The organism is Nocardiopsis sp. LDBS0036 (assembly GCF_041228755.1).
Classification (GTDB): Bacteria; Actinomycetota; Actinomycetes; order Streptosporangiales; family Streptosporangiaceae; genus Nocardiopsis; species Nocardiopsis dassonvillei.
On sequence record NZ_CP141103.1, the window covers coordinates 6084084 to 6141262 of the forward strand.

The window sequence follows — 57179 nt, forward strand, 5'->3', positions numbered from 1 at the left end:
AGGCCCGCCGCGGGGTGTCGGTGGCCTACTGCGAGCCCCCCGGCCCCCTCGACCCGCGGTCCGGGGAGCAGCCGACCCTGGTAGCGGTGGCCCCGCCGCCGGAGGACTGGCCCGCCGAGCGCAGGGAGTCCTTCTTCCGCGAGTACAACGCGGTCATGCTGCGCGACCTCATGGCCCACGAGGCCGTTCCCGGGCACGCTCTCCAGCTCGCCCACGCCGCCCGGCACGAGGGCGGCACCCGGGTGGGCCGGGCCCTGTGGAGCGGCACCTTCGTGGAGGGCTGGGCGGTCTACGCCGAGGAGGTGCTGGCCCGCCACGGCTGGTCCGGCGACCGGCGCGAGGACCTGGCGCTGCGCCTGGTGCAGCTCAAGATGCGCCTGCGGATGATCATCAACGCGATCCTGGACGTGCGCCTGCACACCGGCGACCTCACCGAGGCCGAGGCGATCTCCCTGATGACCCGGCGCGGACACCAGGAGGAGGGCGAGGCCGTCGGCAAGTGGCACCGCGCCCAGCTCACCAGCGCCCAGCTGTCCACCTACTACGTGGGCTACGCGGAGGTCTCCGACATCGCCAGCGACCTGGCCCTGGCCCGGCCCGCGCTCACCGAGCGCGAGCGCCACGACGCGATGCTCGCCCACGGCAGCCCGCCCCCGCGCCACCTGCGCACCCTGCTGGGGCTGTAGGGACGCGGCCACCCGGCCTGACGGGCACTCCGGCCGCCCTCCACGCGTTGGTACACCGGCGGCTGCGGCGGGCACGACCGGTCCCCGCGGGTTCCCGAGGATGCCCACGGAGTTGTCCACAGGCCGGGCCGGGTTCGGCCCGCGGTCGCCACCGCGCTTCTATGCTGGAGGCGCGAGAGAGTACGGACAGGCGACGGAAACGGACGAGCCATGCGCGGTGCCGACGACGAGCACGAGGACGTTCCCGGCGACCCTCCCGCCGTGGGGACGGGAAGCCCCGACGGCTGGGAACGGCTGTGGACGCCGCACCGCATGGCCTACATCAAGGGCGAGGGCAAGCCCAGCGGCTCGCGCCCCGAGGACGGGTGTCCCTTCTGCCGAGCCCCCGGACTGTCCGACCCCGAGGGCCTCGTGGTCGCCCGGGGCAAGTCGGCCTACGCGGTCCTCAACCTCTACCCCTACAACAGCGGCCACATCCTGATCTGCCCCTACCGCCACGTGTCCGACTACACCGCCCTGGACGAGGAGGAGACCGCCGAGGTGGCCGCCCTCACCCAGGCGGGCATCCTCGCGCTGGGCGCGGCCTACGGGCCGCAGGGCTTCAACGTCGGCATGAACCTCGGCGGCGCGGCCGGTGCCGGGATCGCGGCCCACCTGCACCAGCACATCGTTCCCCGCTGGGGAGGCGACGCCAACTTCATGCCCGTGATCGGCCGGACCAAGGTGCTGCCCGAGATGCTGGAGCAGACCCGGTCCAAGCTCGCCGCGCACTGGCCCAGAGAGTAGGGCGCGCCCCGCGGGAGCACGCGACACGCCCCCTGGAGGCCGCCCCGACCCCCACGGGCCCACCCACCCGGCCCCGCCCGGTCCGACCCGCACACCCAGTCCGTCCAGTCCATCCGAGCCCACACGGCCCGACCCCCGAGCCGTTCCACCCGTGGGGTCCCCACTCCCGCGGCCGGGCTCCCACCTTCTCGGTGGGGTCCCCACTCCCGCCGGTGCGGTTCCCACCTCCATGACCGTTCCCGCCCTACGATTCCAAGAAGACATGCTGAGAATCCTTCGCCCCATGGTCTCCCGGGTCACCACTCCGCTCGGCCGGAGTCTGGCCCGCCTCGGCCTCACACCGAACATCGTCACCATCGTCGGCGCCCTCGGCGTCGTCGTCAGCGCCCTGTTCTTCTATCCGCAGGGACAGCTGTACGCCGGGTCGGTCGTCGTCACGGTCTTCGTGCTCTTCGACATGCTCGACGGGGCCGTGGCCAGGGCCCGCGACAGCGCCAGCGCGTTCGGCGCCTTCCTCGACTCCAGCCTCGACCGGGTGGCCGACGCCGCCATCCTCTCCGGGCTCCTGTGGTGGTTCATCGGCGAGGGAGACGACCCCCTGCTCGCCGGACTCACCCTCTTCTGCCTGGTCAGCGGTTTCATGGTGTCCTACATCAAGGCGCGCGCCGAGGGGCTGGGCGTCAACTGCGACGTCGGCGTCGCCGAGCGCACCGAACGCCTGGTGGTCATCCTCGTCGCCGTGGGCCTCGGCGGCCTGGACGTGCCCTACGCGCTCGCGGGCGGTCTGTGGCTGCTGGCCGCGATGAGCCTGCTCACCGTCCTCCAGCGCCTGGTGGAGACCCGCGCCCGCCTCAACGACCCCGACTACGTCGAGGGCGCCGCGGGGACCGGCGAAGCCAACGGCGGAGCCTGAGCGCACGAGGGGACGGCGCAAAGGGCAGAACGGGAAACGGGGACACGACGTGGACGAACGCACGGCCGACCTGGCCTACACGGCGGGGTGGGCGATGATCCGCCGCACGCCCGAGAGCGCGGGGCGGGCGCTGTTCCGACGCCTGGCCGACCGCTCCTGGCGCGCCCACGACGAGAGCACGCGCGGCCTGGAGCGCAACCTGAGGCGCCTGGTCGGCCCCGGGGCCACGGACGCCCAGCTGCGCGCGCTCTCCCGCGCGGGAATGCGCTCCTACATGCGCTACTACTACGAGATGTTCCGCCTCCCGGCGATGGGTGAGGAGTACGTCCTGGGCCGGACCCGCGCCACCGGGATCGAGGTCCTGGAGGAGCACGTCCGGTCGGGCCGCGGTGTGGTCGCCGCCCTGCCCCACATGGGCAACTGGGACCACGCCGGGGCCTGGATCGCCCTGAGGGGCACCCCCCTGACCACCGTCGCGCAGCGGCTGCGCCCCGAGAGCCTGTTCCAGCGCTTCACCGCCTACCGGGAGTCCCTGGGCATGGAGGTGCTGCCGCTGACCGGAGGCTCGAACACCGTGGGCACCCTGGCCCGGCGGCTGCGCGGGGGCGGACTGGTGTGCCTGCTCGCCGACCGCGACATCAGCGGCACCGGCCTGGAGGTGGACTTCTTCGGGGAGCGTGCGCGCGTGCCCGCCGGACCCGCCGCGCTGGCCCTCAACACCGGCGCGGCCCTGATGCCGGTCTCGCTGTGGTACGACGGCCCGTACTGGAACATCCGGGTCCACGACGAGATCCCCGTCTCCGGGGGAGCCACCCGCGCCGAGCGGGTCCAGGCCACGACCCAGGAGCTGGTCCGCGTCTTCGAGGGGGCGATCGCCGAGCACCCCGAGGACTGGCACATGCTCCAGCCGGTGTTCAGCGCCGACCACGCGCGTGTCTCGCGCGGCCGCGGAGCCGACGGCGGCGTTCCGGCCCCGGTCGCCGCCGACCGCGCGCGCGTCCCGCGAGGGGCGACCGCGGAGACCGCTGTGCCCGCGGTGACGGACGAGAGCACCGCGTCGGGAGGGGCGGGCGACGGCACCGCGCCGGGTGGCGCTGTCCGGGAGGACCCGGTCGGCGGCACGGTACCGGACGAGGGTGCGCCGGGAGGGGCGGGCGACGCAACCGCACCGGGCACTCGGGGCGGGTTCACCGCGGCGAACGGGGTAGGGGCCCCTCAAGGCAGTGGGGCGAGGCCCCCCGGACGAGACGAACGGAACGGGTGACCGTGGGCATGCGGGTCGGCCTGGTCTGCCCCTACGCCTGGGACGTCCCGGGCGGGGTGCAGCAGCACGTCGGCGACCTCGCCGAGGCGCTCACCGGCATGGGGCACGAGGTGTCGGTACTGGCGCCGGTGGGCGACGCGGACACCGGCGCCCTGCCGGACTACCTCGTTCCCGCCGGAAGACCGGTCCCGGTGCCCTACAACGGATCGGTGGCCCGGCTCACCTTCGGCCCCAGGGCCGCCTCGCGGGTGCGCCGGTGGATCGCCGAGGGCGGGTTCGACGTCCTGCACATCCACGAGCCGTCCGCGCCGAGCGTCTCGCTGCTGGCGTGCTGGGCGGCCGACGGCCCCGTGGTGGCCACCTTCCACACCGCCAACCCCCGGTCGCGGGCGATGGCGGTGAGCTCCCCGGCGCTGCGTTCGGCCATGGAGAAGATCAACGGCCGCATCGCCGTGTCCGAGGCCGCCAGGCGCACCCTGGTCGAACACCTGGGCGGCGACGCCGTGCTCATCCCCAACGGGGTCGCGGTGCGCAGGTTCGCGCACGCAGACCCCCTGCCCGGCTGGCCGGGGGAGGGCGGCTCGATCGGCTTCCTGGGACGCCTGGACGAGCCCCGCAAGGGGCTGGGCGTCCTTCTGGAGGCCTTCGTGCTCATGGCCCCCGAACGCCCCGGCCTGCGCCTGATGGTGGCCGGGCCCGGCGACGCCTCGGCGGCGATGGAGGCCGTCCCCGGGCACCTGCGCGAACGCGTCGTGCTGCTCGGACGCCTGGACGACGCCGACAAGGCCCGCGCCTACCACTCCGCCGACGTGTTCTGCGCGCCCAACCTGGGCGGTGAGAGCTTCGGCATCGTGCTGACCGAGGCTATGGCCTCCGGCGCGGCCATCGTGGCCAGCGACATCCCCGCCTTCGCCGCGGTCCTGGACGGCGGGGCCGCCGGGGAGCTGTTCGCCGCGGGTGACCCCGCCCACCTGGCCGAACGTGCCGGTGCGCTGTTGGAGGCACCCGCGAGGCGTGCCGAGCTCTCTCGCGCCGCCCGCCGCGCGGTGCGCGCCTACGACTGGGACACCGTGGCCGCCGACGTCGCCCACGTCTACCGGACCGTCCTGCTGTGGGACGGGAACGGGGACGGGGGCGGCCACTCCGGCGGGGTGGGTCTGGACGGCGGGCCCCGGGCCACCGCCCTGCTGCGCCGGGGGACGACGTGACCGCGGAACGGGGTGAGCGGCCCTGACCGAGGACGTCCTCTTCGCCGCCACCGTCGTCGGCATCCTCCTGGCCCTGGTGCTGTTCGGCTTCTACCTCTCCTGGCGGGCCACGCGCCTGCACCGCCTGCACCACCGGGTCGACACCGCCCGCGCGGCCCTGGAGGCCGCGCTGGAGCGGCGCCTGGCCGCCGCGTCGGCGCTGGCCGCCGCCGACGGCACCGACGCCACGCGCGCCCTGCCCGGGGCCGCCGAGGCCGCCCGCGGGGCGCGCGACCGGCAACGCGAGCTGGCCGAGAGCGCGCTCTCGCGCACGCTGCGCGCGGCACTGGAATCTCCGGGTCCCGCTGAGCGTTCCAACATGCTGCGGCCCCACCTGATCGAGGTGGAGGCCGCCGCCAAGGGCGTCCACATGGCCCGCACGTTCTACAACGGCGCGGTCTCCGACACCCGCCGCGCCCGCCGTTCCCGGCTCGTCCGGACGTTCCGCCTGGCGGGCACGGCGCCCCTGCCGGACTTCTTCGAGATCGACGACCAGCCGCCGCGGATCCCGCTTCTCCCCGTCGGCCCCGACACCCCGTAGATACGGGACCCGGGAAAACACCGATCTGGCCAAAACCCTCGAAAGGGGGTGGAAGTAGGATGGGGGGCTGGTCGACCAGGGTGCGCGGCGCCGACGGTGTCCGCGTACCGCCGCGTGGGGCCGCCGACTCCGCTGCCCGAGAGCAGCCCTCAGCAGAACCGAGACAACGGGAGTCCACCACCGTGGCCAACAACGCACCGAACACCTCCGACAACGCCGTCGGCACCGAGCGTGTCAAGCGCGGCATGGCCGAGCAGCTCAAGAACGGCGTCATCATGGACGTCGTCACGCCCGAGCAGGCCAAGATCGCCGAGGACGCCGGAGCCGTCGCGGTCATGGCCCTGGAGCGCGTCCCCGCCGACATCCGCAGGGACGGCGGTGTCGCCCGCATGTCCGACCCCGACATGATCGACGGCATCGTCGAGGCCGTCTCCATCCCGGTCATGGCCAAGGTCCGCATCGGCCACTTCGTCGAGGCCCAGGTCCTGGAGTCGCTCGGCGTCGACTTCATCGACGAGTCCGAGGTCCTCACCCCGGCCGACGAGGCCTACCACATCGACAAGTGGGCCTTCACCGTCCCCTTCGTGTGCGGGGCGACCAACCTGGGCGAGGCGCTGCGCCGCATCGGCGAGGGCGCGGCCATGATCCGTTCCAAGGGTGAGGCCGGAACCGGCAACGTCGTCGAGGCCACCCGCCACATGCGTTCCATCCGCGGCGAGATCCGGCGCCTGGGCACCCTGGACGAGGCCGAGCTGTTCGGCGCGGCCAAGGAGCTGCGCGCCCCCTACGAGGTCGTGAAGGAGGTGGCGGCGCTGGGCAGGCTCCCCGTCCCGCTGTTCTCCGCCGGAGGCGTGGCCACCCCGGCCGACGCCGCGCTCATGCGTCAGCTCGGCGCCGAGAGCGTGTTCGTGGGCTCGGGCATCTTCAAGTCCGGCGACCCGGCCAAGCGCGCCGACGCCATCGTGCAGGCCACCCTGCACTACGAGGACCCCGCGGTCATCGCGCGCGTGTCCCGCGGTCTGGGCGAGGCCATGGTCGGCATCAACCTGGACGAGCTGTCCGACTCCCAGCGCTACGCCGGCCGCGGCTGGTAGCCGCCGCCCGGCGGACGCCTCCCGCGCCCGTCGTGCGGGCGGCGGGGCCGGGCGCGGCCCCGCCGCCCGCACACGGCAGAACACGAGCCTACGTCCACGAGTGAGGCCGTACTTGACCGCCACACCCACCATCGGCGTCCTCGCCCTCCAGGGCGACGTCGCCGAACACCTGCGCGCGCTCCAGGCACTGGACGCGCACACCGTCAAGGTGCTCTCCCCCGACCAGCTCGACGCCCTGGACGGGCTGGTCATCCCCGGCGGGGAGTCCACCACCATGTCCAAGCTGGCCGTCCGCTACGGCCTGATGGAACCGTTGCGCAAGCGGATCGCCGCGGGGATGCCCGCCTACGGCACGTGCGCCGGGATGATCATGCTCGCCGACCGCATCCTGGGCGGGACCGCCGACCAGCAGACCGTCGGCGGGATCGACATGACGGTGCGCCGCAACGCGTTCGGACGCCAGACCGAGTCCTTCGAGGCCGCCGTGGACATCGACGGCCTGGAGGGCGACCCCTTCGACGCGGTGTTCATCCGCGCGCCCTGGGTGGAGTCGGTCGGGCCCGGGGTCGAGGTGCTCGGCGCAGTGCCCGGCCCCGACGAGGCCGGTAGGATCGTCGCCGTACGGCAGGGCGGCCTGATGGCCACGTCCTTCCATCCCGAACTGACCGGCGACACGCGCATCCACCGCCTCTTCGTCGACATCGTGAAAGGACATTCATGAGCGGCCACTCCAAGTGGGCCACCACCAAGCACAAGAAAGCCGTCATCGATGCCAAGCGCGGCAAGCTCTTCGCCAAGCTGATCAAGAACATCGAGGTGGCCGCGCGTACCGGCGGTGGAGACCCCGACGGGAACCCCACGCTCTACGACGCCATCCAGAAGGCGCGCAAGAACTCCGTGCCGCTCGACAACATCGAGCGCGCCCGCAAGCGCGGCTCCGGCGAGGAGGCGGGCGGCGCCGAGTGGCAGACCATCATGTACGAGGGCTACGCCGCCGGTGGCGTCGCCCTGCTGGTGGAGTGCCTGACCGACAACCGCAACCGCGCCGCCTCCGAGGTGCGCGTGGCCGTGTCCCGCAACGGCGGCAACATGGCCGACGCCGGTTCGGTCTCCTACCTCTTCAACCGCAAGGGCGTCGTCATCGTGCCCAAGGAGGGCACCACCGAGGACGACGTGACCCTGGCGGTGCTGGAGGCCGGCGCCGAGGAGGTCGAGGACCTGGGCGAGTCCTTCGAGATCGTCTGCGAGGCCACCGACCTGGTCGCCGTGCGCACCGCGCTCCAGGAGGCGGGCATCGAGTACGACTCCGCCGAGTCCAGCTTCCTGCCGACCATGGAGGTCCCGGTCGACGCCGAGACCGCCAAGAAGGTCATGCGGGTGGTGGACGCGTTGGAGGACTCCGACGACGTGCAGAACGTCTTCACCAACGCCGACATCCCCGACGAGGTCATGGCCGAGATCAGCTGACCCTCCGGTCAGGCGACCTCCCGCAGCAGGTCGCGCACGCGCGCGGGCGCCTCGTGGAGTGCGAGGTGGCCCGCGCTCGCGATCGTGCGCACGTCGGTGCCCAGCAGTCTGCGCACCGCGCCGCGCAGCAGCGAGGGTGTGAAGACGCGGTCGTGGGCTCCGGTGGCCACCGTGACGGGGGTGCCCGACCAGTCCCGGAAGTCCTCGCCCCGCAGTATGCCCGGGACCGGGCTGGGGCGGCAGTGCCGCCCGACCAGGGTCGCCCACTCCGTGAGCGGGTGGGTCGCGCCGCCCGCGGCGACGGGCCCGCTGAGCAGGCCCAGGAGCCGCGAACTGGTCCGCTCACCCGGTGAGAGCCGCCAGGAGAACGTGGCGCGCAGCCTCTCGCCGTCCATGACGGGGGCGGCCAGGCCCGCCGGACCGACCAGCACGAGCCCCGCCACCAGCGGTGAGGGCATCGCCGCCAGGGCGGCCGCGGCGCCCGTCGAGTGCCCGAGCAGGATCACCGGTTCGGTGGTGACCTGGGGTAACAGCGCGTCCAGCCAGGCGCCGTAGGCGTCCGCCCGGCCGAGCAGGGGGCGCCGGGAGTCGCTCGTGCCCGGGTGTCCGGGCAGGTCGGCCAGGAGCACGGTCCGGTCGGCGCGCAGCACCCGCGCGGTCGCGACCAGGTTCGCCGACCCCAGGAGGGCCCCGGACAGCAGCAGGACGGGGGTCCCCGGCCCGCCCGGGAGGACGTGCACCCGCGTGGCGCGTCCGGCGGCGGTCACCGCCCCCGGCGAGCGCAGGTCGCGGGCGCCGCCCAGTGCGCGCTCGCACCAGGAGCGCACCGCGATCTCACCGGCGTCGGACCGGTAGATCCGGGTGAGGGACAGCGTGGACATCGTTCACCTTCTCGGGACAGGGGCGTCCCCGCCGGAGAGCCGGGACGCGGGGATGGGCGCGCGGGAACCCCGTGCGCGAGGGTCTGGCGGCACCGTTGACACCCCTGGACGGAGGCGCCTGGGCAGGCACCCCGTGCCCGGGGCCGGGCGCCCGTACGGCACAACCGCCTCCGCGTGACGTCGGACTCCCGCGAGCTGAGGCCGGTGGGCGGGTGGGCCCGTCCACCGGCTCCGCGTTCGGTGCCCGCGCACGGAAGGGCCGGTGCCCCTCGGGGGCACCGGCGCCGACAGCGGGGGTTTCAGCGCAGCGGGTCGAGCGCCTCCAGCGCGCCCGGGCGGACGCCGGTCGCGATCTGCTCGGCCAGGAGGCCGCCGGTGACCGGGCCGTGCGTGAGCCCCCACATGCCGTGGCCGCCCGCGACGAAGACGCCGGGGGTGCGGGTGGCCCCCACCAGGGGCACACCGTCGGAGGTGACCGGCCTGGGCCCCACCCAGGCGTCGGTGCGCTCCTGCCAGCGCACCCCCCTGAGGTAGGGGGTGGCCGAGCGCTCGATGGCCTCGACCCGGCGCGGGTCGAGCGCGTCGTCGGGACCCCGGAACTCCATCGTTCCGGCGACCCGCAACGCCCCCTGGTAGGGGGTGCACGCCACGCGGGCCTCCGGCAGGTAGACGGGGCCGGGCACCGGCTCGTCGGTGGGGACGGTGAAGGAGTAGCCCCTCCCGGCGCGGACCCGGGCGCGCACGCCGTGCTCGGCGGCCAGCCGGTCGAACCAGGCGCCCGTGCACACCGCGACCGCGTCGGAGCGCAGCCGCTCGCCGTCGCCGGAGACGGTGACGACCGCGCCGCCCTCCCGGTGGACGCCGACCGCCTCGAACCCGGTGCGCACCCGACCGCCGCGCTCGCGCACCGAGGCCGCCAGGTTGCGGACGAGGGCGCCGGGGTCCACGTGGCGCTGCCCGTCCAGGCGCACCGCCGCCCCCACGGCCCCCGAGGCGTGGGGGAGGACCTCGCGGACCGCCGCCCCGGTGAGGGCGGTGTGGCCGACGTCCAGCCCCGAGGCCGTGATCCGGTCCAGCTCGCGCAGGAGCGCGACGGCCGAACGCGGGGACCGGAACAGCGCGGTGACGGGCGCGGAGACCTCGGTGGTCTCCACACCGCCCTTGGCCAGGGCGTCGAAGGCGTCCAGGGCCCCGGTGTTGAGGGACAGGTTGGCGCGTACGGCCCTCTCCCAGGCGTCCCAGCGGCAGTGCGCGGCGAAGCGGGCCAGGAACAGCCACAGGTCCGGCGAGGGGGACAGCGGAACCGACAGGGGCGCGTCGCGGTCGAGCAGGGAGCGCAGGCCGTAGCGCAGCACGCCCGGCTCGTTCAGGGGGATGGCCAGGCCCGGAGAGAGCCATCCGGCGTTGCCCCAGGAGGCTCCGGAGCAGACCCCGTCCCGGTCCACGACGGTGACGCGGACGCCGCGTTCCTGGAGGAACCAGGCCGTCGACAGGCCGACCACCCCCGCGCCCACGACCAGCACGTGCTGGACCCCGCCGACACGCCCCACGTCCGCCATCGCGCCTGTTCCCCCTGTTCACCGTGTCCGTCGGTCCCCACCATGCTCGCTTTCCACCGCGGGGGCCTTGTCGGGAAGCGACAATCAGGTGTGGGGTTCCTGTGCCGACCGGACAAAGGAGGCGGCGGGATCCGCGCCCGGATCAGGGCAGGCGGGAGAGCACCTCGGCGGTGAACTCGTCCGTGCCCGCGCTGCCGCCCAGGTCGGCCGTGCGCACAGGGGAGGAGGCCAGCACGGCGCGGACCGCGTCCATGACCTGCGCGCCCGCCTCGGGGTGGCCCAGGTGGTCGAGCATCATCGACGCCGACCAGATGGCCCCCAGCGGGTTGGCCAGCCCCTTGCCCGCGATGTCGGGCGCCGAGCCGTGCACCGGCTCGAACATCGACGGGTACTCGCGCTCGGGGTTGAGGTTGGCCGACGGAGCCACCCCGATACCGCCCGCCACGGCGGCGGCCAGGTCGCTGAGGATGTCGCCGAACAGGTTCGAGCCCACGATGACGTCGAACCGCGCCGGGTCCAGGACGATCTTGGCGGCCAGGGCGTCGATGTGCTCCTGTTCCCAGGCCACCTCCGGGTGGCGCGCCGCGCGCTCGGCCACCAGCTCGTCCCAGAACGGCATGGTGTGCACGATGCCGTTGGACTTGGTGGCCGAGGTCAGCCTGCCGCCGCGCCGCCCGGCCAGGGCGAAGGCGTGGTCGAGCACCCGTTCCACGCCCATGCGGGTGAACACCGACTCCTGGAGGGCCGCCTCGTACGGGGTGCCCTCGTGGATCCGTCCGCCCACACGCGAGTACTCGCCCTCGTTGTTCTCGCGCACGACCACGAAGTCGACCTCGCCGGGCAGCGCCCGCGCGACCGGGCTGGGCACCCCCTCCAGGACGCTGATCGGCCGCAGGTTGACGTACTGGTGGAAGCCGCGGCGGATGGGGATGAGCAGCCCCCACAGCGACACGTGGTCGGGGACGCCGGGCCATCCCACGGCGCCCAGCAGGACGGCGTCGTGGTGGCGGATCCGGTCCAGGCCGTCGTCGGGCATCATGGCGCCCTCGGCCAGGTAGCGCGCGCAGGACCAGTCGAACTCGTCGTAGGAGAAGGAGAGCGCGTGGTGGGCGCCGATCCGGTCCAGGACGGCCCGGGCGGGCGGCAGGACCTCCTTGCCGATGCCGTCACCGGGGATCGTGGCGACGCGGTAGTGCTTCATGGCGGTGTCCTTCCGTGGGGTGTTCGGGGGCGTTCGGGCTCTGCGGGGCCCTCTTCTTCGTCCTCGTAGGGCCGGTCCGTCTCATCGCGTTGGGGCCGACGGGGCCCGGGCCCCGTCGAGGAGGGCCCGGCCGGGGGGCGGGGAGCCGCGCTCGGACGTCGGCCGGGACCACGCGGTGCCCCCGCGGGGCAGGGGGGACGCGGGAACCGCGCCCGGGGCGTGCTCAGGGCGCGGAGCCCCCGCCCAGGAACGCGCGCAGGTGCCGCGCCGTGGCCTCGGGCGCCTCCTCGGGCACGTAGTGGTCGCAGTCCAGCGCGTGGCCGCGCACGTCGCGGGCGTATCCGCTCCAGGCGTCCGGCACGTCGTAGTGGCGGCCCACGAAGCTGTGCCGTCCCCACAACAGCAGGACAGGGCACTCCAGGCGGCGCCCGGCGTCGGCCCGGTCGTGCTCCAGGTCGATCGAGGCCGCCGCCCGGTAGTCCTCGCAGGAGGCGTGGATCGCGGCCGGGTCGCGGAAGCAGCGCACGTACTCGTCCACGGCGGCGGGTGCGAAGGGGGTGCCGCCGTGGTGGCGGGCGTTCATGCGGGTGCGGACCCAGAAGTCCGGGTCCTGCCCGATGAGGTGCTCGGGGATGCCGTTGCCCGCAGCCAGGAAGAACCAGTGGTGGTACCCGAGGGCGAACTCGGCGTCGGCGTGCTCGAAGGCGTACCGGGTCGGCACGATGTCCAGCGCGCACAGCGCCGTCACCGCCTCCGGGTGGTCCAGGGCGAGGCGGTGGCCGACTCGGCCGCCGCGGTCGTGGCCCGCCACGGCGAAGGAGTCGAAGCCCAGTCCGCGCATGACGAGGTACTGGTCCCGCGCCATGGCCCGCTTGGCGTAGGGGGCGTGCCGCTCGTCGGAGGCGGGCTTGTCGCTGTCCCCGTAACCGCGCAGGTCGGTCATGACCAGCGTGAACCGGTCCGCCAGGAGCGGTGCGACGCGGTGCCAGATCAGGTGCGTCTGCGGGTAGCCGTGCAGCAGCAGGAGCGGGGGGCCGTCCCCGCCCAGACGGACGTTGACGCGCACGCCCCCGGCGTCCACGGTGCGGCGGGCGAATCCGGAGGGGAGGAGGTCGCTCATGACTGGATTCCAGCAGGCCGGGGGCGCGGGCGTCCAAGACCGGATGTCGATATCGTTGATAGGCCCGGCCTATAAGGAGGAGCGGTGGACGTCCGGCAGCTGGAGTACTTCCTGGCCGTGGTCGACCACGGCGGGGTGAACCGGGCGGCCTCGGCCCTGTACCTGTCCCAGCCGTCCCTGTCGCAGGCGGTCCGGGCCCTGGAACGCGACCTGGGCAGCGACCTCTTCCACCGCATCGGCCGCCGTGTAGTGCTGACCGGGGCGGGACGCGCGCTGGTCGAGCCCGCCCGGGAGGCGGTGCGCGCCCTGGAGCTGGCCCGCTCGGCGGTCGAGTCGGTGCGGGAGCTGCGCGGCGGACGGGTGGACGTGGCCGTGCTGCCCACCCAGGCGATCGAGCCGCTGACCGGCCTGGTGGCGGGCTTCACCCGGCGCCACCCGGAGGTGTCGGTGTCGGTCCGCAGTGCGCTGACCACGCGCGACGCCGTGGAGATGGTGCGCACCGGCGCCTGCGAACTCGGTGTGGTGGCCACCTCCGAGCCCTTCGCGCGGACGGGGGTGCGCGCCCATCCGCTGGTGCGCCAGAGCTTCGTGCTGCTCGCCCCGCCCGACGGGCCCTTCAGCGCGGGGGAACCCGTGCGCGCCCAGCGGCTGGAAGGGCAGCGGTTGATCGTGGGACAGCACGGTTCGGGCATGCGACGGTTCGTCGACGAACTGGTCGCGGGCGGCCTGGACGCCCGGGTCGCCGTGGAGAGCGAGCACCGGGTGTCCCTCCTGCCGCTGGTGCTGGGCGGGGCCGGGATCGCGGTGGTCACCGACGCCTGGCGGGACCTGGCCGAGCGGGCCGGGGCGCTGGTGCTGGACCTGGAGCCCACCGGCCACCTGTACGTGTCCCTGGTCAGCAGGAGGGGGCCGCTCACCACGGCGGCGGAGGCGTTCGTGGCCCACGCGGTGGACTGGTCCGCGGGGGCGGACCCGGGCCACGCGGGCGGACCCGGGAGCGACGTCCTCACCGGGGGTTCGGGCTGATCAGCCCTTCGGGGGCCGACGGGTTGAGGCCGCCCGGGCCGAAATCCGACGCGTCGACCCCGAAACCGTGCCGGCGCAGTACCGCCACCGCGTCGTCCAGGAACTGGCGGCCGGTGGTGAGGCCGCGATCACCCACGCTGTTCGGCCTGAGGCTGTGGCACCGCTTCCTCTCGTCGTCGTTGTGGACGAACAGGACCGCGTTCCCGGGGATGTTCACGCTCGGGCGCTCAGCCGACCATGTCGAAGGCGGAGACCACCCTGGTCGGGCGCAGCCGCACCGCGAGCTCGCCGGGCACGCCGTTGCGCCGCCCGAACTCCTCGGCCCGCTCGGGCCCCATGTAGCGGCGGGCGATCGCGGTGGCGGTGCGCACCAGCTCGTCGGGGTCCTCGGACACGACGGCCTCGCCCTGCACCTGCACGAAGGCGTACGGCGGTTCGGGCAGGTCCACGGTGAGCGCCACCCTGGGGTCGCGCGCGATGGACCGGCCCTTCGCGGTGGAGGCGCCGGTGTTGAAGACGATGTCGCCGTCCTCGACGACGAACCACACCGGTGCCGCCAGCGGCCGTCCGTCCGAGGCGGTGTAGGCGAGCATCCCGGTGCGGGTGCCCTGGAGCAGGAAGTCGCGGACCCGGGGGTCGGAGAGAGAAGTCACGGCCCCACGCTAGTGCGCGGGTCCCGGTCCCTCCAGGAGGACGCGGCGCCGGGGTGCCCGCGTGTCGGCGCGACCCCGCGTATCGGTACGATCCGCGCAACACGGACGTCCGCCGCGGGCGGTCGGACACGGGAGAGGGTTGCCATGGGCGGGGTCGTGCCGGACGACGGGACGTGGCGGATCGGCGCCCGTGAGGGCGTCGCGCTCTCGGCGCGCTGGTGGAAGTGGGTGTGGTCGGCGCCGGAGGGGTGCGATCCGGTCCGCGACGCCACCGGCGAGCACGCGGCCCGCAACCAGCCGGACGACCTGTGGTTCCTCGCCGGTACCTACGGGGGCAGGGTCGTGCGCCGGTGCGAGGTGCCCACGGGACGCCCCCTGTTCTTCCCGGTGTTCAACATGCAGTTCCCCTTCGAGTACTCCAGGGAGCCGGTGGCCATGCCGGTCGCGCGGGCCGACGCGCACCTCAACGGCGTCGCGCTGCCGCTGGAGGAGTTCCAGGGGGTGTTCCGCAGCCCCCTGTGGGTCCGCAGGCACAGCTGGGGGCTGTGGGGCGCGGTCTCGCCCCTGAGCCCCGGCGGGTACGTGCTGGAGATCAGGGCGGACGACGGGCAGGGCTTCCGGGTGGACACCACCTACCACCTGACCGTCGTCTAGACGCGCGGGACGGCGCGACGAGGGCCGCGCCACGACGGCCGGGCACGCTGCCCGCACCGTTCGGCGCGCGGATCCCCTCCGGCCCCGCACCGTTCGGCGCGCGGACCCCGCCGGGCCCATGCCGCAGGGCGGGCGGGGACAGCCCCCGTGATCTGGGCCGTTTCCGGTACCGCCGCCCGCCGGGGGTACCGGACGGCGGCGGAGAAGCGCACCAGGCCGTCGCCGGTCCCGCCGCCCGCCGGAGCGGACCTCGGTGGGCGGTCAGACACGGGACGGAACGCGGGCGTCGGCGCGGGTCGGCCCCGAGAACACCGCCTCCAGGGGCAGACCCAGCTCCTCGCCGACGGCCTCGGCGGGGGAGCCGGGCGCGGGGGCGAGTACGGGCCGCGCCGCCAGCAGGGCGCGGGCCAGGCGCTCCTGCCGGTCCAGGCGCGCCGCGGCGTCCGCCAGGGCCGCGCCCGTCACGGCGGCGCCCGGCCCGCTGGGCGCGGGGGCCGGCGCGGGGAGCGGTTCCAGGCCGGACCCGTCCGGCGAGGTGTAGCCCGTGCACCAGCGCAGCCGCCCGCCCGCCCGCGCGGGGGCGTCGGCGTGCGTGACCACCAGCGAGTCCACCCCGCCGGTGGCGGCGAGCGCGTACCGGTGCGCCACCGCGTCGAAGTGCCCGACCCGGAACGCCCCCTGCCACGGGTGCGCGCCGTTGTGCGCCTCGGCCAGTACCGCGCCCAGCTCCGGGTCCTCGGCCACGAGCGGGCCCGCGCCGTGCCGGGTGGTGTAGGTGCGCACCACACCGATCCGGCGGGCATCGCCGGGGCGCCCGGCCTCGGCCAGGAGCGCGAGCGGGTTCGCGGTGGTCGTCGTGGACCAGGTGGTGTACGGGTGGAACCCGTGCCACTCGTCCAACAGCACCCCCTGCGCCCCCTCGAACACCACGGGGGAGCGGTCGAGCAGCCGGGGCAGGTAATCCTCGTCCACCAGCCGCACCCGCCGCGCGAAGGCCAGGTAGGCCTCCACGCACTCCTCGACGTCCGGCTCGGTCTCGGGCCGGGCCCCGGCACCGCGGTTCGGGGCCGCGCTGGACCCTGCCACCGCGCCGCAGGCCGTCGTCGGCCCGGTTCCGGCCGCGGTGTCCCCGACACCGGGGTCGGGGGCCGCGCCCGGGGGCTCCAGGGCGCGGCGCACCGCGTGCAGGTGGTCGGCCAGGCGGCGCAGCTTGCGGCGCAGCGCGTCCGGCCGCGCGCAGTCGCCGGCGGTGGGCGCGTCCTCGGGGCGGGCCAGCGCGTAGGCCACGGTCTCGCCCACCCCCATCCCGCAGGAGCCGTGCCGGGCCTCGCCCCGCGCCCGCTCCCGCGCCTGGTTGGCCGCCCGGTGCCACGGCGTGCTGATCAGCGCCCGGCGGTCCACGGTGACCAGCGCGAACGGGTCGGCCACGCCGAGCGAGGCCAGGTGCCCGGCCTCGGCGGCCAGGGCGAAGGGGTCCACCACCATCAGCCGCGACAGGTGCGTGGGCACCGGGCCGCCGGGGGCCAGCGTGCCCGCGCCGAACTGGGCGAACGTGTGGTGGCGGCCGTCGGGGGTCACCACGTTGTGCGCGGCCTGGGCGCCACCGTTGGCGCGCACGACGGCGCCGAAGCGCCGCCGCGCGCACAGCAGGTCGACCGTCACGCCCTTGCCCGCGTCGCCGAACCCCAGGTCGACGACGACGGCGTTCCCGTCGGCCCACGGGGCGGTCGCGCCGGTCACAGCCGGTCCACCCCGCCCGCGTCGGCCGGGCCGCCGAGCCCGATCGGGGTGTCGGCCACGACCACGGAGCCGCGGCTCTCGGACAGCGTCCGCAGCGCCCTGCCCACCGCCTCGCCCGCGTCGGAGCCCGCCTCGGCCAGGTCGGCCAGGCCCTTCTCCAGGTCGATGGCCTCCTCGGCGAGTCCGACGGTGACCGCGATGGTCTCCGACACCGCGTCGAGGTCGTCCAGGTAGATGACGTTCTGGCCCAGCTGGGTGTCCCAGAAGCCGCGCACCTTGTCGTTGTGGTAGTGGCCGCTGCCGGTCGGCATGATGAAGTACACCTCGAAGCTGCGCCGCAGCTCGGCCAGGATCCGCGGGAAGGGGATGTCCTCGGTGAGGTCGTCGCCGATCACCTCGCGCACCTCCCGCGCCTTGACCGCCCCGTAGGCCATCTCGTCGCCGATGACGAAGAGGTGGCCGCGCCGTCCGCGCTTCTCCAGGCAGTCCATGGAGGTGTGCCTGGCCATGAAGTACATGGCCAGCTCGTAGGACTCCGTCACCTGGCCGCCACCGCCGCCCTCCAGCAGGATGTTGCCCAGGTCGTCCTCCAGTTCGTTGCCGGACTCGAACTGCCCCACCTGGAGCGGGGCCCGGTCGCACGTGGCGTCGCCGATCGCGCCGAAGAGGATCTGCGGGTCCTGCACGTACCCCTTGCGCAGCAGCAGGCCGAACAGGTCGGGCAGCTTGGTCTGCAGCACGCGCGGCACGTTGCGCATGGACCCGGTGACGTCGAAGAGCACCGAGATGGCCAGCGACTCGGGGTGTTCGGCGGAGTCGCGGCTCTCGCGCACGCCCACCCCGTGGGGGTCGAGGCTGTCGTGGACCCGCCAGGCACTGCGCGGGGTCGAGGCGAGCACGTCGTCGGTGTAGCCGAAGCTGCTGGAGCCGACGGAGGCGTTGTAGGCCTGACGCGCGTGGTAGGCGTCGGTGGACCAGTTGCTGCTTCCCATGGGGTTCTCCTCGGGAGACGGGGCGGGCGGATGGGGCCGCCGGGGTGGGGGGCGGGGGACGGTGGTCGGGGAGGGGGGTTCAGACCTCGGCGGCCGGTGCCGGGTCCGGCATGGTGAAGGGGCGGAACCGGCGCGGCCCGTAGAGGCGTTCCAGCACGTCGTCCAGTTCGCAGAGCAGGGCGAACCCGTCGCGGGGCCGCCGCTCTGGGGCGGGCAGGGTGCAGCCGCGCGCGAAGGAACGCAGCTGCGGGGGCAGGCGGCCCGCGGTGACGTACTCCACGCACCGGGTCGCCATGTGGATGTCGGTCTGGGCCAGCGCGGGGCGGCGGGCGGCCACCTCGGGCGGGTAGAAGTCCGCGCGTCCGGGCACCATCGCCGGGATGTGCGGCGCGGTGCGCGGGGCGTGCGCCGTCACCGAGTAGCACCAGTCGACCAGGACCAGGCCGTGCTCGGCCGGGTGGATCATCACGTGCTCGGGCACGACCGCGCCGTGCACGACCCCCGCCAGGGCGGCGTTGCCGACGGCGACCAGCAGCCGCCGCCACATCCACGCCGCGTCGCGCGGGTCGACGCCGTCGGGGTGGGCGCGGCGCACCTCGGCCAGCGTGTGGAAGCCGTGCAGCCGCCCCAGGACGTTGGCCCGCCGCTCCACGCCGGTGGCGGCGTCGCGGTGCTTGAAGGACTCCACCAGTTCGGGGACGAAGGCCCGGTAGCGCTCGTGGCCGTGCTCCCGGATGCGGCGCAGCGCGGTCGCCTCGGCCTCCAGCAGGTCGTTGTCGCGGGGTGCGCGGGGCAGTTTGAGCACCGCGTCGCGCCACTCCGGCGCCCGGTAGCGCACCGGGTGGAGGTCGGCGACGTCTCCGCGGGCCAGCCGCTCCCGGCCGATCCGGTAGGTGTGCGCGCCGGTGGCCAGGGTGAGGTCGTCCAGACGCAGGTCGCCCGCGGCCATCGCCCGGTACAGGTCCCACAGCTCCGAGAGCCGGGCGAAGGGGCCGGTGCCGCTTCCGGGCGGCGCCGTGTCGGGGTGCAGCGCGCGGGCCAGCTCGCGGTGGCGGGCCGTGGCCGCCGGGGGCACGCCGCCGTCCTCGGGCAGCGGGCCGAACAGTTCCACGGGGTCGCCCGCCAGGGCGACCTGGCGCTCGGCGTCCTCGAAGGCGGGGCCGGTGGCCGTCATCGGGCTCCTCTCGGGGGTCACTGCGTGCTCCGCAGCAGGGGAGGGTGCAGCAGGGCGGCGCCGCCCGCGCGGTAGAGCCGGGCACGCCGTCCGCCGCCCGCGCCGCCGCGCTCGGCGAGTTCCCCGGTGTCCTCCACGAACCCGGGGGCGGCGAGGATCTTGCGGTGGAAGTTGGCCGCGTGCAGGGACTGGCCCCACACGGCCTCGTACACCTCGCGCAGCGCCGTGATGGTGAAGGCGGGCGGCAGGAAGGCCGTGGCCAGCGGGGTGTACTCCAGCTTGGAGCGGGCGCGCTCGACGGCGTCGGCCAGGACGCGGCCGTGGTCGAAGGCCAGGTCGAGTCCGGCGCGGGCGCCGTCGCCGTGGCCGAGGTCGCGCCAGGGGATCCAGGCGGCCTCCTCGGTGTTCCGGCCGGTGTGCGGGTCGGGCAGGTCGGGGGCCAGCAGGACGTAGGCGACCGAGAAGACGCGCATGCGCGGATCCCGGTCCCGGGCGCCGTAGGTGCCCAGCTGCTCCAGGTGCAGCTCGGTGGGCAGCAGGGTCTTCTCCGAGAGCACGCGCAGGGCGGCGTCGGGCAGGTCGGGGTCGGCGGGGCCGTCCGGTCCGTCCTGGGCGCGGACGAACCCGCCCGGCAGCGCCCACCAGCCGCGCTGGGGGTGCGCGGCGCGCCGCGTCAGCAGCACGTGCGGCACGCCCGACCGGATGGTGAGGGCGACGACGTCGACGGTGACCGCGACCGGGGCGAACGCGTGCGGGTCGTAGTCGGCGAGGAACCGGCTCTCGCCCTCCTCGTCGCGCGGGTCGGCCACGTACGCCTCCAGTTGTTCTCACATCGAGTATTTCTCGAACTGAGAGCAACTTAGCACGCGTTCGGCGTCCCGTCCATCCCTTTTCTCCGAAAAGCGCGAAGGCGGCGCGCGGGCCCGGGTCGTGCGGCCGCGCCCGGTCGGGCGGCTACGCTCGCGACGGGGCGGTCCGCGGCCGCGGCGGGTTCCGGCCCGCCGGGCGCCCCCGGGGGCGGACACGCCCGGGCGGGCCGGAGGCGGACGTCGTCGCCCGCCGCTAGCATGTGGGCGAACGGACGTTCGAGAGGGCAGGGGTGAGGCGCGTGCGCGTGTTGGGGATCGACCCCGGGCTGACCCGGTGCGGTGTCGCCGCCGTCGAGGGCGCCATCGGCCGACCGCTCACCCTGCTCGGCGCCGACGCCGTGCGCACCAGCCCCGACACCGACCTGCCCCACCGGCTCGTGGGGATCGAGCGCGGCATCGAGGAGTGGCTGGACCGCTACCAGCCCGACGCCGTCGCCGTCGAGCGCGTCTTCGCCCAGCACAACCTCAGCACCGTCATGGGCACCGCCCAGGCCAGCGGCATCGCCCTGGTCTGCGCCGCCCGCCGCGGCCTGCCCGTGGCCATGCACACCCCCAGTGAGGCCAAGGCCGCCATCACCGGCAACGGCCGCGCCGACAAGGCGCAGGTCGGCACGATGGTGGCGCGTATCCTCGGACTCGACGGACCCCCCAAGCCCGCCGACGCGGCCGACGCCGTCGCCCTGGCCATCTGCCACATCTGGCGCGGCGGGGCCCAGGCCCGCGTCGCCCAGGCCCAGCAGGACTTCGCCCGCAAGGTGGAGCTGGCCCGCCGCACCCGCGGCCGCTAGCGCCCCGCCCCCAGGAAGGAGAGGGGCACCGTCCCCGGTGCCCACACCAGATGATCGCGTTCCTCACCGGCCGGGTGGCCGCACGCGGCGCGGGCACCGCCGTCATCGACGTCGGCGGGGTCGGCATGACCGTGCAGTGCACGCCCTCCGCGCTCTCGCGCCTGCACGTGGGCGAGACCGGGACCGTGGCCACCAGCCTCGTCGTGCGCGAGGAGTCCCTGACCCTGTTCGGGTTCGCCGACGACGACGAGAAGCACCTGTTCGAGCAGCTCCAGACCGCCTCCGGTGTCGGTCCCCGCCTGGCCCTGGCCATGCTCTCCGTCCACAGCCCCTCCAGCCTGCGCCACGCCGTGTCCACCGAGGACACCACCGCCCTCACCCGGGTGCCCGGCATCGGCAAGAAGGGCGCCCAGCGCATCGTCCTGGAACTGCGCGGCAAGCTCGACGCGCCCGTGCTCACCGACGGCACCCTGCCCGGGTCCGAGGCCGCCGGGACCGGCAGCGAGCCCAACGGCGCCTGGCGCGGACAGGTGGTCTCCGGCCTGGTCAACCTCGGCTGGTCGGCCAAGGACGCCGAGGCCGCCGCCTCCGCCGTGGCGGCCGAGGCCGAGCACACCGACGACGTCGCCGTCCTGCTGCGCAGCGCCCTGCGCAGGCTCAGCCGGGCCTAGGAAGGAGGAAACCCCGTGTACGACTTCCACGAGGAAGACCCCCGGGGCTCGGCCCCCGGCGGGCCCCCGCCCTACGAGCGCGACGCGGTCTCGCCCGACGCGGGCACGGACGAGCGCCAGATCGAGGGCGCCCTGCGCCCCCGCGCCCTGGACGAGTTCGTCGGCCAGGAACGCGTGCGCGAACAGCTCTCCCTGGTGCTGCACAGCGCCAAGCGGCGCAACCGGGCGCCCGACCACATCCTCATGTCCGGCGGCCCGGGCCTGGGCAAGACCACCCTGGCCATGATCATCGCCGCCGAGATGGGGGCCCCGCTGCGCATCACCTCGGGCCCGGCCATCGAGCGCTCCGGGGACCTGGCCGCGGTGCTCTCCACCCTCCAGGAGGGCGAGGTGCTCTTCCTGGACGAGATCCACCGCATGGCCCGCCCCGCCGAGGAGATGCTCTACGTCGCGATGGAGGACTTCCGGGTCGACGTCGTGGTCGGCAAGGGCCCCGGCGCCACCGCCATCCCGCTGGACATCGCGCCGTTCACCCTGGTCGGGGCCACCACCCGTGCGGGCATGCTGCCCGCGCCCCTGCGCGACCGCTTCGGATTCACCGCGCACATGGACTTCTACACCCCCCAGGAACTGGAGCTGATCCTCCAGCGCTCGGCGGGTCTGCTCGGCGCGCCCCTGGACGCGGACGCGGCCGTGGAGATCGCCGGGCGCTCGCGCGGCACCCCCCGGATCGCCAACCGGCTGCTGCGCCGGGTGCGCGACTACGCCGAGGTGCGCGGGGACGGGCGGCTGTCGCTGGACACCGCCCGCGCCGCCCTCGACCTCTACGAGGTGGACGAACTGGGCATGGACCGGCTGGACCGCGCCATCCTCGACGTGCTCATGAGGAGGTTCCGCGGCGGCCCGGTCGGCCTGTCCACGCTGGCGGTGTCGGTGGGGGAGGAGGCCGAGACGGTGGAGACCGTCGCCGAGCCCTTCCTGGTCCGCTCCGGCTTCCTGGCCCGCACCCCGCGGGGCCGGGTGGCCACCCCGCAGGCCTGGGCGCACATGGGGCTCACCCCGCCGCCGGACGCGGCCTTCGGCGCGGCGGCGGCCAACGGCGGCGGCGCCGGTAACCCCGCCCCCGCGGGCAACGCGGGTCACAACGGTGCGGCGAGTCCCTGACCAGGGCGTCTGACAGGGAGCCCCGGTCCGGGCACAATGGGTTCCGGCCGCGCGGACCGGGGGCGAACCGTTAACACTCCGATCTCATCCGGTGGGGCAGCGGTGACCCACGCCACGTAAGCTGGGACGAAACAGCCGAGACGGGGCACGACTCCGTACGTGTCGTTGGACACCGGTGGAACGAGTCGGCCCTCTGGCGCGTTGTACGTGCCGGACAGGTCCGGACCACGCGGTTCGTGCCGACGCGAAGAAGGTGGCCGTCGCGGTGTCCGATCCGACAGCCGTCGGCCACACGAAGAAACCTCAGGAAGGACGCCCCCGTGCAGGGCCTTTACCACCTCGCTGCCCAAGGAGAGCCCACGGGCGGACTCCTCGGCATGCTGTTCCCGTTCCTGCTGATCCTTCTGGTGTTCTGGCTGCTGTTCTGGCGCCCGGCCCAGAAGCGCCGCCAGCAGGAGATGCAGATGCACAACGCCCTGGTCCCCGGTGTCGAGGTGATGACCAAGGCCGGCATCTTCGCCACCGTCGTCGAGATCCACGAGCAGGACGTCCTGCTGGAGATCGCGCCCGGGACCCGCATCCGCATGCTCAAGGCCGGTGTCGGAGAGGTCGTCACCCCGGCCGCCGACGACACCCCGGTGGAGGACCGCCCCGACTTCGGCGACGACGACAAGCCCAAGGGCTAGAAGTACTTCTTCGGGCCTCCGCCCGCTTCGGCCCAGGCCCCGGCCTCCGCCCCGCGCGGTGAGCGGACGGCCCGCGCGCGTCCGACCCCGGTACCGGTCCCCCCGCGCGGGGGGACCGGTACCGCCGTGTCCGGCCCGCCGGACCCCGGACCGCCGCGGCGGCTCCCGCGAGGCCCCGCCCACGTCGGCCCCGACAACACGAGAACCCAGCAGAAGGCCCATCCCACATGCCCGACGACACCGCCACCGCGGCGCCCGTCCCCAGCCCGGAGCTCATCCGGGCGCACATCCGCGACGTCCCCGACTTCCCGAAGCCCGGCGTCCTGTTCAAGGACATCACGCCGCTGCTCAACCACCGGGAGGGCTTCGCCGCCGCCGTGGAGGGCCTCGCCGCGCCCTTCCGCGCCGCGGGGGTGGACCACGTGGTCGGACTGGAGGCGCGCGGGTTCATCTTCGGCGCCCCGGTCGCCATGGCGCTGGGGTCGGGCTTCGTCCCCGCGCGCAAAGCCGGGAAACTGCCCTCACGGACCATCGGGCAGGCCTATGATCTGGAGTACGGCACCGCGACCGTCGAGATCCACGCCGACGCGGTCTCCCCGGGCAGCCGTGTGCTGATCGTGGACGACGTCCTCGCCACCGGCGGCACCGGCAGGGCCGCGGTGGACCTGGTCCGCAAGGCGGGTGGTACGGTCGTGGGATTCTCCGTCCTGATGGAGCTCTCCGCGCTCCGGGGACGGGACAGGGTGCCCGACGTGGAGCTGCACACCCTCCTCACGGTCTGATCCGGCCGACCCGCGCCGCGGCCGACGCCCCTCCCCACGGGGAATGCGCGACGGCCCGTCATCGTTGACGTACTCCACCACCGGGGGTGAACCCCCGGTGGCCAGTGTCACACCCGCCGACGGGCGCGGCGGGAGCGGGGGAGGCCGAGGCCGTTCCCGACGGGAACGGCCCCACTAGACTGGTGGGAGAGGTACCGCGGCGGCCACGTCACGACTGGCCCTGATGACACGCACGTGCACCGGTGGAGCCGGGCGGCGCTGACGGCGCCCGCGCGACCGGACGGATCCGCGGGAGGTAGGCATGCCAAGCGAAGTGGTTTCGACCGGGGCGGTACCGACGGACGAGACGCGGCGGGGCGCCTCCCGGGAACCGCGGCCGAACGCGCCCCAGGGGCAGGCGGACGGCACCGGCGCGCGGGGCGCCACCACAAGTCCACAGGGAGACCGGCCGGAGGGCGCCGCGAACGGAGCGGCGCCCTCCGACGTCTCCGGAGCGGGGGCCACGCGGCAGCCGTCCCCCTCCACCACGCCCTCCACGGTGCGAGTACGCAGAAGGCTCGCCCGACTCGGCGCCCAGCGGGGAGTGACGATGAACCCGGTGCTCGAACCACTGATCAAGACAGTGCGGGCCACCCATCCCAAGGTGGACGTGCGGCTGGTCGAGCGCGCCTACGAGGTCGCGGCCCACCACCACCGCGACCAGAAGCGCAAGAGCGGCGACCCCTACATCACCCACCCCCTCGCCGTCGCCACGATCCTCGCCGAGCTGGGTATGCAGGAGGCCACCCTGGCCGCCGCCCTCCTGCACGACACCGTCGAGGACACCGACTACTCCCTGGGCGAGCTGCGCTCGGACTTCGGCGACGAGATCGCCGAGCTGGTCGACGGGGTCACCAAGCTCGACAAGGTCAAGTACGGCGAGGCCACCCAGGCCGAGACCGTGCGCAAGATGGTCGTGGCCATGGCCCGCGACATCCGCGTGCTGGTCATCAAGCTGTGCGACCGGCTGCACAACATGCGCACCCTGCGCTACCTGCCCTCCCGCGCCAAACGGGAGAAGAAGGCCCGCGAGACCCTGGAGATCTTCGCCCCCCTCGCCCACCGGCTGGGCATGAACACCATCAAGTGGGAGCTGGAGGACCTGGCCTTCGCCACCCTCTACCCCAAGCGCTTCGACGAGATCGCCCGCCTGGTGTCCGAGCGCGCCCCGCGCCGCGACGTCTACCTCCAGGAGGTCATCGAGGCGGTCTCGGCCGACCTGCGCGAGTCCAAGCTCAAGGCCACCGTGCGCGGGCGGCCCAAGCACTACTACTCGATCTACCAGAAGATGATCGCCCGCAACTGCGGCTTCGACGAGATCTACGACCTCATCGCCGTGCGGGTCCTGGTGGACAGCGTCCGCGACTGCTACGCGGCCCTGGGGACCATCCACGCGCGGTGGAACCCGGTGCCCGGCCGGTTCAAGGACTACATCGCGATGCCCAAGTTCAACATGTACCAGTCGCTGCACACGACGGTCATAGGGCCCTCGGGCAACCCGGTCGAGCTCCAGATCCGTACGCGCGCGATGCACCGGCGCGCCGAGTACGGCATCGCCGCGCACTGGAAGTACAAGGAGGACCGGGGCAGCGGGGGCGAGAGCAAGCCCCGGGGCAGCTCCGACATGCAGTGGCTGCGCCAGCTCATCGACTGGCAGCAGGAGACCAAGGACCCGGGCGAGTTCCTGGAGTCGCTGCGCTTCGACCTGTCGGTGCAGGAGGTGTTCGTCTTCACCCCGGGTGGCGACGTCATCTCGCTGCCCCAGGGCGCCACCGCCGTGGACTTCGCCTACGCCGTGCACACCGAGGTCGGCCACCGCACCGTGGGCGCCCGCATCAACGGCCGCTTGGTGCCGCTGGAGAACGAGCTGCACAACGGCGAGACGGTGGAGATCCTCACCTCCAAGACGCCCGACGCCGGGCCCAGCCGGGACTGGCTGAACTTCGTCAAGAGCGCCCGGGCCCGCAACAAGATCCGGCACTGGTTCACCAAGGAGCGCCGCGAGGCCGCCATCGAGCAGGGCAAGGACGAGATCGCCAAGGTCATGCGCAAGCAGGAGCTTCCGGTCAAGCGCCTGTTCAGCGGTGAGGCGATCATCGGCCTGGCCAGCGACCTGCGCTACCCGGACGTGGACTCGCTGTACGCGGCCGTGGGGGAGCGCCAGGTCAGCGCCCAGCACGTGGTCGGCAAGCTCGTCGACTCCATGGGCGGCCTGGAGAGCCACACCGAGGACATCGCCGAGTCGGCGCTGCCCACCAAGGCGGCCACCCGCCAGCGCCAGCACGGCAACCCGGGCGTGGTCGTGGAGGGCGACGCCGACGTGTGGGCGCGCCTGTCCAAGTGCTGTACCCCCGTGCCGGGCGACGAGATCGTCGGCTTCGTGACCCGGGGCAACGGGGTGTCGGTGCACCGCCGGGACTGCGTGAACACCGCGACGCTGGACACCGACCGCATGGTCAAGGTGGAGTGGTCGCCCACCGAGGACTCGATGTTCCTGGTGGCGCTGCACGTGGAGGCCCTGGACCGGTCCCGGCTGCTGTCGGACATCACGCGGGTGCTGAGCGACCAGCACGTCAACATCCTGTCCGCGACCGTCCAGACCAGCCGCGACCGCGTGGCGCAGAGCCGCTTCACCTTCGAGATGGCCGACCCCGCCCACCTGGGCAGCGTGCTGCGCGCGGTGCGGGGCGTGGACGGCGTCTACGACGTCTTCCGCGTCCGCAACTGACCCGGCCGGACGGAGGGGGAGAGGCCGCGGGCACGCAGGACGCCGCGGTCCCGTCCCGGTCCCGTGTCCGGGGCCGCGCGGCCGGGCCGGACACGGCCGGGCCCCGGACGCCCGCGCGGGGAGCCCGGAGCCCGTGCGCGCCGGTCAGATGCGGATCGTGGTCGAGCGCACGATCTCGAACACCGGGTGGCGTTCGGCCTCGGCCGCGAACGCCTCCTCGGGGGCGTCCGGCGGCGTCTCGAAGTACAGGCCCACCATGGCGGCGCGCGGGTGGTCCAGGTACTCCTTGAGCAGCGGGGCGGCCTCCTCGGCCCCCAGTTCGCGCACGCTGATCAGCTCGATCCAGCCGCCCTGGCGCAGCGTCGCGAAGCCGTCCTGACGCAGGTTGCGGACCCAGTCCACCTCCCCGTAGGGGGAGACCAGGAACCGTCCGCGGTCGCTGTCCAGCACACTGAGCGGGATGGTGCGCAGGAAGCCCGACTTGCGCCCACGCGTGGTGAGCAGGTGCAACTCGGGCAGGCACACCCCGTACTTGACGAAGCCGCTGACGACGGCGTTGGCGGTCCGCCGCAGCCCCGTCATCTCGAACCGCTTCGTCGGCTCGTTCCCCATCTCGGCAACTCCCTCGCTCGGCTGCTCCCCATTCTGGCGGCTGCGCGCGCCCGGCGGCACCGGGGGAGGCGCGCGACCCGCGGCGGACCACCGCCGACCGGCCCTGACCCGGACCGAAGAGCGGGCCCGGGGGCGGGATTCAGCGGAAGGCCGAGATCCCCGTCACCGACTGGCCGATGCTGAGCGCGTGGATCTCCTCGGTGCCCTCGTAGGTGGCGACCGTCTCCAGGTTCAGCATGTGCCGCATCACCGGGTACTCCAGGGTGATGCCGTTGGCGCCGTGCACCGAGCGCGCCGCCGCGGCCACCCGCTGGGCGGCGGCCACGCACGAGAGCTTGCCGAAGCTCACGTGGTTGTGGTGGCACCGGCCCTCGTCCTTCAGACGCCCGATCCGCAGCGCGGTCATGGCCGCCTGGTTGACGTCCACCACCATGTCGGCGAGCTTGCGCTGGGTCAGCTGGAACCCGGCGATCGGCCGGCCGAACTGCTCGCGGCTCAGCGCGTACTCCAGGGCCGCCTCGTAGCAGGCGCGCGCGGCACCGGCCGCGCCCCACACGATGCCGTAGCGGGCCTCGTTCAGGCACGACAGCGGCGAGCCCAGGCCGCGCGATCCCGGCAGCACCGCGTCGGCGGGCAGGCGCACGCCCTCCAGCACCAGTTCGGAGGTGATGGACGCGCGCAGCGACAGCTTGCGGTGGATGACGTTGGCCGAGAACCCGGGCGTGTCGGCGGGCACCACGAACCCGCGCACGCCCTCGTCGGTGGCGGCCCACACCACGGCCACGTCGGCGACCGATCCGTTGGTGATCCACATCTTGGTGCCGTCGAGCACCCAGTCCGACCCGTCCCTGCGGGCGCGGGTGCGCATAGAGCCCGGGTCGGAACCGGAGTCGGGCTCGGTCAGCCCGAAGCAGCCGATCGCCTCACCGGCGGCCATGCGCGGCAGCCACTCCTGCTTCTGCTCCTCGGAGCCGAACTTGTGGACGGCCGCCATCGCCAGCGAGCCCTGCACCGACACGAAGCTGCGCAGGCCCGAGTCCACGGCCTCCAGTTCGCGGCAGGCCAGACCGTAGGCGACCGCGCTGGAGCCGCCGCAGCCGTACCCCTCCAGGTGCATGCCCAGCACCCCGAGGGAGCCGAAGGCCCTGGCCAGCCCGCGCGGGTCGGGCAGGGTGCCCGCCTCGAACCACTCGGCCACGTTCGGCGCCAGCTCGCGCGAGGCGAAGCCGCGCACGGCGTCGCGGACGTCGCGCTCGGTGTCGGACAGGTCGGCGTCCACGGCCAGGAAGTCGTGCGGGTCCGGGGCGGCGGGCTTGCGGGAGTCGCTCATGGTGGGGTGTCCCTTCGTGGTGCTGACGGCCGGTGCGGCCGTGCGGGAGGTGGACGGCGTCCTCGGATCCGGGTGCGGGACCCGGAGGAGGGACGGGCGGTGGTCCGCGGACCGGGTGCGGAGCCCCGAACGGCCCCGGGGCGCGGCCGTGCGGACCCGGTGCGGTCCGCTGGGACCTCAGGACAGGTCGGGCTGCTGGACGGCGCCGCGCGCGACCATCGCGTCCACGTCGGCCCCGTCCACGCCGAGTTCGGCCAGGATCTGCCGGGAGTGCTGCCCCAGCAGCGGCGGCGCGCCGAGCGGCGGCGGGGTGCCCTCCAGCCGGAACCCCGCGCGGACCTGTTCGATCAGCCCGGCGGTGGGGTGCTTGACGGTGCGCAGGACGTCGTCGCCGCTGGCGTCGGCGGTGCGCAGCGCGTCGAGCACTCCGCGCACCCGTCCCACCGGTACCCCGGCTCCCACCAGCAGCTCCATCCAGTGGTCGGCGGGCCGCGAGCGCAGGGTCGCCGTCAGCTCGCCGACCAGCTCCTCCCGGTGCGCCACCCGGCCGGGGTTGGTGGCGTAGCGCGGGTCGGCGCCCAGGTCGGGGCGGTCCAGGGCCGCGCACAGCCGCTGGTACAGGGCGTCGTTCCCGGCGGCGACGACGATCTCGGCGTCCGCCGTCGCGAAGGTCTGGTAGGGCACGATCGTGGTGTGCGCGTTGCCGACCCGGGCGGGTTCGGCCCCCGTCACCAGCGCCTGCTGGGTGAGGTTGACCAGGCCGGAGAGGGTGGAGTTGATCAGCGACACGCTGATGTTCTCGCCGCGCCCGGTGACGCGGGCCCGCATGAGCGCGCCCAGGACGCCCACGGCTGCGTTGAGCCCGGTGAGCACGTCGGTCAGGGCCACGCCCACCTTGCTCGCCGGTCCCTCCGCGGGCCCCGTGGCGGCCATGAGCCCGCTCTCGGCCTGCACCACGATGTCGAAGCCGGGGCGCGTCGCGGGCTCGTGCTCGGGTCCGAACCCGCTCACCGAGCAGTACACGACGGCCGGGTTGCGGGCGCTGACGGCCTCGTAGCCGAGCCCGAGCCGGTCGATCACCCCGGGCCGGAAGTTCTGGACGACCACGTCGGAGGCCGCGCACAGCTCCCGGACCGCGGCCAGGCCCTCGGGGTCCTTCAGGTCCACGGCCAGACTGCGCTTGTTGCGGTTCACCGACAGGAAGTAGGCGGCCTCGCCGTGCCCCTCCGGTCCTGCCTCCCCGGTCCAGGGCGGGCCCCAGGAACGGGTGTCGTCGCCGCGTCCGGGCTGCTCCACCTTGACCACCTCGGCGCCCATGTCGGCGAGCAGCATGGTGGCGTAGGGGCCGGCCAGCACGCGGGACAGGTCGGCGACGCGCACGCCCGCCAGCGGCAGCGGCGCGGCCCCGGTCGCGCTCCCGGTTCCGGTCCGGGGCCCGGCGGGGGTCCCGTCCGCGCGCAGGTCGCCGGTCACGGCCGCGCCTCCTGCCCGACCCCGGGGTCCGCGGGCAACTGGTCGCCCTCCCGGAGCTGGACGTAGGTCTCCAGACAGCGGCGGAGGGCGGTGGTCAGCGCGGCGCCGGACTGGCCCGCGTACCGGGTCTGCACCCGCCGCACCAGTTCGGCGACGTCCTCGGTCACCGACTCCCCCTCGACCAGGGCGCGGAAGAAGTCCCTGGCCAGCTCGGTGAGCAGGGTGGTGTCCGCTGCGACGACGCGCCCGTCGGCGGTGTCCACGGCCAGCACGACGCCGAGCCGCTGGTACTGGGAGTGGCTCGCCACCGAGTCGGGCAGGCGGGCGTAGCCGGACACCAGGACGACCCTGGGATTGCGCAGAACCTGCTGGATACGGTCGTCGCCGTACAAGGTGCACACCTCTCGCTCACGGGCACGCGAAAACTCCGACGCTCTGGAGTCTCGCGCCTGGAGGGCGGCCGGGGGAAACCGGACACCCGCGGCGTGAGGGCAGGCAGGCACAAGTATGTCCCCACCGCGCGCGCCGCTGTCAAGCGGATCGGTGGTCCGGGCCACATCCGGTCCCCCTGCCGCGAGCCGGAAGGCTGTGTTAGTGTGCCTCGCAGGTCACGAGTACCAGCGTCAAGCCCCGGCTAGCTGGTCGGCAACCCTCCTACCGCGGTGGGGTGCCCCGGGTGAGGACCAGGTCCCGACACGACCGTGTCGGACAAGCGCGGACCCCTGAGGCGTTACCGGAGTGACATCTCCGCGGGTCCCACGACCCACAGGAGAGGTGCTTCCATGACCACTGCCGTTTCCGTCCACACCGCCCGTTCCGCCGAGTCCCCGGCCGACGCCGCCGGGTGCACCGTCGTCACCTCCGACGAGGGCGTCCCCCTGGTCACCGGCGAACGGGTCGAGTACGCCAACTTCGACTACGCGGCCAGTGCCCCGTGTCTGACCCCGGTGGCCGAGGCCCTGTCCGCGGCGCTGCCCTACTACGCCAGCGTGCACCGCGGCGCGGGCCACCACTCCCAGGTCAGCACCGACGCCTACGAGCGCGCCCGCCGCAGCGTCGCCCGCTTCGTGGGCGTGCGCGCACAGCCCGCCGACGCCGTGGTGTTCGTGCGCGGCACCACCGACGCCCTCAACCTGCTGGCCCGCTCGGTGCCCGAGGGCTGCACGGTGGTCGTGTTCGAGTCCGAGCACCACGCCAGCCTGCTGCCCTGGGAGCACCCCGCCGCCCGCGCCGGACGGGTGGTGCGCCTGCCGCTGCCCGCGTCCCCCGAGGACGCGGTGGAGGCCGCGCGCGCCGCGCTGCGCGGGGCCCCCGAGGGCCCGCGCCTGCTGTGCGTGACCGCCGCCTCCAACGTCACCGGCGAGATCTGGCCGGTGGAGGAACTGGTGCGGGCCGCCCACGCCGAGGGCGCGCGCGTGGTCGTGGACGCCGCCCAGTACGTGCCGCACCTGCCCTTCAGCCTGGAGGAGACCGGCGCCGACTACGTCGCCCTGTCCGCCCACAAGCTCTACGCCCCCTTCGGCTCCGGGGTGCTGGCCGGCCGCGCCGACTGGCTGCGCGAGGCCGCGCCCTACCTGTCCGGCGGCGGAGCCACGCGGCTGGTCGGCGAACACGACGTGGTGTGGAACGACCTGCCCGCGCGGCACGAGGCGGGCAGCCCCAACGTGCTGGGAGCCGTGGCGCTGGCCGCCGCCTGCGACACCCTCGCCCCCGCCACCCAGGAACTCCTGCACGTGCGCGAGTCGGCGCTGCTGGAGCGGCTGCGCGCGGGGCTGACGGCGGTCGACGGCGTCACCGAGCTGACCCTGTGGGGCGGTGACCACCCGCGGGTGGGCATCGTGTCGTTCACCGTGGACGGCCTGCCCGCCGACCTGCTGGCCGCGGCCCTGTCCGCCGAGTACGGGATCGGGGTGCGCGACGGCCTGTTCTGCGCCCACCCCCTCACCAGGCACCTGCTGCCCCGGGGGCACGGCCAGGCGGTGCGGGCGAGCCTGGGAGTGGGCACCACGCGGGAGCACGTGGACCGCCTCGTCGGCGCGGTCGCCGAACTCGTGGCCCGCGGACCGCGCTGGGAGTACGCCGACTGCGACGGCCGCCTCGCCCCGGTGCCCGACCCCGCGCGGGTGCTCTGACGGAGGTTCCGGGCCCGGGTGCGGCGGCTGCTCGGAAGGGTTGGGCCGGGCGCCACTACAGCTGGCTGTAACAGGGGTCGACTGGTGGGCGGGATGTTTCGGCGGGCCGCGTCTTCGTAGCGTCGGAGACGACACGGCGGGCGGTACACCGGCCGTGTCCAGCCACCCACCGAACCCCGGGAGCAGCCGTGTCCGACGACCCCTACCGCATCGACGCTCCGACCGACGGAGCCCCGTCCCCCTCCGTTCCGCGGGTGCCCGCGCGCGACCCCCGGCGCACACCCGCCCGCAGAGCCCTGCTGGTCCTGCTCGGCGTCGTCCTCGCCGGGACCGCCACGGCCAACGGCACGCTGTCCCTGCTCGGCCACGAGTTGATCGGGTCGGCCTTCGGACTCGCGGCGCTGGTCTCGCTCGTCGCGCTGATCGTCCTGGTCCGCAGGGGCGACCGGTGAGCGGCGCGAACGGGGCGGCCTCCGCCCCGGCCTCCACCGCACCGGGTTCCGCCGGTCCGGACGCCGACGGCGAGGCCGTCCGGCTCACCGACGTCCACCGCGTCTACGCCGACGGGGAGGGCGCCGTCTCGGCCCTGGCCGGGGTGTCGCTGCGGGTTCCCCGCGGCTCGTTCCTCGCCGTCATGGGGCCGTCCGGGTCGGGCAAGAGCACCCTGCTCAACTGCGCGTCCGGCATGGACCGCCCCACCTCGGGCTCGGTGGTGGTGGGCGGCACCGACATCAGCTCCCTGCGCGAGCCCCGCCGCACCGAGTTCCGCCGCGAGCGGGTCGGCTTCGTGTTCCAGTCCTACAACCTGGTGCCCACGCTCACCGCGGAGGAGAACATCACCCTGCCGCTGCGCCTGGCCGGACGGACCCCCGACCAGGGCTGGCTGCGCGCGCTCGTCGGCCGGGTGGGGGTGGGGCAGCGGCTGCGCCACCGGCCCACGGAGCTCTCCGGCGGCCAGCAGCAGCGGATCGCGATCGTGCGGGCCCTGGCCTCCCGCCCCGACATCGTCTTCGCCGACGAACCCACCGGAGCGCTCGACGGCGCGACCGCCGACAGCGTCCTGGGGCTGCTGCGGGAGGTCGTGGACGAACTCGGCCAGACCGTCGTCATGGTGACCCACGACCCCAAGGCCGCCGCCCGGGCGCACGCCACCGCGGTCATGGCCGACGGCCGCCTCGCCGACGTCCTGCACGCCCCCTCCGCGGCCGACCTGGCCGGACGCCTGGCCTCGCTGGAGACGGCCGGGGCGGAGGCGGACCGATGACGGCGACCCCCGCACCGAATCCGGCTTCCGGTCCGGCCTCTGGTTCCGGCCCCGCCTGCGGTCAGGGCCCCGTGGGCGGACGCGGCCCCCTAGCGCTGAAGCTGGCGCGCGGCCGTGCCGGGGTGCTGGCCGCTGTCGCCGTCGCGGTCCTGGGCGGATCGGCGTTCGTCACCGTCGGCGGCGTGCTGGCCGACACCGGGCTGCGCTCGTCGGTCCCCGCCGAACGCCTCCGGGGCGCGGACGCCGTGGTCGCCGCCCCCCAGACGGTCGAGCAGGCCGAGGACCTGGACCTGCCCCTGCCCGAGCGGGCCGGACTGCCCGAGGAGCTCACCGCCCGGCTGGCCGCCCTGCCCGAGGTCGGCACCGCCGTCGGCGACGTGGGGTTCCCGGCCGCCGTGCACACCGGGGACGGGCCCGCCACGGGAGCCGACCCCCGCACCACCGGCCACGGGTGGTCCTCCGCCGCGCTGCTGGAGGACGCCCCCTTGGAGGGGGAGGCGCCGCGGGGGCCGGGGGATGTGGTCCTGGACGCCGCCACGGCGGCCGCCGCCGACGCCGGGGTCGGCGACCGGGTGCGGGTCACCGCGGCGGGGCGCACCGGCGACCACCGGCTCTCCGGGGTGCTGGACACCGGCGCCACCGTGGTCCTGTTCGACGACGAAACCGCCGCCGACCTGGCCGGACGCACCGAGGGCCCGCGCGAGGGCACCGTGGACCTGGTGGCCCTGCGCGCCGCGCCCGGCGTGTCGCAGGAGCGGTTCACCGGGGCGGTGCGGGAGGCCCTGGCGGGCGAGGACGCGCTCGTGCGGACCGGGGACCGGATCGGCGACGCCGAGTCCCCGGCCGCCGGAGCCGCACGCGGTGTCCTGGTCGCGGTGGCCGGTTCGCTCAGCGGTGTCCTGGTGATGACCATCGGCCTGACCGTCGCCGGGGCGCTGTCGGTCTCCGTGGCCGCCCAGCGCCGCGACCTGGCGCTGCTGCGGGCCGTGGGCGCCACACCCCGGCAGATCCGCCGCCTGGTCGCCGCCCCCAACCTCCTCGTCACCCTGGCGGCCCTGCCCTTCGGCGTGGCCGGCGGCTATCCGCTGGCCGGGGTCGCGCTGGACTGGTTCGCCTCCCTGGGCCTCGTGCCCCCGGGCCTGCCGCCGGTGTTCGGACCGCTGCCCGCCCTGGCCACGGCGGTGTTGATGGTGCTCGCCGTGTGGCTGGCCTCGCTGGCCGCGGTCGGCCGGACCGCGGCCGCGCCGCCCACCGACGCGCTCGCCGAGTCCGTCGCCGAACCGCGGGTTCCCGGCCGGGCGCGGACCTGGACGGGGGCGGCGCTGCTCCTGGCCTCGGTGGGGGCGTCGGTCCCGGCGCTGGTGCTGGGCGACGAGACGGCTGCGGTCGGCCCGGCCTCGGCCAGCCTGCTCGCGGTGATCGGGCTGGCCCTGGTCGGCCCCGCCCTGCTGCGGGCGGTGAGCGGGGCGCTCGGCCGCCGCCTGCCCGCGCGTTCGTCCGCCCTGACCTGGCTGGCGGTGCGCAATCTGCACGGCCACTCCCACCGGGTGGCGGGCGCGGTCAGCGCGCTGGCGATGCTGGTGGCCTTCGCGCTCAGCCAGGGGTACGTCAACACCACGCTGCTGGCCGCGCAGACGGAGCAGCGACAGGACGGCGAGCTGGCCGCGAGCACGCTGACGGCGCCCGCGCTCGGCGGGCTTCCGCTGGGGCTGGCCGAGACCGTTCGGGAGGACCCGTCCGTCGCCGCGGCCGTCACCGCCACGCCGACCGCCCTCGTGTGGACCACCGAGCTGCCGTTCGATGAGGGGGTGCTGCACCAGGAGACGCCCGCGCTGGTCCTGGGGCCGGGAGCCCCGGAGGTCGTCGACGTGGGTGTCACCGAGGGCGACCTGGGCGCGCTGACCGGCGACACCGTCGCGCTGGGCGCGCAGACCGCGCGCTCCCTCGGAGCGGAGCCGGGGCAGAGGGTGGCGTTCCGCATGGGGGACGGGACCGAGGCCAGCGCCGAGGTGGTCGCGCTGTACGAGCGCGAACTCGGTTTCGGCCCGGTCCTGGTCTCGCGGGACCTGGCCCGGGGACACCTGACCGGGGACCTGCCCGCCGAGTTGCGGGTGCTCGCCGAACCCGGGCGGGAGTCCGAGGTGCGCGGGGTCCTCGACGGCCTGGCCTCGGCGCATCCGGGGGTGGAGGTCGCCGACACCGCGCCGGACGCGGCCGGGAGCGGGCTCGCGGCGAACACGGTGCTCAACCTCGTGGTGCTGCTCTGCCTGGCGGGGTACGTGCTGCTCTCGGTGGCCAACCGCCTGTCCGCCCAGACCCTGCGCCGCCGCGCGGAGACGGACTCGCTGCACGCCGTGGGCATGACCCCCGCGCAGGTCCGGTCGCTGCTGCGCAGGGAGGCCGCCCTGATCGCGGTCGGCGCGGTCGTCGCCGGTGTCCTGGCCTCGGCGGTCCCGCTCGCCTTCGCGGGGATGGGGCTCCTGGGGCGTCCGTGGCCCGGCGGCCCGTTCTGGCTGCTGCCCGCGACCGTGCTGGTGGTCGCGGTGGTGTCTTGGCTGTGCGCGGAGCTGCCCGCGAGGAGGCTGACCGCGGACCGGTGGCGCGCCGGGGCCGGGGCCTGACGGGCTTCCCCCGGGAGCGGCCCTCCGCGCGGAGCGGCGTTCTGGCGGGGACCGCCTCCGGCCGGGAGCGGCCTTCGGATGGGGGCCGTCTCCGGCCGGGAACGGCCTCCCGGTGGGGGCGGCCTCCGCCCGGGAGAGGTCCTCGTGACGGAAGGGCGGTCGCCCCCGTCGGGGGCGACGCCCCGGGGCCGGAGCCCGGGGGCGTGGAACCCCCTCGCCTCCCGAGGCCGTTTCCCGGGAAGCGCGGCAGAAAAAGCGCTTTCCCGGACGTTCCGGCCGTGCCGTGGGGCTTTCCCGGGAACACACGGCGGTGACCTGCTGGAACCGCGGGGGAGCGGGGCGTGACGCCCCCTCCCCGTTCGCGGGGCCGAGTTCGTTTACCAGAAACACTTGCGCCCCAGGAGTTCCCAAAGGGCGAAATAGGGCGCATAACACCCAAGTGTGTGCTGAGGATCACTTTCACAGGAGGTACCATCGGGCCCTGACGGCATGGCGCGACGCTGTCCGGGCCCGACCGGCCCGCCCCGCCGAGCGTCTGCCTCCCGCGAGCGAACCGGCTGGGGGAGCGTGAACGTGACCAACGTCCGAGGGCCCAAGACGGGTCGGCTCACGGCCGTGTTCCGAGGGCGCGGGTCCGTGCCCGTCCCCGGCCAGCGGTCCGGTGTGGTCGACCTCGGCTCCCGCGCGGGCGGGCGTTCCGACCCCCGGCACGCCGAGCACACCCGCCTGCACCAGGCCTTCCTGGGGCGCGTGGTCGACTACCTGTCCGCCGACGCGGGCGTGCGCCAGTTCGTCGACTGGGGGTGCCCGGTGCCCGGAACCGCCGAGCGCGTGCACGCCACCGCCCCCGACGCCTCCGTCGTCCACGTCGCCCCGCACGGCGCGGCGGGCATGCTCTCCACCCCCGGCGCCCGCGTGCTCTCCGGCGACGGATCCGGCACGGACACGCTCCTGCGCCGCCTCGGCACCTCCGGGCTCGTCGACTTCGACGAGCCCGTCGCCGTCCTGATGACCCGCCCCTTCACCGCGGACGACCCGCCCGCCCGGATCGACGCCCTGCACGCCCTCATGCGCGGGGGCGGCTACCTCGCCCTCACCTCCCCGGCGCCCCGCGCCGCGGTGGAGCGCGCCTTCGACCCCTTCCAGCCCATCGAGCCGGGCGTGGCCGACCTGCGGTGGTGGCCCTATCCGGACGAGGACGTGTCCGACGCGGGCACCGGCGTCCTGGCGGGGCTGGGCCGCGCGCCAAGACGCCGAGGGGGCGTTCGCGGGTGGCGGTGAACTGGACCGGAGAGGTCCTGGCGCAGCTGCGGTTCTACTGGGACTTCTCCCTGTGGCCCCGCCTGGAGGGGCTCACCGACGAGGAGTTCCACTGGGCCCCGGTGCCCGGGGCCTGGACCGTGCGCGAGGGGCCGGACGGACGCCACCGGCCCGACACGGCCGTCCCCGAACCCGAACCGCCGCCGGTGACCACCATCGCCTGGCGGCTCGGGCACATCGTCGTCGAGGTCCTGGAGACCCGCGTCAACTGGCACTTCGGCGACCGCACCGCCACGCGGGAGAACGCCGACTGGCCCGCGACCGCAGCCGAGGCCCGGCAGCGGCTGCGCCACGCCTACACGGCCTGGACCGCGCACGTCCAGGAGTTGGACGAGAGCGGCCTGGCCGCGCCGGTGGGCGGCGCCGAGGCGCCCCAGTGGGAGGACTTCCCGATGGTCGCCCTCGTGCTCCACGTCAACCGGGAGGTCATCCACCACGCGGCGGAGGTGGCCGCGCTGCGCGACCTGTACCGCGCGGAGTACGGCCGCTGAGCCCGACGGCCGCTCCCGTCGGACCCCGGCCGGGCCGCCCCGGACGGGGCCCTCGACGCGTTCCCTGCCGCGACGACCGCCTGACCCCGGGGCGCCCGAACCCGCTACGAGTCCAAGGCCACCGCGGACCAGACCCCGTGTGCCACACCGGTGACACTTTCGGACGGGCGGGCCCCGGTGCTCCCCCGGACGGCCCCGACACCGCCTAGACCACGTGCAGCGGGTCCATCCGCACCTGCGCCAGGTGCTCGTCGCGGCGCGCGCTGCGCGCCGAGGCCGCCACCTTGAGCGACCGGGACAGCGCGCCCACCCCGGCCCGGGGCACCCGCAGCAGCGCGCGCTCCGTGGGGTGGGCGCCGTCCGGGCCGACCGCCCGGTCCGCGCCCACCGGCACCGGCCCCAGGAGTTCGGCGCCCTCGGGCAGTTCGATCTGGTCGAGCAGCTCGCGCACGTGCTCGGGAGCGCCGGTGACCGAGGCCATCGCCACCGCGGGGGGGAACCCCAGCTCCCGGCGCTCGGCCAGCTCGCGCTCGGCGAAGCCCGCCGGGTCCCAGCGCACGAACGACTGCACCACCGGCAGCGAGGCGTCGGCCGACACCACCACCGTGCCGCCCGGCCGCACCAGGGCCCCCGCGTTCAGCCAGCGCCGCAGCGCCTCCTCCGAGGCGCGCAGGTCCATCCGGTTCAGCAGCGCCCAGCCGTCCAGCAGGACCGCCGCCGCGTACCCGTTGTCGGCCACCGGTTCGGCCCCCGGCGTGGCCACCACCAGCGACGGCGCGTCCGCCACCCGCGACAGCACCTCCTCGCGGCCCGAGGTGCGCACGGTCAGCGAGGGGAACGCGCGGCCCAGCTCCTCGGCGGTGCGGCGGGCGCCCACCACCACGGCGCGCATGCGGGTGACCCCGCACTCCGGGCACGCCCACTGCCCGGCGACCCGGCCGCACCAGCCGCACGAGGGCATGGCGTGCGAACCGCGCACGGCCAGCGGGCCCCGGCAGGAGTCGCAGCGCGCGGGCTCGCGGCACCCGGCGCAGGCCAGCGTGTTCAGGTAGCCCCGGCGCGGGACCTGGAAGAGCACCGGACCGGTCCGTGCGGCCTCGCGGGCCGCGCGCAGGGCCACGCTCGGCATCCGCGCCGACCGCGCCGCCTCGTCGCGGGCCAGTTCCCGGTCGTCCCCGGCCGCGCGGACCACGGGCGCGCGGCGGCGCAGGGTCGCCCGGTCGGCGGTCAGCGGGTGCGCCCACCCCGACTCCACCAGCAGCTGGGCGTCGGTGGTGCGCGTGTGCCCGCCGATCAGGGCACCGGCCCCGGCGCGGTGCGCGCGCATCGACAGCACCGTACGCGCGTGGGGATAGGGGGCGTGCGGGTCGGCGTGCACGTCGTCGCCGTCGTCCCACAGCACCACCAGCCCCAGGTCGCGCACCGGCGCGAACACCGCCGCGCGCGTGCCGACCACGACCCGGACCGCGCCGCGCAGCACCGAGAGCCAGCGCCGGTAGCGTTCGGCCGGTCCGAGGTCGGCGGTGAGCGCCACGTACCGGCCCTCGCCTAGGCGCTGTTCCAGGGCGTGGTCGACGGCCCGCACGTCGCGGCCGTCGGGCACCACGACCACGGTGCCGCGCCCGGCGGCCAGGGTCTGCACTGCGGCGACCGCCACCGCGTCCGCCCACCCGGTCCCGGGCAGGGCGTTCCACACCGCGCGGGCGGGCTGGCCCGCGCGCAGCGCGCGCAGGAACGAGGGGCCCTCGGGGTAGTCGGCCCAGGGGCCGGGATCGGTGGCGGCCCCGGTGGCGTCCTGTGTCGCTGCCGTAGCGGGGGGCGGGCCTGTCACGGTTGCGGGCGCCCGTGGGGTGTCGGCGGTGTTCGACGGGGCTTCAGGGCCCGTCCGGGCGCCGGGCGGGACCGCCTCGGGGGTCCCGCCCGGGGCCGTCCCGGGCGCCTCGCCCGAGGCGGTCACGGAGGGGGCGCCGTTCGGGTCCGCTCCGGTCGCCGCGATTTCCCAGGAGGGGGCCGCCCCCGGTGTCTTCGGATTTGCGCTGACCCCCGTGGCCTCCGAAGACGCTTCGGTCCCCGACATCTCCGGATTCACTCCGGACTCCGTTGTCCCCAGGGTCGTCGCGGTCGCTGCCGTCTCGGAATTCGCGCCGGAACCCGCTGTCTCCGGGGGCGCGCCGATCACGGCTGTCCCGGAACCCGCACCGGGTTCCAACATTTCCGGATCCGCGCTGGTCACGGCCGTCTCGGGTGCCGCTCCGGACTCCGCTGCCTTCGGAGCCGCGCTGACCCCGGCCGCATCCGGAGACGCGTCGGCCCCCGTTGCCTCAGCGGCCTCCGCTGCCTTGGCCGCCTCCTTCTCCACGCGGGCGTGGCGGGGCGGCACCGCCAGCCGCAGCACGTCGCTCAGCGTGCCCGCGTAGCGGTCGGCGACCGCACGGGCCAGCCCCAGGATCTCGGGGGTGAGCACGGGCTCGGGGGAGACCACCGCCTCCAGGTAGGCCAGCCGCCCCGAGAACTCCGAGGTCTCCACCCGCTCGGCCAGGAAACCGCCCAGCTGGCGGTTGTTGAACCGCACCTTCACCCGGCAACCGGGCACCGCCGCCTCGTCCATGTCGGCGGGCACCCGGTAGTCGAAGTACCGGTCCAGGTGGGGCAGCGGGGTGTCCACCACCACGCGCGCGACGGGCAGCCGCTCGGCGGGCCTGCGTGGGGCCGGGCGGCGGGACCTGCTTGCCGCCCGAGCCGTGGCCTTCTCCTGTTCCGGCTCCTGTTCCGGAAGCTCGAAGAGGACCCCGTCGGGCTGACCGGGCTGCGCTGTCATCCTCCTCTGTCTACCAGAACCGTGCGACACCGCCCCGCGCACCGGGCGGCGCGGCCCGGCGCCACTGGTAGAACTGGGGAACCGACAGACCTCGGTGGAGGGGAACCCACGTTGAAGCTTGTCTTTGCCGGAACACCGCAGGTGGCGGTACCGTCCCTGCGCGCACTGATCGACTCCGGCCACGAGGTCGCCGCCGTGGTCACCCGTCCCGACGCCCGCTCCGGGCGCGGCCGGAAGGTCTCCGCCAGCCCGGTCGGCGAACTCGCCGAGAGCGAGGGCATCGAGGTCCTCAAACCCGCCAAGGCGGGCGACCCCGAGTTCCTGGAGCGGCTGGCGCACATCGCCCCCGACTGCTGCCCCGTGGTCGCCTACGGCGCCCTGCTGCCCCAGTCCGCGCTCGACATCCCCCGCCGCGGCTGGGTCAACCTGCACTTCTCCCTGCTTCCCGCCTGGCGCGGCGCCGCCCCCGTCCAGCACGCGGTCCTGCACGGCGACGACATCACCGGCGCGTCCACCTTCCGGATCGTCAAGGAACTCGACGCCGGTCCGGTCTTCGGCACCCTCACCGAGACCGTGCGCCCCACCGACACCAGCGGTGAACTCCTCGACCGGCTCTCCGTCTCCGGCGCCGAACTCCTCGTCCGCACGATCGACGGCATCGCCGCCGACCGGCTCAGCCCGGTGGAGCAGCCCGCCGACGGAATCTCCTACGCGTCCAAGCTCACCCCCGAGGACGCCGAACTCGACTTCACCGCCCCCGCCCTGCGCGTGGACCGCACGGCCCGCGCCTGCACCCCCGCCCCGGGCGCCTGGACCACCTTCCGCGGCGGCCGCCTCAAGGTGGGGCCGGTCACCCCCCTCACCGACGCCGACACACCCGCGCTCGACCCCGGCCAGCTGCACGCCGACAAGAGGCGGGTCCTAGTCGGGACCGCCACCCACCCGGTCGTCCTGGGCGAGGTGCAGCCGCAGGGCAAGCGCGCCATGGCCGCCGTCGACTGGGCGCGCGGCGTGCGCCCAGTCGACGAGGACCGCCTGGGGCGCTGAGCTGCCGTAGTCTCGACCTGGCGGCTGAGCCCGCCGGTCCCATCCCCGGTTTGTTGAGGCAGCACACGTTGAGCGAGCAGTCCCGATCCCCGTACCGCCGTCCCCGCCGCGGCGGGAAGCCCGCGCAGGGCGGCGGCAGGGGCGGGGACGGACAGTCCCCGCCCCGCGACCCCGCCCGCCGCGTCGCCTACGACGTGCTGCGCGCGGTGGGCCAGCGCGACGCCTACGCCAACCTGCTGCTGCCCGCCCTGCTCAGCGAACGCGGCATCAGCGGCCGCGACGCGGCCCTGGCCACCGAGCTGACCTACGGGACCCTGCGCCTCCAGGGCACCTACGACGCGATCCTGGAGGCCTGCGTGGACCGCACGCTCGCCTCCGTGGACACCGAGGCGCTGCCGCTGCTGCGCCTGGGCGCACACCAGCTGCTGTCCACCAAGATCCCGCCGCACGCCGCGGTCAGCGCCACCGTGGACCTGGCCCGCAGGGTCGTGGGCCACCACCGCGGCCGGTTCGTCAACGCCGTCCTGCGCAAGGTGTCCGCCCGCGACCTGGACGCGTGGACGGCCGTGGTCGCCCCCGACCGCGCCACCGACCCCAGCGGGTACCTGTCGGTCGTGCACAGCCACCCGCGCTGGATGGTCAAGGAGCTGGCCCGGGCGCTGGGGGAGCGGTCCGCCAACGGACTGGTCGAGACCGAGCGCCTGCTCGCCGCGCACAACGAGCGGCCCCGCGTGACCCTCGTGGCCAAGCCGGGCCGCGCCACCGTCGCCGACCTGGTGGCCGCCGGTGCCGAGGAGGCCCGCTACTCGCCGTTCGCCGCCTACCTGCCCGAGGGCGACCCGGCGGCGATCCGCGAGGTGCACCAGAACCGGGCCGCGGTGCAGGACGAGGCCAGCCAGCTGGTCGCCCTCGCCCTGACCAGGGTGGACGCCCACGGGGACGACGCGCGCTGGCTCGACATGTGCGCGGGGCCGGGCGGCAAGGCCGGTCTGCTGGCGTCCCTGGCCGGGCAGCGCGACGCCCGCCTGCTGGCCGCCGAGGTGCAGCCCGCGCGGGCCGGACTGGTGGCGGGTGCGGTGCGCCGCTCCCCGCGCGACGCGGGCCGGGTCGTGGTCGCCGACGGAACCAGGCCCGCCTGGCGGCCGGGGGCCTTCGACCGGGTGCTGGTGGACGCGCCGTGCACGGGCCTGGGCGCGCTGCGCCGACGCCCGGAGTCGCGCTGGCGGCGCACCGAGGGGTCGGCCGCCGAGCTGGCGCCGCTCCAGCACGACCTGCTGACGAGCGCGGTCGAGGCGGTGCGCCCCGGCGGTGTGGTCGCCTACGTCACCTGCTCGCCGCACCTGGACGAGACCGACGGGATCGTGCGCCGGGTGCTCTCCGAGCGCGACGACCTCACGCTGCTGCGCGCCGCCGACTACCTGGACGGGGTGCCCGACCTCGCGGCCGGGCCGGAGGGAAGGTACGTCCAGTTCTGGCCGCACGTGCACGGGACCGACGCGATGTTCCTGGCGCTGCTGCGCAGGTCCGAGCGGTCCTAGGTCCGAGCGGTGCTGGGTCCGAGCGGTGCTGGGTCCGAGCGGTGCTGGGTTCGAGCGGTGCTGGGTTCGAGCGGTGCTGGGTTCGAGCGGTCCTGAAGCCGTGGGGGCCGCTCGCGCGGCGGCCCCCTCACCGACCCGGGCTGGGAAGTCCCCCGGGCCCGTCCACAGGAGGGGATCCGGGGTGGGCGGGAGAGAGACGGCCGGTCACACTGGAACACGGGGGCGTGTCACCGCGCCGACGGACGCCCGCGGCGCCCCCGATACCAGAGTAGGGGCCTGCGCGCCCTTCCCCGGAGCCCTGTGGACAACCCGTCCGGGGCGGCGGGGCGCTCGTCGTCCTCGTTCGTGTTCGGCGCTGTCCGCTGCCGACCGAGGTGTCCGCTACGTAGGGGGTCCTTCGTCCTCCGGCCCGGAAACGGTGGTGTCCGCTGCCGACGGCGGCGCGGGCTCGGGTACCGGAGGCGGCGCGGACCCCGGCGGAGGTGCGGATTCCGGGGGCGGCCGCATGGTCACCGGAGGTGCGGCCACCGGCGGCACAGGCGCGGACACCAAGGGTGCGAGCACGGGCGCCGGCGGCATGCTCGCGCGCAGGCGCAGGGTCAGCCGCTCGCCCAGCTCCCCGCTGAACGCCCCCTCGTGCGCGACCCCCGCGCGGTCGGCCAGCTCCACCGCGTGCAGGCGCACGACGGCCTCCACCAGCGTGGCGTAGTTCCCGGCCGCCGACCGGGCCCGCACCCACGCGATCCCCGCCACGGCCGCCGCTACGAGCGCTGCGGGCCACCACCACACGGTCAGCGGCAGGTACAGCAGCCCCCACGCGGTCAGCCCGGTGGCGCGGGACAGGTCCTCGCGGGCCGCGGTGACCTCCACGCGCTCCTCCTCCGGCAGGACCAGCCACAGGTGCGGCCACAGCACGGCCAGGTCCGCGCGGTGGTCGCGGGCCAGCCGCGTGCGCACGGCCGCGATCCGGTCACCGCACCAGGTGGGGCGCTCGGGCCGCTCGGGGGAGACCCTCGCCATGCGGTCGTAGGCCTTCGCGAACGCCTCCTCCCGGCCCCGGGCCTGCTCCGCCTCCCCGTTCCGCGCCCGCTCGACCTCCCCTCGCAGCCGGTCCCACCGCGCGCGGCGCGAGCGCACCCACCGCCCGGTCCAGCCGCGCAGCGGCGGCGGCCACCGCTCCCAGTCCGCGGCGGTCCACAGGCGCTCGACCAGCCAGCCCGACCCCCGGGCGACCAGGCCCACGGCGGTGCTCCCGGCCAGCACGGCGGCCAGCACCAGGGCCTGGCCGCCGAAGGTGTCCACCCGAGGATCCGCGGCCCATCCGGTGACACGCTCGGCCAGGTGCCCCGCGTCCCACGCCCCGGACCAGCCCAGGGCGTAGGCGGCGGTGGCGACCGCCAGGTAGAGGGCGCCGGGCAGCGCCAGGGTGCTGACCCACCTCTCGGTCAGCCTGCGGCCCAGTTCCGCCCAAAGGTCGCCCACCGCCTACCGCCCCCGCGGCGGGCGCAGGGCGGCGCCGCTGACCAGGCAGACCGGCACGCCCTCGGCCGGTGTGGGCTCCCACGTGCGCGCGCACCTGCCCTGGGGGCACCCGTACAGGGCGAAGGCGGGGCGGGGCAGACCGATCCCGGCCACCCCCGCGCCCCCGGACCCCACCCGGTGCACTCCGTCGGCGTGGGCGGCCAGCCCGCGCCCGTCGAGGGCGACCAGGGCCTCCTGGAGTTCGGCCAGCTCCGCCGACGCGTCCCCGCCGCCGCGCGCCGCCCCGAGCACCGCGTCGACCAGCGCTGGGCCGCCGGGCACCGGTTCCAGCCGGTCCCTGATGTCGCGGGCGTGCTCGCAGACCACGCCCAACTCCGCCGCGGTGTCCTCGCTCACGGATCTCCCATTCCTCCCGGACGCTCCTGCGCGCGGGCGTCCGCCACGGCACCTGGCACGGGCCCCACCTCCCCGGGGGCCGTGCCAGGCGCGTTCGGACGCCCTCCCCCCACTCCTCTCGGCCACTCCGCATGTCCGAAAAGGGCGATTTGTGATCTACGTCGTAAAGATCCTCCGTGAAGACGCCCCGAACAGTGAGGGGGGAGGGGAAAAACCTCTTCGCGTCCCCGCAGCTCCGGGCCCCGCACCCGGACCACCCGCCCCCCTCCGCCGTGGCTACACTGCACGCGTGGCCATCCAGATCTCACCCAGCATCCTGAGCGCCGACTTCGCGCACCTCGCCGACGAAGCGGCCGCCGTGTCCCCGTCCGCCGACTGGCTCCACGTCGACGTGATGGACAACCACTTCGTCCCGAACCTGACGCTCGGCCTGCCCATCGTGGAGTCCCTGCTCAAGGCGACCGACACCCCCCTGGACTGCCACCTGATGATCGAGGAGCCCGACCGCTGGGCCCCCGCCTACGCCGAAGCGGGCGCGGGCAGCGTCACCATCCACGCCAAGGCCGCCGGGGCCCCCGTGCGCACGCTGCGCGAGATCCGCCGCCTCGGCGCCCGCGCGGGCCTGGCCCTCAACCCCGCCGAGCCCGTCGAGCCCTACGCCGACCTCGTCGGCGAGATGGACATGCTCCTGCTCATGACCGTCGAACCCGGCTTCGGCGGACAGAAGTTCCTCGACGTGGTCCTGCCCAAGATCCGCCGCGCCCGCGAGATCCTCGACAGCCGCGAGGCCTCCGTCTGGCTCCAGGTCGACGGAGGCGTCAGCGACGAGACCATCGAGCGGGCCGCCGAGGCCGGAGCCGACGTCTTCGTCGCCGGGTCGGCCGTCTACGGGGCCCAGGACCCGGCCAAGGCCGTGGAATCCCTGCGCGCCCTCGCCACCGGGGCCGCCGCCAGGTCCTGAGCCCGAAGCCCCGACCCCCCGCAACCGAACGTCCGTCTGCGCAACGATCGCGACACGGTTCCGCCCTTCGCTGGCCCCATCCGGCGTCTCCCCCTAAGCTGTGCGACTCGTAGTCGTGAATCTCGCTTGGTCGCGGCTCCGTCTTCCCCTCCGCCTTCGCGCGCGCGGGGGAGCGGCGCGGCGTGAGCGCGTTGCCAGGCGCGGACCCCTGGGAGTACGCGTTGAACGCTTGGACCGCCGAGCACCTGGCCACGGACGCGCTGTGGGAGGCGGAGACCGCCCCCATCCTCTGGCTCCAGGGCCTGGGGGACTGGCTCGCCTACCCGCTGGGCCTGGTCACCCACCTGGGTTCCCACACGCTCGTCATCCTCGCCCTCACCCTGGTCTTCTGGTGCGTCAACCCCGGCCTGGGGGCGCGCCTGTTCGTCGTGGTGGCCTGCTCAGGCGTGGTCAACCAGCTGTTCAAGTCCCTGCTCTACGGGGCCCGGCCGCCCTGGTTCGACGCCCGCGTCACGGCCCACACGAGTTCGGACAGCTTCGGGATCCCCTCCGGGCACACCCAGGGCGCCACCGTCACCTGGGGCTACCTCGGCATCAGGTCCGGCCGCCGCGCCGTGCTGTGGGCGGCGGTCGCGGTCATCGCGCTCGTCTCGCTCTCGCGGGTCTACCTGGGCGCCCACTTCATCAGCGACGTCGTGGCCGGGCTGGTGCTGGGCGCCGCCCTGCTGTGGGCGGTCCTGCGCTGGGAGGATCGCGTCACCGCCTGGTGGCTGGGGCTGGGCACGGCCCGCTGGGTGGGCTACGCCCTGGCCGTCGCCCTGCTGCCCTGCCTGGCGGCCACCCTGTGGCAGCTGCTGGTGCGCGGTGACTGGACGGTCCCCCAGGAGTGGATCGGCGCGGTCCCCGCCGACCCGGCCGCCGAAACCCTCACCGGCCTGTACACCGTGGCCGGGACACTGCTGGGCGGGCTGGTGGGCTTCACCCTGCTCGCCCGGCGCGGATGGTACAGCGCCTCGGGCACCCTGGCCTCCCGGGCCGCCCGTTTCGTCCTGGGGGTCTCGGTGATCGTGCTGGTGCAGGTGTTCGTGAGCGTGCTCTTCGGCCACCTGGGCGGGCTCGCCAACGCCGCCGTGTCCTTCGCCGCCTACGGCGCTATCACCTTCTGGGCCTCCTTCCTGGCCCCGGAGGCCTTCGTCCGCAGCGGCCTGGCCACCCGGCCCGGGGCCGCCGCCGAGACCTCCTGAGCGGGCGGGACGCGCGGTCGCGGCGACACGCCCGCCGGGGCCGCCCGACCGGGCGCGCGCCGTCCGCGCCGACGCCGGCGGGGCCCGATGATTCGCGTCACACCGGCTAGGCGCGCCTGTTGACGAGGGGTTAGGATCCCTACCAGCAAGTTCAACACGTGCTCCGGGGTCGGTGTAATTCCGAACCGGCGGTGACAGTCCGCGACCCGGCCGAGTCCATCGGCCGGTTGAACCGGTGGAATTCCGGTACCGACGGTGAAAGTCCGGATGGGAGGCAGTACGTGTCGGGACGGCCCCTCGCCGCCCGCGTCCGCTGACGCGCGGCCCCGGTGCCGTCCTGTTCGTGGACCCTTCTCCACGCGTCCCCTCACCCCGGAGCCACCAGGCGAAGGGAAGGCAAGGGCGTGTTCACCGGAATCGTCGAGGAACTCGGCGAGGTCGTCTCCATCCAGGCCGCGGGCACCACGGGCGAGGCCGTACTGCTCACCGTCCGGGGTCCCCTGGTCAGCTCGGACGCCGCACACGGCGACTCCATCGCGGTCAACGGTGTGTGCCTGACCGTCGTCGACCGGGGCGAGGGCACCTTCACCGCCGACGTCATGAAGGAGTCGCTGGACCGCTCCAGCCTCGGCGGCCTGACTCCGGGCTCCCCCGTCAACCTCGAACGCGCCGCCCGCGCCGACGGCCGCCTGGGCGGGCACATCGTCCAGGGCCACGTCGACGGCACCGCCGCCCTGCTCTCCCGGAATCCCGGCGACAACTGGGACGTTCTGCGTTTCGGGCTGCCCGCCCACCTGTCGCCGTACGTGGTCGAGAAGGGCTCGATCACCGTCGACGGCACCAGCCTCACCGTCTCCGCGGTCAGCGAGCCCGGCGCCGAGGATGAGTTCTTCGAGGTCAGCCTCATCCCCGAGACCCTGCGGGCGACCACTCTGGGCGGACTGGTCACCGGTGCCACCGTGAACATCGAGGTGGACGTCATCGCCAAGTACGTCGAGCGCATCACCGCCGTGGCGGCGGTCCGCCCGCGGGCGTGAGCGCCCGCGCACGGCACGAGGGAGCGGACCCGCGCGGGCGGGCCGCCGCCCGCCCCAGCACCCACATCCACGATCCATCCCAGGGAGCGGCCATGACCGTCACCGAACCCACCCCGGCCACGACACCGATCGACCAGGCCGTCGTCCTCGACCCGATCGAGGAGGCCGTCGCCGAGTTCGCCGCGGGGCGGGCCATCGTGGTGGTGGACGACGAGGACCGCGAGAACGAGGGCGACATCATCTTCGCCGCCGAGCTCGCCACGCCCGAACTCCTGGCGTTCATGATCCGCTACACCTCCGGTGTGGTGTGCGTCCCCCTGGAGGGCGGGGACCTGGACCGCCTCGACCTGCCGCTGATGACCGCGCGCAACGAGGAGAGCCTGCGCACCGCCTACACGGTCACCGTGGACGCGCGCGAGGGCGTCACCACGGGGATCTCCGCCGCCGACCGGGCCCGCACCATCCGCCTGCTGGCCGCGGAGGGCAGCGGCCCCGCCGACTTCGTGCGCCCCGGCCACGTCCTGCCGCTGCGCGCCCGCCCGGGCGGCGTGCTGGCCCGGCGCGGCCACACCGAGGCCTCCGTCGACTTCGCCCGCCTGGCCGGTCTGCGTCCCGCGGGCGTGCTCGCCGAGGTCGTCAACGACGACGGCACCATGGCCCGTCTGCCCCAGCTGCGCGCGTTCGCCGACGAGCACGGCCTCAAGCTGGTCTCGGTCGAGCAGCTCGCCGCCTACCGCGAGGCGCTGGGGGAGGCGCTCACCGAGGCCGAGGCCCACCCGCCGCTGGTCTCCCGCGCGGTCCAGACGCGCCTGCCCAACAGGTACGGCCAGTGGCGCGCGGTCGGGTACCGGGGTACCGCCGACGGCGCCGAGCACGTCGCGCTGGTGTACGGGGACCTGACCGACGGCACCGACGTCCTGGCGCGCCTGCACTCGGAGTGCCTCACCGGCGACGCGTTCGGCTCCCACCGCTGCGACTGCGGCGCCCAGCTGGACGCCGCCATGGCCGACATCGCCGAGGAGGGGCGCGGGGTGCTCGTCTACCTTGGCGGCCACGAGGGCCGGGGGATCGGTCTGCTGCACAAGCTGAGCGCCTACAGCCTCCAGGACCAGGGGGCGGACACCGTGGACGCCAACCTGCGCCTGGGCCTGCCCGCCGACGCGCGCGAGTTCGGCGCCGGGGCGCAGATCCTGGCCGACCTGGGGGTGTCGTCGGTGCGGCTGCTGACCAACAACCCCGCCAAGGCCGAGGGACTGGAGCAGCACGGGGTGCGGGTCAAGGAGCGGGTGGCGATGCCCTCCTTCGTCACCGAGGACAACATCGACTACCTGCGCACCAAGCGCGACCGCATGGGCCACGACCTGACCGGCGTCGTCCGCTGACCCCGGCCCTGCGGCGCGGCCGACCGGCCGCCCCGCGCGCGGCGCCCCGGAAGGCCGGGGCGGCGCCCGCCCCGGCGGTGGTCCGGGGCCGCACACTTCGTTCGGAGAGGAAGCAGGAGCCCATGAGTGGTGAAGGACGCCCCGACAGCAGTGGTGTCGACGCCTCGGGGATGTCGGTGGGCATCGTCGTGACCCGTTGGAACGCGGGTGTGGTCCAGCCGATGCTCACCAGGGCGCTGGAGGTGGTGGCGTCCTCGGGCGCGGCCGAGCCCGTCGTGGTGGAGGTGGCCGGAGCGGTCGAGATCCCGGTGGTCGCCCAGGAGCTGGCCCGCAAGCACGACGCCGTGATCGCCCTGGGCGCGGTCATCCGCGGGGGCACCCCGCACTTCGACTACGTGTGCCAGTCGGTCACCCACGGCCTGACCGAGGTGGCGCTGCGCCATTCCACCCCCGTGGGCAACGGCGTGCTCACCTGTGACACCCTGGAACAGGCGCTCGACCGCGCCGGTCTGCCGGGGAGCGCCGAGGACAAGGGCGCCGAGGCCGCGCTGGCCGCCCTGGACACGGCGGCGGTCCTGCGTGGGCTGCGCCGCTGATCCGGTCCGGTGGCGCACGGTGACGGCGGTGGGCCGTCCGCGTACGCGGACGGCCGAAGAGGTGTCGCGCGGGTCCCGATCCGGCGTGTGGCCGCTGGGCGGTCCTCGTCGGGCGGTGCGCGCCGGAGGGCCCGAGGGGTCCGTCCGGCGGGGTACGGCGTCGCGGGACGCGGCGTGCCGGGGACGCGGCGTGCCGGGGCCGCGGCGGACACGGTCCAGAAGTGGAGCAGTTGGTGCGGACGAGGGAACAGCCCGTGGACGGCGAGGAGTCGGGGCAGGCGGTGCTGCCCAGGACGTGGCGGCCCCGGTCGGTGCGGTGGGTCGCCTACGGGCTGGCGCTGCTGATCGTGGCGACCCTGGCGGTCCTGGCCGCGATCCTGCCGGGCAGCTGGGGGGTCATGGACCGGGTCCTGATGGTGGGCCTGGGCCTGGCCATCGCGGCTGCCCTGCACCTGTTGGCCCGGCCGCGGCTGGTGGCCGGTGAGGAGGGTGTGACGGTGGTCAACAGCATCCGCACCCACGTGCTGTCCTGGCCGGAGGTCGTGGACGTGCGGATGCCCGAGGGCGAGCCCTGGCCCTCGGCGGACCTGTCCGACGGCACGACCCTGGCGGTGATGGCCATCCAGAGCGCCGACGGCGAGTCCGCCCGGCGCGCTCTGGAGGAGTTCCGCGCGCTGCTGCACGAGCGCGGCGAGGGCCGCGAGCCCGACCGCTCGTAGGAACCTCCGGGAGGGGCCGCCGAATTCCTGAGGATCGGTGGCTCCCGAGTGTTGTGCGGGGCACATAGTTTGGTACCGAGAGCCACCGACGGAACGTGGAAGAGGTACCGCGTGCGCGACATCCGAGCGGCCGTGTCCGGCCTGTACGCGTCGGGCGAGACGTTCGCGCTGGCCACCGTGATCGACACCTACAAGAGCGCTCCCCGCGACGCCGGGGCGGCGATGCTGGTCAGCGCCTCGGGGGAGGCGGTCGGCAGCGTGTCCGGCGGCTGCGTGGAGGGCGCGGTCTACGAGGAGGCCCTGGAGGTCATCCGCACGGGGGTCCCCGTGCGCCGCACCTACGGGGTCAGTGACGACGACGCCTTCAGCGTCGGCCTGACCTGCGGCGGAACACTGCACATGTTCATCGAGCCGATCAGCCGGTCCGCCTACCCCCAGCTGGGCTCGGTGATCGGCGCGGTCGACGAGCACCAGCCGGTCGCCGTGGCCACCATCGTCTCCGACCCCTCCGACCAGGGCCGGGTGGGGCGGCGCCGGGTGGTCTGGCCCGGCCACGCCGAGGGCGGCCTGGGCAGCGACAGGCTGGCCGACGCCCTGGACGACGACGTGCGCGGCATGCTGGCCCAGGGCAGCACGGGTCTGCTGCGCTACGGCACCGACGGGCAGCGGCGCGGGGACGAGCTGGAGGTGTTCGTGCAGTCCTTCGCGCCCGCCCCTCGCATGCTGGTCTTCGGTGCGATCGACTTCGCGGCGGCCGTCGCCGACCTGGGCACCTACCTGGGTTACCGGGTGACGGTGTGCGACGCCCGGCCGGTGTTCGCGACCGCCAAGCGCTTCCCCACCGCCGAGGAGGTGGTGGTCAAGTGGCCGCACGTGTTCTTGGACGAGATCGCCGACCAGATCGACGAGCGCACGGCCATCTGCGTGCTCACCCACGACCCCAAGTTCGACGTGCCGGTGCTCAGCGTGGCCCTGCGCACCCGCGCCGGGTACATCGGCGCGATGGGGTCCCGGCGCACGCACGAGGACCGGTTGGAGCGGCTGCGCGAGGCCGGGGTGGGTGAGGCGGAGCTGGCGCGCCTGCACTCGCCGATCGGTCTGGACCTGGGGGCGCGCACTCCGGAGGAGACGGCGGTGTCGATCGCCGCGGAGTTGGTGCAGGTGCGGTGGGGCGGCAGCGGGCGGGCCCTGCGTGAGACCAGCGGCCGGATCCACCACGACACGTCGGGTAAACCCCTGGTTCCGGCCGGATTCGGCCACCGTGTGAAGTGAACCGAAACCCGCCGGTCCGTGGAGTGCCTGGTCACGGCGGGTCCGTGGGGGCGGTCGCGGAACAGGGCCGGACGGGCTGTGCCAGGTCGCCCATCCCGCGCGCCCGTGCGTGGCATCATCACGTCATGGGTACTGGGGGGCAGGAGCAGGGCGGGGAGCGTACGGGTCCGGTGGCGGGCCTGCTGTTGGCCGCGGGTTCGGGGAGCAGACTCGGGCGGCCCAAGGCGCTGGTCGAGGTGGGCGGCGAACGTCTGGTGGACCGCGGTGTGCGCACGCTGACCGCGGGCGGCTGCGCCCCCGTCATGGTGGTGCTGGGCGCCGCCGACACCCCGGTGCGCGGCGCCCACACGGTGCACAACCCCGACTGGCGGACCGGGATGGGGTCCTCGGTGCGCGCCGGGATCGACGCCCTGCCCGACACGGTCGACGCGGTGCTGATCGCGCTGGCGGACCAGCCCCTGGTCACCCCCGAGGCGGTGCGCCGCCTGGTGGAGGCGCACGAGCAGGGCGCCCGTGCCGCGGTGGCCACCTACCGCGGCAACCAGCGCAACCCCGTGCTGCTGGGTCGCGAGCACTGGTCCACGGCCTACGCCATGGCCGTGCACGACGTGGGGGCGCGCCCGTTCCTGCGCGCGTACTCCCATCTGGTCACCGCCGTGGCCTGCGACGACATCGCCAGCCCGGAGGACATCGACACGGTGGAGGACCTGGAGCGGCTCAGCGGCGTGCTGGGCGGGGAGTCCTCCGGTCCGGGCTGAGCGCCCTGCCCGGGGCCGTGCGCGCCGGTGGGCCGGGGCTCAGACCAGGGTCTCGGCGAGGATGCCGAACACGTGCTCGGTCGACTCCCCGGGGGCCAGCACGATCAGGTCGGTGCCGGTGGCCAGTGCGTTGGCCGGGCAGGTCATGGGCTCGGCGGCCAGGTGGGCCCGGTGGTCGTCCCCGCCGAGGGTGTCGGCGCTGAACAGCTGCAACCAGCCGAAGCCGCGGTCGCACCACAGCGACACCCGGTGCTCGGGGCCGCTCGCCCGCACCCACGCGCGCCCGTCGGCGTCCCTCTCCAGTTCGGTGAAGGCGGTGTCCAGGACGGTGTCTCCCAGTTGGCGGCCGGGCGTGCGGAAGTCGAAGTCGCCGCCGTCCACGGGAACGGGGCCGCCCACGGGCAGCATCTGCCCGTCCACCGGCTGGCGGGTGCCGGCGGTGACCTCCAGCGCGAACTCCCCGCGCGCGGCCAGGGCCGACAGCGGCTCGCCCAGGGTCAGGTAGGGGTGGAAGCCCAGTCCGAACGGCAGGGGGGAGCCGCCCGGGTTGCGGGCGGTGGTGGCGACCGTCAGCCCGTCGTCGGAGAGCCGGTAGGCGACGGTCATCTCCAGGGGGAAGGGGTAGCCGGGCCCGCCGCCGAAGTCCAGCCGCAGTTCGACCGCGTCCTCGGAGACCGTCTCCGGCGTCCACTCCCGGTCGTGGACCAGGCCGTGGATGGCGGTGCCCGTGGCCGGGTCGTTGGGTGCGGGACGGTGCTCGACCCCGTCGAAGCGGTAGCCGTGCTCGGTCACGCGGTTGGGCCACGGCGCGAGCACCTGGCCCTGGAAGGCCTTGGGTCCGTCCCCGTCGTAGGGCCAGACCACGTCGCGGCCGCGCCAGGTGAGTGCCCGCAGTCCCGCTCCCGTGCGGTCGACGCGCGCTCGGTACTCTCCCGAGCGCAGCTCGATCACCTCACCCACCTGACACCTGCTTCCCCGTCGTGGCCGTGCGTCCGTGTGCCGAACCGGGCGATCATAGCCCACGCGCCCCGCCGGGGGGACACGGCGGGACACGTGACGCGTGTGACGGAGGTTGTTCAGGAGGTTCGGAGGCGGAGTGCGGCGACCGCCGACACCCACAGCATGGCGGTGACGGCTCCGACGGCCAGGGTCAGCGAGCCGTACTGGCCGCCGGTCATCGCCCAGCCGTTGCCGACCAGCAGGACGGTGCCCGCGACACGGGAGGCGGCGGCCGCGCCCCGGTGGCCGGTGCGACCGTAGTGGTGCCCCAGTACGTAGCAGGCGGCGATCAGCGCGGCGAAGGAGACCGATCCGGCGGCCATGTGGCCGTAGCCGTGCCAGGTGAGCTGCTCGGGCATCCCAGCGGGGGTGCCGACGGGGAAGCCGTCGGCCGGGTCCATGACGAGGAGACCCGCCGCGATCATGCCGAGGCCGTTGACCAGGACCAGCCGCGGCGCCCACGTGCCGCCGGGCGCACCGCGCATGGACCGGCGCAGCCCCAGGGCTCCGGCGGCGGTCAGGGCGCCCGCGACCAGGAAGTTCGTGATCTGGAGCCAGCCGAGTTCGCCGGTGCTGAGCGCGCTCAGGGGGTGCCGGGTCAGGTCGAACCCCTCCCGTGCGGCGGCCTGCGCCAGGGAGACGGCGGCCCACAGGGGAGCCGCGAGGGCCGCGCCGGCGAGCAGCGCGCGGGTGGTGCCCGCGGTGGCGCGGCGGACACGGGGTGCGGTGGCGGTGGTGGCGGTCATGGCCGGGGCCTCTCTCGTGTTCTGTGCTTCTCGTTCTCACGTCGCTGCGGCGATGTGACAGGGAACGCGGCCGTTCCCTGTCACATCACCTCGTTCGACGTGTATCCGAAGGCAACGAAAACGAGACGAAGGAGCACGCCGTGCGCTTCCTGATGACCACCCGCCCCTCCGAGGACGCCCGCGACGACGAGGGCCTGTACGCCGAGATGGCCGCGTTCGTGGAGGAGCTCACCGCCTCCGGAGTCCTGCTGGCCACCGGGGGGCTGGAGCCCGGCGGCGTCCGGATGGTCTCCGCCGGAGAGGAGATCACCGTGACCGACGGCCCGTTCACCGAGGCCAGGGAGGCCGTGGCCGGGTTCGCCCTGGTCGAGGTCCGCTCCCGTGAGGAGGCCCTTGAAGTCGCCCGCCGCTTCCGCCGCATCGTCGGCGACGGCGAGAGCGTCATCCAGCAGGTCTTCGGCCCCTGACCGGCCGCGGCGCCGGCCGGGTTGCGCACGAGCCCGGCCGGTGCTGTCATCTTCGGTGTGACCGATGTCCACCGCACCGTCGACGCGGTCTGGAAGATGGAGTCGGCGCGGATCGTCGCCTCGCTCACCCGGATCGCGCACGACGTCGGCGCCGCCGAGGAGTGCGCCCAGGACGCCCTCGTCGCCGCCCTGGAGCAGTGGCCGCGTGAGGGGATCCCCGACAACCCCGGCGCCTGGCTCATGACCGCCGCCAAACGCCGCGTCCTGGACCGCCTGCGCCGGGAGCACCGCCTGGAGAGCAAGCACAAGGAGATCGCCCACGAGCTGGAGCGCGCTCCCGGGGTCGCGCCCGCCCCGGACGACGGCGTCCTGCGCCTGCTGTTCGCGACCTGCCATCCGGTGCTGTCCACTCCGGAGAGGGTCGCGCTGACCCTGCGCCTGGTGGCCGGGCTGACCAACGGGGAGATCGCCCGCGCCTTCCTCACCGGGGAGGGGCGCATCGCCCAGCGCGTGGCGCGGGCCAAACGGCTGCTCGCCGAGGAGGGGGTGGCCTTCGGGCTGCCCGACGGACGGGAGCTGGCCGAACGCCTCTCCTCCGTCCTCGGCGTCATCTACCTCGTCTTCAACGAGGGCTACGCGGCGACCTCGGGCGAGGACCTGATGCGCCCCGGCCTGTGCCTGGAGGCGCTGCGGCTGGGCCGCACCCTGGCCGAACTGGTGCCGCACGAGGCCGAGGCGCACGGCCTGGTGGCGCTGATGGAGCTCCAGCAGTCCCGGGCCGGGGCCCGGACCGGCCCCTCCGGCGAGATCGTCCGACTGCACGAGCAGAACCGGGGCCGCTGGGACCCCCTGCTGGTGCGCCGGGGCTTCGCCGCCATGCTGCGCGCCCGTGACGCGGGCGGCCCGCCCGGCCCCTACGTGCTCCAGGCGGCCGTCGCCGTGTGCCACGCCCGGGCCACCAGCGAGCAGGACACCGACTGGGCCCGTATCGCCGCCCTCTACGACCAGCTGGTCGTCCTACTCCCCACCCCGGTCGTGCGCCTGAACCGGGCCGTGGCGGTCGGCAGGGCCCGCGGGCCGGGGGAGGGACTGGCCCTGGTCGACGAGCTGGCGGAGGACCCGGTCCTGCGCGACTACCACCTGTTGCCCGGCGTGCGCGGCGACCTGCTCCTGCGGCTGGGCCGGGCCGCCGAGGCGAAGCGGGAGTTCGAGCGCGCCGCCTTGCTGGCCGAGAACACCGCCGAACGCGCCTTCCTGTCGCGCCGGGCAGAGGAGACCGCGGTCCCCGAGCCCGCCGGGCCCGACCTGGGCGCGACGGCCCGGGAGTTCCTGGGCCGCGACGACCTGGACCCCCAGACGCTGCGCTCCTACGGCCAGACCCTGGACCGGCTGTGCCGTTCGCTGGGGGAGGGTCTGCCCCTGGCCGACCTGACCCCCGAACGGGTGGCGGGCGTGTTCGCCACCGCCTGGGGCGGTGCGGCCCCGCGCACGTGGAACCGGCACCGGTCGACCGTGCGCTCCTTCGGCGCCTGGGCGGGGCTGGAGGATCTCGCGGCGGACCTGGAACGGCGCGGCGAGACCCGCTCACCGCACGTGCCGCTCGACCCCGAGACCGTGGCGCGCCTGTGCGACGGGGAGGGTTTCGCGCTTCGCGAGCGCGTGCTGTGGCGGCTGCTGCACGAGTCCGGCGCCCGGGTGAATTCCGTGCTGGCGCTCAACGTGGAGGACCTGGACCTGGGGGACCGCCGT

53 protein-coding genes, 1 pseudogene and 2 riboswitches (2 of these 56 cut by a window edge) are annotated in these 57179 nt (G+C 74.9%); of the genes and pseudogenes, 35 read left to right on the top strand and 19 right to left on the bottom strand.

The window, feature by feature from the left end:
• The 9 genes and pseudogenes from UIS43_RS25850 to UIS43_RS25890 form a co-directional block, all read left to right on the top strand.
• A protein-coding gene (locus tag UIS43_RS25850; RefSeq protein WP_370013276.1) for a DUF885 domain-containing protein crosses the window boundary here: on the top strand, positions 1 to 686 show its final stretch. 961 nt of this gene lie to the left of the window's left edge; 686 of the gene's 1647 nt are visible here — the last part of the coding sequence; its start codon lies off the left edge, out of view; it ends in the stop codon at positions 684 to 686.
• Positions 687 to 896: 210 nt separating this feature from the next.
• Positions 897 to 1472: an HIT domain-containing protein gene (locus UIS43_RS25855; protein ID WP_013151869.1), complete on the top strand. Its 576-nt coding sequence runs from the start codon at positions 897 to 899 to the stop codon at positions 1470 to 1472.
• Between the two features lie 283 nt (positions 1473 to 1755).
• Complete coding sequence (pgsA, locus tag UIS43_RS25860) at positions 1756 to 2385, top strand: phosphatidylinositol phosphate synthase (RefSeq protein WP_041552335.1); 630 nt, start codon at positions 1756 to 1758, stop codon at positions 2383 to 2385.
• Between the two features lie 49 nt (positions 2386 to 2434).
• A pseudogene (locus UIS43_RS25865) lies at positions 2435 to 3313 on the top strand (phosphatidylinositol mannoside acyltransferase); the annotation flags it as partial.
• A gap of 332 nt (positions 3314 to 3645) precedes the next feature.
• Entirely contained in the window at positions 3646 to 4857 is a 1212-nt protein-coding gene (locus tag UIS43_RS25870) for a glycosyltransferase family 4 protein (protein WP_041552337.1), read from the top strand.
• Positions 4858 to 4933: 76 nt separating this feature from the next.
• Positions 4934 to 5437: a hypothetical protein gene (locus tag UIS43_RS25875; protein ID WP_013151873.1), complete on the top strand. Its 504-nt coding sequence runs from the start codon at positions 4934 to 4936 to the stop codon at positions 5435 to 5437.
• A 182-nt stretch (positions 5438 to 5619) separates the two neighbouring features.
• Entirely contained in the window at positions 5620 to 6531 is a 912-nt protein-coding gene (pdxS, locus tag UIS43_RS25880) for a pyridoxal 5'-phosphate synthase lyase subunit PdxS (protein ID WP_013151874.1), read from the top strand.
• Positions 6532 to 6643: 112 nt separating this feature from the next.
• The gene (pdxT, locus tag UIS43_RS25885) at positions 6644 to 7252 is read left to right on the top strand and encodes a pyridoxal 5'-phosphate synthase glutaminase subunit PdxT (RefSeq protein WP_013151875.1); all 609 of its coding nucleotides are present in this window, start codon (positions 6644 to 6646) and stop codon (positions 7250 to 7252) included.
• Positions 7249 to 7998: a YebC/PmpR family DNA-binding transcriptional regulator gene (locus UIS43_RS25890; protein WP_013151876.1), complete on the top strand. Its 750-nt coding sequence runs from the start codon at positions 7249 to 7251 to the stop codon at positions 7996 to 7998. The genes pdxT and UIS43_RS25890 overlap by 4 nt, the downstream gene beginning before the upstream one ends.
• A gap of 8 nt (positions 7999 to 8006) precedes the next feature.
• On the opposite strand, the gene UIS43_RS25895 is transcribed toward UIS43_RS25890, so the two are convergent.
• The 4 genes from UIS43_RS25895 to UIS43_RS25910 form a co-directional block, all read right to left on the bottom strand.
• Positions 8007 to 8879 carry an alpha/beta fold hydrolase gene (locus tag UIS43_RS25895; protein ID WP_013151877.1) on the bottom strand — a complete coding sequence of 291 codons (873 nt, stop codon included), beginning with the start codon at positions 8877 to 8879 and terminating at the stop codon, positions 8007 to 8009.
• Positions 8880 to 9178: 299 nt separating this feature from the next.
• Positions 9179 to 10438: an NAD(P)/FAD-dependent oxidoreductase gene (locus UIS43_RS25900; protein ID WP_370011962.1), complete on the bottom strand. Its 1260-nt coding sequence runs from the start codon at positions 10436 to 10438 to the stop codon at positions 9179 to 9181.
• A gap of 142 nt (positions 10439 to 10580) precedes the next feature.
• Entirely contained in the window at positions 10581 to 11639 is a 1059-nt protein-coding gene (locus UIS43_RS25905; RefSeq protein WP_013151879.1) for a tartrate dehydrogenase, read from the bottom strand.
• Between the two features lie 223 nt (positions 11640 to 11862).
• The gene (locus UIS43_RS25910) at positions 11863 to 12759 is read right to left on the bottom strand and encodes an alpha/beta fold hydrolase (protein ID WP_013151880.1); all 897 of its coding nucleotides are present in this window, start codon (positions 12757 to 12759) and stop codon (positions 11863 to 11865) included.
• Between the two features lie 84 nt (positions 12760 to 12843).
• Between UIS43_RS25910 and UIS43_RS25915 the strand changes: the two genes are divergently transcribed.
• Positions 12844 to 13785, top strand: a complete 942-nt coding sequence (locus UIS43_RS25915; RefSeq protein WP_370011963.1) for a LysR family transcriptional regulator — start codon at positions 12844 to 12846, stop codon at positions 13783 to 13785.
• Here UIS43_RS25915 and UIS43_RS25920 read toward each other — a convergent pair.
• Both UIS43_RS25920 and UIS43_RS25925 read right to left on the bottom strand, forming a co-directional pair.
• On the bottom strand, positions 13766 to 14002 hold the full coding sequence (locus UIS43_RS25920) for a hypothetical protein (protein WP_370011964.1): 237 nt from the start codon (positions 14000 to 14002) through the stop codon (positions 13766 to 13768). The two genes, UIS43_RS25915 and UIS43_RS25920, sit on opposite strands and share 20 nt — an antisense overlap.
• Positions 14003 to 14012: 10 nt before the next feature.
• A complete protein-coding gene (locus tag UIS43_RS25925) occupies positions 14013 to 14438 on the bottom strand; it encodes a PPOX class F420-dependent oxidoreductase (protein ID WP_013151882.1) in 426 nt (141 codons plus the stop codon).
• A 144-nt stretch (positions 14439 to 14582) separates the two neighbouring features.
• Here UIS43_RS25925 and UIS43_RS25930 point away from each other — a divergent pair, with 144 nt between their 5' ends.
• Entirely contained in the window at positions 14583 to 15092 is a 510-nt protein-coding gene (locus UIS43_RS25930) for a hypothetical protein (protein ID WP_013151883.1), read from the top strand.
• A 261-nt stretch (positions 15093 to 15353) separates the two neighbouring features.
• Here the strand turns inward: UIS43_RS25930 and UIS43_RS25935 are convergent, their stop codons facing one another.
• The 4 genes from UIS43_RS25935 to UIS43_RS25950 all read right to left on the bottom strand — a co-directional run bounded on the left by UIS43_RS25935 (position 15354) and on the right by UIS43_RS25950 (position 19807).
• Positions 15354 to 16832 (bottom strand): adenylosuccinate synthetase, encoded by a 1479-nt coding sequence (locus UIS43_RS25935; protein ID WP_013151884.1) that lies wholly within the window; start codon positions 16830 to 16832, stop codon positions 15354 to 15356.
• Positions 16829 to 17824 carry a hypothetical protein gene (locus UIS43_RS25940; RefSeq protein ID WP_358454849.1) on the bottom strand — a complete coding sequence of 332 codons (996 nt, stop codon included), beginning with the start codon at positions 17822 to 17824 and terminating at the stop codon, positions 16829 to 16831. The genes UIS43_RS25935 and UIS43_RS25940 overlap by 4 nt, the downstream gene beginning before the upstream one ends.
• A 79-nt stretch (positions 17825 to 17903) precedes the next feature.
• Complete coding sequence (locus tag UIS43_RS25945; protein WP_013151886.1) at positions 17904 to 18998, bottom strand: hypothetical protein; 1095 nt, start codon at positions 18996 to 18998, stop codon at positions 17904 to 17906.
• Between the two features lie 17 nt (positions 18999 to 19015).
• Positions 19016 to 19807 (bottom strand): NUDIX domain-containing protein, encoded by a 792-nt coding sequence (locus UIS43_RS25950; RefSeq protein WP_013151887.1) that lies wholly within the window; start codon positions 19805 to 19807, stop codon positions 19016 to 19018.
• Positions 19808 to 20106: 299 nt separating this feature from the next.
• Here UIS43_RS25950 and ruvC point away from each other — a divergent pair, with 299 nt between their 5' ends.
• From ruvC to UIS43_RS25980, 6 genes are all read left to right on the top strand, one after another.
• Positions 20107 to 20655 carry a crossover junction endodeoxyribonuclease RuvC gene (gene ruvC, locus UIS43_RS25955; RefSeq protein ID WP_019607009.1) on the top strand — a complete coding sequence of 183 codons (549 nt, stop codon included), beginning with the start codon at positions 20107 to 20109 and terminating at the stop codon, positions 20653 to 20655.
• Positions 20656 to 20705: 50 nt separating this feature from the next.
• A complete protein-coding gene (gene ruvA / locus UIS43_RS25960; protein WP_013151889.1) occupies positions 20706 to 21326 on the top strand; it encodes a Holliday junction branch migration protein RuvA in 621 nt (206 codons plus the stop codon).
• A 15-nt stretch (positions 21327 to 21341) separates the two neighbouring features.
• Positions 21342 to 22490: a Holliday junction branch migration DNA helicase RuvB gene (gene ruvB / locus UIS43_RS25965; RefSeq protein WP_117197901.1), complete on the top strand. Its 1149-nt coding sequence runs from the start codon at positions 21342 to 21344 to the stop codon at positions 22488 to 22490.
• A gap of 320 nt (positions 22491 to 22810) precedes the next feature.
• Positions 22811 to 23176: a preprotein translocase subunit YajC gene (yajC, locus tag UIS43_RS25970; protein WP_041552341.1), complete on the top strand. Its 366-nt coding sequence runs from the start codon at positions 22811 to 22813 to the stop codon at positions 23174 to 23176.
• A gap of 227 nt (positions 23177 to 23403) precedes the next feature.
• Positions 23404 to 23958 carry an adenine phosphoribosyltransferase gene (locus UIS43_RS25975; protein WP_013151892.1) on the top strand — a complete coding sequence of 185 codons (555 nt, stop codon included), beginning with the start codon at positions 23404 to 23406 and terminating at the stop codon, positions 23956 to 23958.
• 589 nt (positions 23959 to 24547) lie between these two features.
• Complete coding sequence (locus UIS43_RS25980) at positions 24548 to 26725, top strand: bifunctional (p)ppGpp synthetase/guanosine-3',5'-bis(diphosphate) 3'-pyrophosphohydrolase (RefSeq protein WP_019607013.1); 2178 nt, start codon at positions 24548 to 24550, stop codon at positions 26723 to 26725.
• 144 nt (positions 26726 to 26869) lie between these two features.
• Here the strand turns inward: UIS43_RS25980 and UIS43_RS25985 are convergent, their stop codons facing one another.
• The 4 genes from UIS43_RS25985 to UIS43_RS26000 all read right to left on the bottom strand — a co-directional run bounded on the left by UIS43_RS25985 (position 26870) and on the right by UIS43_RS26000 (position 30532).
• Positions 26870 to 27337 carry a nitroreductase/quinone reductase family protein gene (locus UIS43_RS25985; protein ID WP_013151894.1) on the bottom strand — a complete coding sequence of 156 codons (468 nt, stop codon included), beginning with the start codon at positions 27335 to 27337 and terminating at the stop codon, positions 26870 to 26872.
• 139 nt (positions 27338 to 27476) lie between these two features.
• The gene (locus UIS43_RS25990; protein ID WP_013151895.1) at positions 27477 to 28667 is read right to left on the bottom strand and encodes an acyl-CoA dehydrogenase family protein; all 1191 of its coding nucleotides are present in this window, start codon (positions 28665 to 28667) and stop codon (positions 27477 to 27479) included.
• 177 nt (positions 28668 to 28844) lie between these two features.
• Positions 28845 to 30140, bottom strand: coding sequence for a CaiB/BaiF CoA transferase family protein (locus UIS43_RS25995; protein ID WP_370011968.1), 1296 nt, complete (start codon positions 30138 to 30140; stop codon positions 28845 to 28847).
• Positions 30137 to 30532 carry a DUF3870 domain-containing protein gene (locus tag UIS43_RS26000; RefSeq protein WP_013151897.1) on the bottom strand — a complete coding sequence of 132 codons (396 nt, stop codon included), beginning with the start codon at positions 30530 to 30532 and terminating at the stop codon, positions 30137 to 30139. Before UIS43_RS26000 ends, UIS43_RS25995 begins: the two co-directional genes overlap by 4 nt.
• Positions 30533 to 30746: 214 nt before the next feature.
• Positions 30747 to 30861: riboswitch (SAM riboswitch) on the top strand.
• 61 nt (positions 30862 to 30922) lie between these two features.
• On the opposite strand from UIS43_RS26000, the gene UIS43_RS26005 reads away from it, so the two are divergent.
• From UIS43_RS26005 to UIS43_RS26030, 6 genes are all read left to right on the top strand, one after another.
• A complete protein-coding gene (locus tag UIS43_RS26005) occupies positions 30923 to 32272 on the top strand; it encodes an aminotransferase class V-fold PLP-dependent enzyme (RefSeq protein WP_013151898.1) in 1350 nt (449 codons plus the stop codon).
• 188 nt (positions 32273 to 32460) lie between these two features.
• Positions 32461 to 32724 (top strand): hypothetical protein, encoded by a 264-nt coding sequence (locus UIS43_RS26010; RefSeq protein ID WP_013151899.1) that lies wholly within the window; start codon positions 32461 to 32463, stop codon positions 32722 to 32724.
• Positions 32721 to 33536, top strand: a complete 816-nt coding sequence (locus UIS43_RS26015; protein ID WP_013151900.1) for an ABC transporter ATP-binding protein — start codon at positions 32721 to 32723, stop codon at positions 33534 to 33536. The genes UIS43_RS26010 and UIS43_RS26015 overlap by 4 nt, the downstream gene beginning before the upstream one ends.
• A gap of 122 nt (positions 33537 to 33658) precedes the next feature.
• Positions 33659 to 36157 carry an FtsX-like permease family protein gene (locus UIS43_RS26020; protein ID WP_232051639.1) on the top strand — a complete coding sequence of 833 codons (2499 nt, stop codon included), beginning with the start codon at positions 33659 to 33661 and terminating at the stop codon, positions 36155 to 36157.
• Positions 36158 to 36730: 573 nt separating this feature from the next.
• The gene (locus UIS43_RS26025; RefSeq protein ID WP_370011971.1) at positions 36731 to 37438 is read left to right on the top strand and encodes an SAM-dependent methyltransferase; all 708 of its coding nucleotides are present in this window, start codon (positions 36731 to 36733) and stop codon (positions 37436 to 37438) included.
• Positions 37429 to 37968 (top strand): DinB family protein, encoded by a 540-nt coding sequence (locus UIS43_RS26030; RefSeq protein ID WP_013151903.1) that lies wholly within the window; start codon positions 37429 to 37431, stop codon positions 37966 to 37968. The genes UIS43_RS26025 and UIS43_RS26030 overlap by 10 nt, the downstream gene beginning before the upstream one ends.
• A 205-nt stretch (positions 37969 to 38173) precedes the next feature.
• Here the strand turns inward: UIS43_RS26030 and UIS43_RS26035 are convergent, their stop codons facing one another.
• Positions 38174 to 40786 carry a primosomal protein N' gene (locus tag UIS43_RS26035; RefSeq protein ID WP_370011973.1) on the bottom strand — a complete coding sequence of 871 codons (2613 nt, stop codon included), beginning with the start codon at positions 40784 to 40786 and terminating at the stop codon, positions 38174 to 38176.
• 111 nt (positions 40787 to 40897) lie between these two features.
• Here UIS43_RS26035 and fmt point away from each other — a divergent pair, with 111 nt between their 5' ends.
• Positions 40898 to 41833: a methionyl-tRNA formyltransferase gene (fmt, locus tag UIS43_RS26040; protein WP_013151905.1), complete on the top strand. Its 936-nt coding sequence runs from the start codon at positions 40898 to 40900 to the stop codon at positions 41831 to 41833.
• 68 nt (positions 41834 to 41901) lie between these two features.
• Positions 41902 to 43371 (top strand): transcription antitermination factor NusB, encoded by a 1470-nt coding sequence (locus UIS43_RS26045; protein WP_358168846.1) that lies wholly within the window; start codon positions 41902 to 41904, stop codon positions 43369 to 43371.
• 381 nt (positions 43372 to 43752) lie between these two features.
• Here UIS43_RS26045 and UIS43_RS26050 read toward each other — a convergent pair whose 3' ends face one another.
• Together UIS43_RS26050 and UIS43_RS26055 are read right to left on the bottom strand one after the other, a co-directional pair.
• Positions 43753 to 44853 carry a hypothetical protein gene (locus tag UIS43_RS26050; protein WP_370011976.1) on the bottom strand — a complete coding sequence of 367 codons (1101 nt, stop codon included), beginning with the start codon at positions 44851 to 44853 and terminating at the stop codon, positions 43753 to 43755.
• 3 nt (positions 44854 to 44856) lie between these two features.
• Positions 44857 to 45249, bottom strand: coding sequence for a hypothetical protein (locus UIS43_RS26055; RefSeq protein WP_370011977.1), 393 nt, complete (start codon positions 45247 to 45249; stop codon positions 44857 to 44859).
• A 289-nt stretch (positions 45250 to 45538) separates the two neighbouring features.
• On the opposite strand from UIS43_RS26055, the gene rpe reads away from it, so the two are divergent.
• From rpe to UIS43_RS26095, 8 genes are all read left to right on the top strand, one after another.
• A complete protein-coding gene (gene rpe / locus UIS43_RS26060) occupies positions 45539 to 46210 on the top strand; it encodes a ribulose-phosphate 3-epimerase (RefSeq protein ID WP_013151909.1) in 672 nt (223 codons plus the stop codon).
• Positions 46211 to 46431: 221 nt separating this feature from the next.
• Complete coding sequence (locus UIS43_RS26065; RefSeq protein ID WP_081461697.1) at positions 46432 to 47454, top strand: phosphatase PAP2 family protein; 1023 nt, start codon at positions 46432 to 46434, stop codon at positions 47452 to 47454.
• 154 nt (positions 47455 to 47608) lie between these two features.
• A riboswitch (FMN riboswitch) is annotated at positions 47609 to 47739 on the top strand.
• A 119-nt stretch (positions 47740 to 47858) separates the two neighbouring features.
• Positions 47859 to 48491: a riboflavin synthase gene (locus UIS43_RS26070; RefSeq protein ID WP_013151911.1), complete on the top strand. Its 633-nt coding sequence runs from the start codon at positions 47859 to 47861 to the stop codon at positions 48489 to 48491.
• 92 nt (positions 48492 to 48583) lie between these two features.
• Positions 48584 to 49873 carry a bifunctional 3,4-dihydroxy-2-butanone-4-phosphate synthase/GTP cyclohydrolase II gene (locus tag UIS43_RS26075; RefSeq protein WP_013151912.1) on the top strand — a complete coding sequence of 430 codons (1290 nt, stop codon included), beginning with the start codon at positions 48584 to 48586 and terminating at the stop codon, positions 49871 to 49873.
• A gap of 122 nt (positions 49874 to 49995) precedes the next feature.
• Positions 49996 to 50469 (top strand): 6,7-dimethyl-8-ribityllumazine synthase, encoded by a 474-nt coding sequence (gene ribH, locus UIS43_RS26080; RefSeq protein ID WP_013151913.1) that lies wholly within the window; start codon positions 49996 to 49998, stop codon positions 50467 to 50469.
• A 254-nt stretch (positions 50470 to 50723) separates the two neighbouring features.
• Positions 50724 to 51188 (top strand): PH domain-containing protein, encoded by a 465-nt coding sequence (locus tag UIS43_RS26085; RefSeq protein WP_013151914.1) that lies wholly within the window; start codon positions 50724 to 50726, stop codon positions 51186 to 51188.
• Between the two features lie 111 nt (positions 51189 to 51299).
• Entirely contained in the window at positions 51300 to 52460 is a 1161-nt protein-coding gene (locus UIS43_RS26090; RefSeq protein WP_013151915.1) for an XdhC family protein, read from the top strand.
• 170 nt (positions 52461 to 52630) lie between these two features.
• The gene (locus tag UIS43_RS26095) at positions 52631 to 53218 is read left to right on the top strand and encodes an NTP transferase domain-containing protein (RefSeq protein ID WP_041552345.1); all 588 of its coding nucleotides are present in this window, start codon (positions 52631 to 52633) and stop codon (positions 53216 to 53218) included.
• A 39-nt stretch (positions 53219 to 53257) separates the two neighbouring features.
• Here UIS43_RS26095 and UIS43_RS26100 read toward each other — a convergent pair whose 3' ends face one another.
• Both UIS43_RS26100 and UIS43_RS26105 read right to left on the bottom strand, forming a co-directional pair.
• On the bottom strand, positions 53258 to 54178 hold the full coding sequence (locus tag UIS43_RS26100; RefSeq protein ID WP_013151917.1) for an aldose 1-epimerase family protein: 921 nt from the start codon (positions 54176 to 54178) through the stop codon (positions 53258 to 53260).
• A 116-nt stretch (positions 54179 to 54294) separates the two neighbouring features.
• Positions 54295 to 54963 carry a DUF998 domain-containing protein gene (locus UIS43_RS26105; protein ID WP_013151918.1) on the bottom strand — a complete coding sequence of 223 codons (669 nt, stop codon included), beginning with the start codon at positions 54961 to 54963 and terminating at the stop codon, positions 54295 to 54297.
• Positions 54964 to 55103: 140 nt separating this feature from the next.
• On the opposite strand from UIS43_RS26105, the gene UIS43_RS26110 reads away from it, so the two are divergent.
• Together UIS43_RS26110 and UIS43_RS26115 are read left to right on the top strand one after the other, a co-directional pair.
• Positions 55104 to 55430 carry a YciI family protein gene (locus tag UIS43_RS26110; protein ID WP_013151919.1) on the top strand — a complete coding sequence of 109 codons (327 nt, stop codon included), beginning with the start codon at positions 55104 to 55106 and terminating at the stop codon, positions 55428 to 55430.
• 57 nt (positions 55431 to 55487) lie between these two features.
• Positions 55488 to 57179 carry the 5' portion of a sigma-70 family RNA polymerase sigma factor gene (locus UIS43_RS26115; RefSeq protein ID WP_370011982.1) on the top strand. It continues 264 nt past the right edge of the window, so 1692 of the gene's 1956 nt are visible here — the first part of the coding sequence; its start codon is at positions 55488 to 55490; the stop codon falls past the right edge of the window.

What these genes read in the sequence shown, in the direction of transcription:
- UIS43_RS25855 (WP_013151869.1), top strand. Translation starts at nt 897, where the DNA reads ATGCGCGGTGCCGACGACGAGCACGAGGACGTTCCCGGCGACCCTCCC.
- pgsA (WP_041552335.1), top strand. Translation starts at nt 1,756, where the DNA reads ATGGTCTCCCGGGTCACCACTCCGCTCGGCCGGAGTCTGGCCCGCCTC.
- UIS43_RS25890 (WP_013151876.1), top strand. Translation starts at nt 7,249, where the DNA reads ATGAGCGGCCACTCCAAGTGGGCCACCACCAAGCACAAGAAAGCCGTC.
- UIS43_RS25895 (WP_013151877.1), bottom strand. Translation starts at nt 8,879, where the DNA reads ATGTCCACGCTGTCCCTCACCCGGATCTACCGGTCCGACGCCGGTGAG.
- UIS43_RS25900 (WP_370011962.1), bottom strand. Translation starts at nt 10,438, where the DNA reads ATGGCGGACGTGGGGCGTGTCGGCGGGGTCCAGCACGTGCTGGTCGTG.
- UIS43_RS25905 (WP_013151879.1), bottom strand. Translation starts at nt 11,639, where the DNA reads ATGAAGCACTACCGCGTCGCCACGATCCCCGGTGACGGCATCGGCAAG.
- UIS43_RS25910 (WP_013151880.1), bottom strand. Translation starts at nt 12,759, where the DNA reads ATGAGCGACCTCCTCCCCTCCGGATTCGCCCGCCGCACCGTGGACGCC.
- UIS43_RS25930 (WP_013151883.1), top strand. Translation starts at nt 14,583, where the DNA reads ATGGGCGGGGTCGTGCCGGACGACGGGACGTGGCGGATCGGCGCCCGT.
- UIS43_RS25940 (WP_358454849.1), bottom strand. Translation starts at nt 17,824, where the DNA reads ATGGGAAGCAGCAACTGGTCCACCGACGCCTACCACGCGCGTCAGGCC.
- UIS43_RS25945 (WP_013151886.1), bottom strand. Translation starts at nt 18,998, where the DNA reads ATGACGGCCACCGGCCCCGCCTTCGAGGACGCCGAGCGCCAGGTCGCC.
- ruvA (WP_013151889.1), top strand. Translation starts at nt 20,706, where the DNA reads ATGATCGCGTTCCTCACCGGCCGGGTGGCCGCACGCGGCGCGGGCACC.
- UIS43_RS25975 (WP_013151892.1), top strand. Translation starts at nt 23,404, where the DNA reads ATGCCCGACGACACCGCCACCGCGGCGCCCGTCCCCAGCCCGGAGCTC.
- UIS43_RS25980 (WP_019607013.1), top strand. Translation starts at nt 24,548, where the DNA reads ATGAACCCGGTGCTCGAACCACTGATCAAGACAGTGCGGGCCACCCAT.
- UIS43_RS25985 (WP_013151894.1), bottom strand. Translation starts at nt 27,337, where the DNA reads ATGGGGAACGAGCCGACGAAGCGGTTCGAGATGACGGGGCTGCGGCGG.
- UIS43_RS25990 (WP_013151895.1), bottom strand. Translation starts at nt 28,667, where the DNA reads ATGAGCGACTCCCGCAAGCCCGCCGCCCCGGACCCGCACGACTTCCTG.
- UIS43_RS26005 (WP_013151898.1), top strand. Translation starts at nt 30,923, where the DNA reads ATGACCACTGCCGTTTCCGTCCACACCGCCCGTTCCGCCGAGTCCCCG.
- UIS43_RS26035 (WP_370011973.1), bottom strand. Translation starts at nt 40,786, where the DNA reads ATGACAGCGCAGCCCGGTCAGCCCGACGGGGTCCTCTTCGAGCTTCCG.
- UIS43_RS26075 (WP_013151912.1), top strand. Translation starts at nt 48,584, where the DNA reads ATGACCGTCACCGAACCCACCCCGGCCACGACACCGATCGACCAGGCC.
- ribH (WP_013151913.1), top strand. Translation starts at nt 49,996, where the DNA reads ATGAGTGGTGAAGGACGCCCCGACAGCAGTGGTGTCGACGCCTCGGGG.
- UIS43_RS26105 (WP_013151918.1), bottom strand. Translation starts at nt 54,963, where the DNA reads ATGACCGCCACCACCGCCACCGCACCCCGTGTCCGCCGCGCCACCGCG.